The 57,411-nt window shown below is 60.6% G+C and carries 52 protein-coding genes and 1 tRNA gene (2 of these 53 cut by a window edge); 19 read left to right on the top strand and 34 right to left on the bottom strand.

All coding sequences use genetic code 11. The features are described from left to right. The 4 genes from fliR to ACWFUC_RS15505 form a co-directional block, all read left to right on the top strand. Positions 1–107, top strand: partial view of a flagellar biosynthetic protein FliR gene (fliR, locus tag ACWFUC_RS15520; RefSeq protein ID WP_489625359.1) — the 3' end only. 697 nt of this gene lie to the left of the window's left edge; the window shows 107 of its 804 coding nt (coding positions 698–804); the start codon falls outside the window, past its left edge; the stop codon is at positions 105–107. Positions 108–239: 132 nt separating this feature from the next. Next, entirely contained in the window at positions 240–1,454 is a 1,215-nt protein-coding gene (locus ACWFUC_RS15515) for an efflux RND transporter periplasmic adaptor subunit (protein WP_489625358.1), read from the top strand. A 7-nt stretch (positions 1,455–1,461) separates the two neighbouring features. Beyond that, positions 1,462–3,426, top strand: coding sequence for a MacB family efflux pump subunit (locus tag ACWFUC_RS15510; RefSeq protein ID WP_489625357.1), 1,965 nt, complete (start codon positions 1,462–1,464; stop codon positions 3,424–3,426). Positions 3,427–3,437: 11 nt separating this feature from the next. Beyond that, complete coding sequence (locus ACWFUC_RS15505; protein ID WP_489625356.1) at positions 3,438–4,838, top strand: efflux transporter outer membrane subunit; 1,401 nt, start codon at positions 3,438–3,440, stop codon at positions 4,836–4,838. 114 nt (positions 4,839–4,952) lie between these two features. Here the strand turns inward: ACWFUC_RS15505 and flgL are convergent, their stop codons facing one another. The 11 genes from flgL to flgB form a co-directional block, all read right to left on the bottom strand. Further along, on the bottom strand, positions 4,953–6,086 hold the full coding sequence (gene flgL / locus ACWFUC_RS15500) for a flagellar hook-associated protein FlgL (protein WP_034331585.1): 1,134 nt from the start codon (positions 6,084–6,086) through the stop codon (positions 4,953–4,955). 20 nt (positions 6,087–6,106) lie between these two features. After that, on the bottom strand, positions 6,107–8,428 hold the full coding sequence (gene flgK / locus ACWFUC_RS15495) for a flagellar hook-associated protein FlgK (protein ID WP_489625355.1): 2,322 nt from the start codon (positions 8,426–8,428) through the stop codon (positions 6,107–6,109). A gap of 145 nt (positions 8,429–8,573) precedes the next feature. Next, a complete protein-coding gene (flgJ, locus tag ACWFUC_RS15490) occupies positions 8,574–9,545 on the bottom strand; it encodes a flagellar assembly peptidoglycan hydrolase FlgJ (protein WP_039788487.1) in 972 nt (323 codons plus the stop codon). 46 nt (positions 9,546–9,591) lie between these two features. Continuing rightward, positions 9,592–10,722, bottom strand: a complete 1,131-nt coding sequence (locus tag ACWFUC_RS15485) for a flagellar basal body P-ring protein FlgI (RefSeq protein WP_134135252.1) — start codon at positions 10,720–10,722, stop codon at positions 9,592–9,594. Between the two features lie 38 nt (positions 10,723–10,760). Further along, positions 10,761–11,420 carry a flagellar basal body L-ring protein FlgH gene (locus ACWFUC_RS15480; protein ID WP_489625546.1) on the bottom strand — a complete coding sequence of 220 codons (660 nt, stop codon included), beginning with the start codon at positions 11,418–11,420 and terminating at the stop codon, positions 10,761–10,763. 60 nt (positions 11,421–11,480) lie between these two features. Continuing rightward, on the bottom strand, positions 11,481–12,263 hold the full coding sequence (flgG, locus tag ACWFUC_RS15475) for a flagellar basal-body rod protein FlgG (protein ID WP_034331590.1): 783 nt from the start codon (positions 12,261–12,263) through the stop codon (positions 11,481–11,483). A 65-nt stretch (positions 12,264–12,328) separates the two neighbouring features. Then, positions 12,329–13,066, bottom strand: coding sequence for a flagellar basal-body rod protein FlgF (gene flgF, locus ACWFUC_RS15470; protein ID WP_034331591.1), 738 nt, complete (start codon positions 13,064–13,066; stop codon positions 12,329–12,331). A 110-nt stretch (positions 13,067–13,176) separates the two neighbouring features. Further along, complete coding sequence (flgE, locus tag ACWFUC_RS15465; protein ID WP_259434917.1) at positions 13,177–14,457, bottom strand: flagellar hook protein FlgE; 1,281 nt, start codon at positions 14,455–14,457, stop codon at positions 13,177–13,179. Positions 14,458–14,496: 39 nt separating this feature from the next. Beyond that, positions 14,497–15,222 (bottom strand): flagellar hook assembly protein FlgD, encoded by a 726-nt coding sequence (locus ACWFUC_RS15460; protein ID WP_489625354.1) that lies wholly within the window; start codon positions 15,220–15,222, stop codon positions 14,497–14,499. Between the two features lie 25 nt (positions 15,223–15,247). Further along, positions 15,248–15,652: a flagellar basal body rod protein FlgC gene (flgC, locus tag ACWFUC_RS15455; protein WP_034329665.1), complete on the bottom strand. Its 405-nt coding sequence runs from the start codon at positions 15,650–15,652 to the stop codon at positions 15,248–15,250. A 5-nt stretch (positions 15,653–15,657) separates the two neighbouring features. Then, a complete protein-coding gene (gene flgB, locus ACWFUC_RS15450; RefSeq protein WP_039788493.1) occupies positions 15,658–16,086 on the bottom strand; it encodes a flagellar basal body rod protein FlgB in 429 nt (142 codons plus the stop codon). A gap of 229 nt (positions 16,087–16,315) precedes the next feature. On the opposite strand from flgB, the gene flgA reads away from it, so the two are divergent. The 3 genes from flgA to ACWFUC_RS15435 all read left to right on the top strand — a co-directional run bounded on the left by flgA (position 16,316) and on the right by ACWFUC_RS15435 (position 18,071). Continuing rightward, positions 16,316–17,053 (top strand): flagellar basal body P-ring formation chaperone FlgA, encoded by a 738-nt coding sequence (flgA, locus tag ACWFUC_RS15445; RefSeq protein ID WP_227022625.1) that lies wholly within the window; start codon positions 16,316–16,318, stop codon positions 17,051–17,053. Positions 17,054–17,266: 213 nt separating this feature from the next. Then, positions 17,267–17,581: a flagellar biosynthesis anti-sigma factor FlgM gene (flgM, locus tag ACWFUC_RS15440; protein WP_039788497.1), complete on the top strand. Its 315-nt coding sequence runs from the start codon at positions 17,267–17,269 to the stop codon at positions 17,579–17,581. A 31-nt stretch (positions 17,582–17,612) separates the two neighbouring features. Then, positions 17,613–18,071 carry a flagella synthesis protein FlgN gene (locus ACWFUC_RS15435; protein ID WP_134222202.1) on the top strand — a complete coding sequence of 153 codons (459 nt, stop codon included), beginning with the start codon at positions 17,613–17,615 and terminating at the stop codon, positions 18,069–18,071. Positions 18,072–18,199: 128 nt separating this feature from the next. On the opposite strand, the gene ACWFUC_RS15430 is transcribed toward ACWFUC_RS15435, so the two are convergent. The 11 genes from ACWFUC_RS15430 to ACWFUC_RS15380 form a co-directional block, all read right to left on the bottom strand. Next, positions 18,200–18,937 carry an RNA polymerase sigma factor FliA gene (locus ACWFUC_RS15430; protein ID WP_039788499.1) on the bottom strand — a complete coding sequence of 246 codons (738 nt, stop codon included), beginning with the start codon at positions 18,935–18,937 and terminating at the stop codon, positions 18,200–18,202. A gap of 5 nt (positions 18,938–18,942) precedes the next feature. Next, the gene (locus ACWFUC_RS15425; RefSeq protein ID WP_489625545.1) at positions 18,943–19,746 is read right to left on the bottom strand and encodes a MinD/ParA family ATP-binding protein; all 804 of its coding nucleotides are present in this window, start codon (positions 19,744–19,746) and stop codon (positions 18,943–18,945) included. Between the two features lie 34 nt (positions 19,747–19,780). After that, on the bottom strand, positions 19,781–21,271 hold the full coding sequence (gene flhF, locus ACWFUC_RS15420) for a flagellar biosynthesis GTPase FlhF (protein WP_489625352.1): 1,491 nt from the start codon (positions 21,269–21,271) through the stop codon (positions 19,781–19,783). After that, entirely contained in the window at positions 21,268–23,376 is a 2,109-nt protein-coding gene (flhA, locus tag ACWFUC_RS15415) for a flagellar biosynthesis protein FlhA (RefSeq protein ID WP_489625351.1), read from the bottom strand. The genes flhF and flhA overlap by 4 nt, the downstream gene beginning before the upstream one ends. Positions 23,377–23,378: 2 nt before the next feature. Beyond that, entirely contained in the window at positions 23,379–24,554 is a 1,176-nt protein-coding gene (flhB, locus tag ACWFUC_RS15410) for a flagellar biosynthesis protein FlhB (RefSeq protein WP_489625350.1), read from the bottom strand. Positions 24,555–24,913: 359 nt separating this feature from the next. Beyond that, the gene (gene cheZ, locus ACWFUC_RS15405; RefSeq protein ID WP_489625349.1) at positions 24,914–25,573 is read right to left on the bottom strand and encodes a protein phosphatase CheZ; all 660 of its coding nucleotides are present in this window, start codon (positions 25,571–25,573) and stop codon (positions 24,914–24,916) included. Beyond that, positions 25,566–25,961, bottom strand: a complete 396-nt coding sequence (cheY, locus tag ACWFUC_RS15400) for a chemotaxis response regulator CheY (RefSeq protein WP_006712751.1) — start codon at positions 25,959–25,961, stop codon at positions 25,566–25,568. Before cheY ends, cheZ begins: the two co-directional genes overlap by 8 nt. A 177-nt stretch (positions 25,962–26,138) precedes the next feature. After that, a complete protein-coding gene (locus ACWFUC_RS15395) occupies positions 26,139–27,215 on the bottom strand; it encodes a protein-glutamate methylesterase/protein-glutamine glutaminase (RefSeq protein WP_039876336.1) in 1,077 nt (358 codons plus the stop codon). Positions 27,216–27,292: 77 nt separating this feature from the next. Next, positions 27,293–27,898, bottom strand: a complete 606-nt coding sequence (cheD, locus tag ACWFUC_RS15390; protein WP_088753731.1) for a chemoreceptor glutamine deamidase CheD — start codon at positions 27,896–27,898, stop codon at positions 27,293–27,295. Beyond that, positions 27,895–28,767 carry a CheR family methyltransferase gene (locus ACWFUC_RS15385; protein ID WP_034329518.1) on the bottom strand — a complete coding sequence of 291 codons (873 nt, stop codon included), beginning with the start codon at positions 28,765–28,767 and terminating at the stop codon, positions 27,895–27,897. Before ACWFUC_RS15385 ends, cheD begins: the two co-directional genes overlap by 4 nt. 303 nt (positions 28,768–29,070) lie before the next feature. Then, positions 29,071–30,654: a methyl-accepting chemotaxis protein gene (locus ACWFUC_RS15380; protein ID WP_402706806.1), complete on the bottom strand. Its 1,584-nt coding sequence runs from the start codon at positions 30,652–30,654 to the stop codon at positions 29,071–29,073. A gap of 247 nt (positions 30,655–30,901) precedes the next feature. On the opposite strand from ACWFUC_RS15380, the gene ACWFUC_RS15375 reads away from it, so the two are divergent. After that, positions 30,902–31,177, top strand: a complete 276-nt coding sequence (locus ACWFUC_RS15375) for a metal/formaldehyde-sensitive transcriptional repressor (protein WP_034330055.1) — start codon at positions 30,902–30,904, stop codon at positions 31,175–31,177. A gap of 16 nt (positions 31,178–31,193) precedes the next feature. Continuing rightward, on the top strand, positions 31,194–32,174 hold the full coding sequence (gene dmeF, locus ACWFUC_RS15370; RefSeq protein WP_489625348.1) for a CDF family Co(II)/Ni(II) efflux transporter DmeF: 981 nt from the start codon (positions 31,194–31,196) through the stop codon (positions 32,172–32,174). 88 nt (positions 32,175–32,262) lie between these two features. On the opposite strand, the gene ACWFUC_RS15365 is transcribed toward dmeF, so the two are convergent. Continuing rightward, positions 32,263–32,505, bottom strand: coding sequence for a hypothetical protein (locus ACWFUC_RS15365; RefSeq protein WP_034330072.1), 243 nt, complete (start codon positions 32,503–32,505; stop codon positions 32,263–32,265). 269 nt (positions 32,506–32,774) lie between these two features. Between ACWFUC_RS15365 and ACWFUC_RS15360 the strand changes: the two genes are divergently transcribed. Continuing rightward, positions 32,775–33,854 carry an acyltransferase family protein gene (locus tag ACWFUC_RS15360; protein WP_489625347.1) on the top strand — a complete coding sequence of 360 codons (1,080 nt, stop codon included), beginning with the start codon at positions 32,775–32,777 and terminating at the stop codon, positions 33,852–33,854. A 240-nt stretch (positions 33,855–34,094) separates the two neighbouring features. Here ACWFUC_RS15360 and ACWFUC_RS15355 read toward each other — a convergent pair. The 3 genes from ACWFUC_RS15355 to ACWFUC_RS15345 form a co-directional block, all read right to left on the bottom strand. Further along, a tRNA-Pro gene (locus ACWFUC_RS15355) sits at positions 34,095–34,171 on the bottom strand. A 131-nt stretch (positions 34,172–34,302) separates the two neighbouring features. After that, entirely contained in the window at positions 34,303–35,163 is an 861-nt protein-coding gene (locus tag ACWFUC_RS15350; RefSeq protein WP_489625346.1) for a hypothetical protein, read from the bottom strand. A gap of 182 nt (positions 35,164–35,345) precedes the next feature. After that, positions 35,346–35,579, bottom strand: a complete 234-nt coding sequence (locus ACWFUC_RS15345; protein ID WP_489625345.1) for a hypothetical protein — start codon at positions 35,577–35,579, stop codon at positions 35,346–35,348. Between the two features lie 286 nt (positions 35,580–35,865). Here ACWFUC_RS15345 and ACWFUC_RS15340 point away from each other — a divergent pair, with 286 nt between their 5' ends. Together ACWFUC_RS15340 and ACWFUC_RS15335 are read left to right on the top strand one after the other, a co-directional pair. Beyond that, a complete protein-coding gene (locus tag ACWFUC_RS15340) occupies positions 35,866–37,032 on the top strand; it encodes a glycerate kinase (protein WP_489625344.1) in 1,167 nt (388 codons plus the stop codon). Positions 37,033–37,759: 727 nt separating this feature from the next. Further along, positions 37,760–38,308: an FxDxF family PEP-CTERM protein gene (locus ACWFUC_RS15335; RefSeq protein ID WP_259434906.1), complete on the top strand. Its 549-nt coding sequence runs from the start codon at positions 37,760–37,762 to the stop codon at positions 38,306–38,308. Positions 38,309–38,472: 164 nt separating this feature from the next. On the opposite strand, the gene ACWFUC_RS15330 is transcribed toward ACWFUC_RS15335, so the two are convergent. Then, complete coding sequence (locus tag ACWFUC_RS15330) at positions 38,473–39,000, bottom strand: serine O-acetyltransferase (protein WP_489625343.1); 528 nt, start codon at positions 38,998–39,000, stop codon at positions 38,473–38,475. A gap of 725 nt (positions 39,001–39,725) precedes the next feature. On the opposite strand from ACWFUC_RS15330, the gene kdsB reads away from it, so the two are divergent. The 6 genes from kdsB (at position 39,726) to ACWFUC_RS15300 (ending at position 46,573) form a co-directional block, all read left to right on the top strand. Further along, positions 39,726–41,006 (top strand): 3-deoxy-manno-octulosonate cytidylyltransferase, encoded by a 1,281-nt coding sequence (gene kdsB, locus ACWFUC_RS15325; RefSeq protein WP_489625342.1) that lies wholly within the window; start codon positions 39,726–39,728, stop codon positions 41,004–41,006. Positions 41,007–41,035: 29 nt separating this feature from the next. Continuing rightward, on the top strand, positions 41,036–41,983 hold the full coding sequence (locus tag ACWFUC_RS15320) for a KpsF/GutQ family sugar-phosphate isomerase (protein WP_489625341.1): 948 nt from the start codon (positions 41,036–41,038) through the stop codon (positions 41,981–41,983). A gap of 94 nt (positions 41,984–42,077) precedes the next feature. Further along, positions 42,078–42,917 (top strand): 3-deoxy-8-phosphooctulonate synthase, encoded by an 840-nt coding sequence (gene kdsA / locus ACWFUC_RS15315; protein ID WP_259434902.1) that lies wholly within the window; start codon positions 42,078–42,080, stop codon positions 42,915–42,917. A 49-nt stretch (positions 42,918–42,966) separates the two neighbouring features. Continuing rightward, positions 42,967–44,400 (top strand): MOP flippase family protein, encoded by a 1,434-nt coding sequence (locus tag ACWFUC_RS15310; protein ID WP_310835474.1) that lies wholly within the window; start codon positions 42,967–42,969, stop codon positions 44,398–44,400. After that, positions 44,397–45,218, top strand: a complete 822-nt coding sequence (locus ACWFUC_RS15305; RefSeq protein ID WP_489625340.1) for a glycosyltransferase family 2 protein — start codon at positions 44,397–44,399, stop codon at positions 45,216–45,218. The genes ACWFUC_RS15310 and ACWFUC_RS15305 overlap by 4 nt, the downstream gene beginning before the upstream one ends. A gap of 11 nt (positions 45,219–45,229) precedes the next feature. Further along, positions 45,230–46,573 (top strand): capsular polysaccharide export protein, LipB/KpsS family, encoded by a 1,344-nt coding sequence (locus tag ACWFUC_RS15300; RefSeq protein ID WP_489625339.1) that lies wholly within the window; start codon positions 45,230–45,232, stop codon positions 46,571–46,573. Positions 46,574–46,638: 65 nt separating this feature from the next. On the opposite strand, the gene ACWFUC_RS15295 is transcribed toward ACWFUC_RS15300, so the two are convergent. From ACWFUC_RS15295 to ACWFUC_RS15280, 4 genes are all read right to left on the bottom strand, one after another. Next, on the bottom strand, positions 46,639–48,066 hold the full coding sequence (locus ACWFUC_RS15295; protein WP_489625338.1) for a mannose-1-phosphate guanylyltransferase/mannose-6-phosphate isomerase: 1,428 nt from the start codon (positions 48,064–48,066) through the stop codon (positions 46,639–46,641). Between the two features lie 17 nt (positions 48,067–48,083). Beyond that, positions 48,084–49,202 (bottom strand): nucleotidyltransferase family protein, encoded by a 1,119-nt coding sequence (locus ACWFUC_RS15290; protein ID WP_259435270.1) that lies wholly within the window; start codon positions 49,200–49,202, stop codon positions 48,084–48,086. Between the two features lie 77 nt (positions 49,203–49,279). Then, positions 49,280–50,464, bottom strand: a complete 1,185-nt coding sequence (locus ACWFUC_RS15285) for a WecB/TagA/CpsF family glycosyltransferase (protein WP_259434897.1) — start codon at positions 50,462–50,464, stop codon at positions 49,280–49,282. Next, on the bottom strand, positions 50,451–51,647 hold the full coding sequence (locus ACWFUC_RS15280) for a glycosyltransferase family 2 protein (protein ID WP_489625544.1): 1,197 nt from the start codon (positions 51,645–51,647) through the stop codon (positions 50,451–50,453). The genes ACWFUC_RS15285 and ACWFUC_RS15280 overlap by 14 nt, the downstream gene beginning before the upstream one ends. Positions 51,648–52,067: 420 nt before the next feature. Between ACWFUC_RS15280 and ACWFUC_RS15275 the strand changes: the two genes are divergently transcribed. After that, a complete protein-coding gene (locus ACWFUC_RS15275) occupies positions 52,068–53,471 on the top strand; it encodes an Atrophin-1 multi-domain protein (protein WP_259434895.1) in 1,404 nt (467 codons plus the stop codon). Positions 53,472–53,529: 58 nt separating this feature from the next. Here ACWFUC_RS15275 and ACWFUC_RS15270 read toward each other — a convergent pair whose 3' ends face one another. The 3 genes in view from ACWFUC_RS15270 to ACWFUC_RS15260 are tightly spaced (at most 27 nt apart) and all read right to left on the bottom strand, a layout consistent with a single transcriptional unit that may run on beyond the window. Beyond that, positions 53,530–55,569, bottom strand: a complete 2,040-nt coding sequence (locus tag ACWFUC_RS15270) for an acyltransferase family protein (RefSeq protein WP_489625337.1) — start codon at positions 55,567–55,569, stop codon at positions 53,530–53,532. A 27-nt stretch (positions 55,570–55,596) separates the two neighbouring features. Beyond that, on the bottom strand, positions 55,597–56,655 hold the full coding sequence (locus ACWFUC_RS15265; protein WP_259434893.1) for an acyltransferase family protein: 1,059 nt from the start codon (positions 56,653–56,655) through the stop codon (positions 55,597–55,599). Continuing rightward, positions 56,652–57,411, bottom strand: the 3' portion of a protein-coding gene (locus ACWFUC_RS15260; protein ID WP_489625336.1) for a glycosyltransferase family 4 protein. It continues 482 nt past the right edge of the window; the window shows 760 of its 1,242 coding nt (coding positions 483–1,242); its start codon lies off the right edge, out of view — the gene reads right to left on this strand; its stop codon occupies positions 56,652–56,654. The genes ACWFUC_RS15265 and ACWFUC_RS15260 overlap by 4 nt, the downstream gene beginning before the upstream one ends.

Below are 57,411 nucleotides of genomic sequence, written 5' to 3'. Positions count from 1 at the left end.
CCCTGCCCTATATGCTCACCCCGCTGCAGCGCTTCCTGTCCGATGGCGTCGAGATGGTCCGCCTGCTGGGCAGCGTGCCGCCGGTCAATGCGCTGCCCAAACCGTAAGCGGCAAGCTTTGCTTGCACAACATTTACGTCTGCTGACACACGCACGGCAGCGACGGCCTCACAATGACGCCTTTGCCTGCGGCACCGCTGTGCGTCCGGCCGCCCCTGTGGCCGCCCCTCATTTTCTCGCATGAATATCGCCTACTTCCGCCGCCCCAAGATCCTGCTCCTGAGTCTCGCCGTCCTGCTGGCAGGGGGCTACCTCGTGCATCGCGCACTCACGCCGCCAGCGCCGCCCAGCTACCTGACCGCCACCGCGTCCGTAGCCGATATCCAGGACGTGGTCCTGGCCAGCGGCACCGTCAAGGCCTACAAGCAGGTCAGCGTGGGCGCGCAGGTGTCGGGCCAGATCAAATCGCTCAAGGTGGCGCTGGGCGAGCGCGTCAAGAAGGGCCAACTGGTGGCCGAGATCGATTCCCTGACCCAGGCCAATGCCCTGGCCAGCGCCGAATATTCGCTGCAGAACCTGCAGGCCCAGCTGCGCGCCAAGGAAGCCACGCTGAAACAGGCGCAACTGGCCTATGCGCGCCAGCAGATGATGCTGGCCGGCGACGCCAGCTCGCGCGAGAACTTCGAGACGGCCGAAGCCACCCTCAACTCCACCCGTGCCGACATCGCCGCCCTGCAGGCGCAGATCAAGGACGGTGCCATCAAGGTTGACACCGCCCGCCTGAACCTGGGCTACACCCGCATCACCGCTCCCATCGATGGCGAAGTGGTCGCCATCGTGGCTCAGGAAGGCCAGACCGTGAACGCCAACCAGTCCACCCCGACCATCATCAAGGTGGCACGCATGGATACGGTCACCGTCAAGGCGCAGATCTCGGAAGCCGACGTGGTACGCGTCAAGCCCGGCCTGCCGGTGTACTTCACCATCCTCGGCGACCCCGAGCATCGCTACCGCACCACCCTGCGCGCCATCGAACCGGCACCGGACTCGATCCTGCAGGATGACACCACCACCAGCACCACCAGCACTACCACCAGCAGTTCCAGCTCGACGGCGATCTACTACAACGGCCTGCTGGACCTGCCCAATCCCGATGGCAAGCTGCGCATCTCGATGACCACCCAGGTCAACATCGTGCTCTCCGAGGCCAAGGACGCGCTGGTGGTGCCCTCCACGGCGCTGGGTGCGAAGGATGCCCAGGGCCGCTACACCGTGCGCGTACTGGATGCGCAAGGCCAGGCCCAGGAGCGCCAGGTGCGCACCGGCATCAATACCAATGCCCAGGTGCAGATCATCGAAGGACTGAAGGCCGGCGAGCGCGTCGTCACCGGCACCGCCGTTCCGGGCACGGCGGACAGCAGCAGCGAACATCGCGGTCCGCCGCCGCGCATGTAAGGTGGCCATGACGACGCCATTGCTGCAACTGCGCGCACTGCGCCGCGACTTCCCGGCCGGGGATGACACCATCACCGTGCTCAACGACGTCAACCTCGACATCGCCGCCGGCGAAATGGTCGCCATCGTCGGGGCCTCCGGTTCGGGCAAGTCGACGCTGATGAACATCCTTGGCTGCCTCGACAAGCCCAGCGCCGGCAGCTACCTGGTCGCCGGACGCGAGACCGGCAAGCTGGCCCCGGACGAACTGGCACAGCTGCGGCGCGAGCATTTCGGTTTCATCTTCCAGCGCTATCACCTGCTGTCGGACCTGGACGCCACCGCCAACGTGGAAGTGCCCGCCGTCTATGCCGGCCAGGAACCGGCGCAGCGCCGCCAGCGCGCCGCCCAGTTGCTGGCGCGCCTCGGTCTGGCCGACCGTGGCCACCACAAGCCCGGCCAGCTCTCGGGCGGGCAGCAGCAGCGTGTCTCGATTGCGCGCGCGCTGATGAACGGCGGCGACGTGATTCTGGCCGACGAACCCACCGGCGCGCTGGACAGCCACAGCGGCCACGAGGTGATGAACATCCTCAAGGAATTGCACGCCGAAGGCCACACCATCATCATCGTCACCCACGACATGCAGGTGGCCAGCAATGCCCAGCGCATCATCGAGATCAAGGATGGCCTGATCATCGCGGATCGCCGCAACAGCGCACCCGAGGCGGCAGCGGTGAGCGGCATCATCAAGCAGGAGCGCCAGCAACACCGGCAAGCCAACGCCTGGCGCGCCGCGCTGGACCGCTTCAAGGAAGCGCTGCGCATGTCGCTGCTGGCGATGAACGCACATCGCCTGCGCAGCTTCCTGACCATGCTGGGGATCATCATCGGCATTGCCTCGGTGGTCTCGGTGGTCGCCCTGGGCAGTGGCTCGCGCGAACAGATCCTGTCCGACATCAGCTCCATGGGCACCAATACCATCGACATCTTCCCCGGCACTGATTTCGGCGACATGAAGTCCGCCGCCATCCGCACCCTCACGCCAGCCGATGCCGCCGCCCTGGCTGAACAGAATTACGTGGACAGCGTCACGCCCAGCGTGTCCACAGCCTCCTCGGCGCGCTACGGCAACATCTCGGTCACGGCCACCATCAATGGCGTAGGTGAACAGTATTTCCGCGTGCGCGGACTGAAGATGGCACAGGGCATGAGCTTCGACAACGACAGCATCCGCCGCCAGGCGCAGGAAGTGGTGATCGATGCCAATACCTACAAGAAGCTCTTTCCCAACGGCGGCAATGCGCTGGGTGAAGTGATCTTCCTCGGCAGCGTGCCGTGCCGGGTGATCGGCGTGACGCAGAAGCGCGAGAACGGTTTCGGCAACAACAGCTCGCTCAATGTCTGGGTGCCCTATACCACCGCCATGACGCGCGTGATCGGCCAGCGCTACCTGAGCGGCATCACGGTGCGGGTCAGCGACAAGGTCCCCGGCGCGGCAGCGGAGCAAGGCATCACCCAGCTGATGACGCTGCGCCATCGTACCAAGGACTTCTACATCTTCAACACCGACAGCATCCGCCAGACCATCGAAAAGGCCACGGCCACGCTGACCCTGCTGGTGTCGATGATTGCGCTGATCTCGCTGGTGGTCGGGGGCATCGGCGTGATGAACATCATGCTGGTCTCGGTCACCGAGCGCACCCGCGAGATCGGGGTGCGCATGGCGGTAGGTGCGCGCCAGGGCGACATCATGCAGCAGTTCCTGATCGAAGCGGTACTGGTCTGCCTGGCCGGCGGCTTGCTGGGCGTGCTGCTGGCGCTGTCCTTCGGGGCGGTGTTTGCGCACTTCGTCAGCAGCTTCCACCTGATCTATTCCACTGCCTCCATCGTCAGTGCCTTCGCCTGCTCTACCCTGATCGGCGTGGTGTTCGGCTTCCTGCCGGCGCGCAATGCTGCGCGCCTCAATCCGGTGGATGCCCTCGCCCGCGAATGAAATTGCCCGTCATGTCCAAGTTCCTGTCCTTCCCTCCTCCTTCCCGCCTCGCGCTGCTGTTGGCGCTGGCCCTGCTGGGCGGCTGCAGTTCGCTGGTGCGCACGCCCTACACCGCACCAGTGACCCAGACCCCGCCCGCCTGGCAACAGCGCGACCCGGCCGCTGCCGTCAACGCCAGCCGCTGGTGGCAAGGCTTCGGCGATGAGACCCTCAGCGCCCTGATCGATGAGTCCCTGCGCAAGAACAACAACCTGGCGCTGGCAACCATCAAGGTCCGGCGCGCCCAGTTGCAGGCCGGGATCGCCAATGATGCCTTCGTCCCGGCGCTCAGCGGACAAGTGGGCAGCACCGCCAGCAAGACCCTCGATGGCAATCGCCAGACCGCCCGCAGCAACCAGAACTCGCTGAGCCTGTCCTATGAAGTCGACCTGTGGGGCCGCTTGGGGGCCAACTACGACGTGGCCCGCTGGGAAGCCCTGGCCACCGAGCAAGACCGCGCGACCACGGCGCTCTCGCTGGTCGGCACCACCGCCAACCTGTACTGGACCGGTGCCTACCTGAACCAGCGGCTGCGCACTGCCGAGCAGAGCATCGCCTATGCGCAGAAGACCCTGGACCTGATCAATACCCAGTATCGCGCAGGGGCGGTGTCGTCTGTGGATGTGCTGACCGCACAGCAGAACCTGCTGAGCCAGCAAGCCAGCTATACCGAACTGGTGCAGCAGCAGGTGGAAAATGACAATGCCCTGGCCATCCTGTTCGACAGTCCACCCGGCCAGCGCCGCAGCCTGCCACCGGCGCTGCCGGAGCAGCCCCTGCCGGTGCTGGAGGCGGGACTGCCGGCCGAGCTGCTGGCGCGGCGTCCGGATCTGCGGGCGGCCGAGTTGCGATTGCGCGAGTCGCTGGCCAACGTCGACCTGACGCGCGCCAGCTTCTATCCGAAGCTGAGCCTCACCGGGTCGCTGGGGACCAGCAGCGACGCCTTGCTGCGCCTGGTGCAGAATCCGGTGGCCTCGCTGGCGGCGCAGTTGAGCCTGCCGTTTTTGCAGCAGACCCAGATGAAGCTGCAGATCAAGGTCTCGCAGGCCGACTATGAGAGCGCCGTCACCCAGTTCCGCCAGACTCTGTACGCCGCCTTCAGCGACGTCGAGAACGCCCTTTCGGCGCGCACGCAATATGCCCGGCAGCAGGCGCTGCTGGCGCGCAACGTCGAGGTGGCACGGGCAGCCGAACAGCTCTACGAACTGCGTTACCGGGCCGGCTCGGTGACCTTGCAATCCTGGCTGGATCAGCAGGACAAACGCCGCAGTGCCGAGAATACGCTGGCGCAGGTCCGCCTGAACCAGCTGAAAAACCAGATGACGCTGTACCAGGCCCTGGGCGGCGATGCCCGTGCGACTCCGCCGCAATGAGCGGCGGCGGTTTGTGTCCGCAGCAAATGAAAAGGCGAACCCGCGGGTTCGCCTTTTTTGCATTTTCCTTCACGGCGATCGGCCTGGAACGCCGTCGCTGTGAAAGTTAATTCATTATTTCAGGTAATTCAGCAAAGTCAGGCCACTGGTGGTGACGAACACCTTCTGCGCCGCCGACAGATAGGTCTGCTTGAGCGTCAGGTCGCTGATCAGCTCGCTGGTATCGGACAGGTTGCGGCCCAGCAGGTTGTTGATGGTCTGGGTATAGTTTTCCTTGTTGACTTCACCGGCGGCGTCGAGGTTGTCCAGCTCGTTCTGGCGCGCGCCGATGGATGCCTTGACGGTGGACACGCTGCTGGAGATCGAGTCGATCTGGGTATTGAACTGCGCCAGGTTGCGTGCCAGTGCCGCCTGGCTGCCGACCACCGGGGTACGTGCCGCATTGGCCGCATCCGACTGCAGCTTGAGCGCGGCGGTCGAGGTGAACTGCGCCTGGTAGCCCGGATCGTCCGGCTTCATGGCATCCAGGGTAGCCTGGGCCGCCTTGTAGGCGGCGATCGGGGTCTGGCCGCTGCCGGCGGGATAGACGTAGTTGTTGGCGGCCGTGTCATCGGCCTTGTTGGCGGCTTCGGTCACCGGCACCGACAAGACGTTGATCAGGTTGGTCATGGTCTTGAAGATGTCCTGGCCATTGCCCTGGAACACCGTCTGGCCCGAGGCGCTGATATCCATCTGGCGGGTCGAGTCCACCTGCAGCGTCATGGCACCCTGGTCGCCGTTGTAGACCACGCCGCCGGTACCGTCCAGCGTGAAGGGTTGCGTCGTGCTCTTGAAGCCGGCAAAGATGTAGTTGCCCTGTCCGTCCTGGGCATTGGCATAGCCCAGCACTTCGTTGAGGTTGCCCTTGATCTCGGACGCCATGTTGATGCGCTCGGCGTTCGAGTAGGAGGCATTGCCGGCCGTGATGACGTTGGACTTCAGCTTGGTCAGCATGTTGGTCAGGCTGTCCAGGGTCCCCTGCACGGTCGACAGCGCGCTGTTGGCGTTCTGGCGATTGGTCTTGTACTGGTCATTGAGGGCCGAGGTCTGGGTCATGTCCAGGGCGCGGGCGGCAGCCACCGGATCATCCGAGGGCAGCAACACCTTCTGCTGCGCCGTCACCTGCTGCGTCAGCTTCAGGATCTGGCTCTGCATGCTGGTCAGGTCATTGTTGCTCGACTGATAGAGCATCTGGGTGCTAATACGCATGGTCGTCTTCCTTTAACTGATTAACCGCCCAGGGTGAGCAGGACATTGATCATGTCGCTGGCGGCCTGGATGATCTTGGCCGCGGCCTGGTACTGCTGCTGGTTCTTGATCATCTGCGCCAGTTCCTCGTCCTGGTTGACCCCGGACTCGGACTGCTGCTGGGCCTGGATCGCCGTCAGGCGCGTCTTCTCGGCCGTGTTGGTGACGTTGATCTCGTTAGTCTTGTTGCCGATGGTGGCCACCAGCTGCGAGTAGGAACCCTGGAAGCTGGTGCCATTGATGGTGTTGGCCGTCTGCAGGTTGGCCATGGCCAGCGCGTTGCGGTTGTCCGACGCGGCGCTGGTGTTGGCGGCAATGGTGAACTGGTCGCCATTGGACGGCTGGCCCGAAATCTTGAACTTGACGCCGCTGATCTCGTAGGTGTCGCCAGCGGTATAGGCCAGGCTGGTGGCACCGCCCGCGATGGCGGTGGTGGTGCCATCCTGGTGGGTGATGGTGCCGCCACCGGCAGGCACGGCCGGCGAAATGGTGAACGCCGGCGGCGTGGCCGCGGTGTTGTAGGTCAGCGTGGTCGGCTTGGTCAGTGGCGTGGTGGTGGTCAGGTAAGCCGCCGTGACCGAACCGGTGTCGATCGTCGCCGTGCCCTTGTTGGCCGCCACCGGCGCGAAGTTGAACTGGTCGCCGGCCGATGGTGTGCCGGTCAGCGAGTAAGTCACGCCACCGCTGCTGATGGTCATGCCCGGCGTGTAGTTGAATGCCGTGCCGGCTGCCACCGAACCGGTGGTGCCGTCCGGATTGGTATACGTCACCGCAGGTGCCGGCGTTGCTCCGGTCCAGGCCGCCGTCAACTGCACCTGGGTGCCGCTCAGCGAAGCCGTGAAGGCGACCGAGGAACCCTGCGTGAAGGTGGTCGGATCCAGCGAGGTGTTGGAGATGATCGCATTGCCGGTATTGGTGCCCGGCGTGCTGGCATTGACGTTGTTGGTGGCGTTGATCGCGGTGGTGATCGGCGCGGCCGTGGCCAGCAACTGGGTATTGTTGAGCGCCAGCGAGAAGGCCGCTGCGCCATTGGCGGTCGGCTGGATCTTGTAGGTGTTGCCGCTGGCCATGGTCGGCGCACCACCCGGGGTCGCACCGTTGGAGTAGGTCACGCCATCGAGCGTGACCGGGAAATCACCCGCGACCTTGACGGTCTTGGTGTTGTCCGACAGTCGAGTGAAGGTGTAGTTGGTGCCGTCATAGCTCAGCGTGTAGTCGCTGGTGCTCAGTGCCGAGGGATCGCTGATGGTCGACGTCAGGTCGGTGGTCCCGGTATTGCCGGGGAAACCGATCAGGTTGGGCGAGCTGACGTTGAACATGGCCGTGCCGGCATTGCCGTTCTGGTCCAGGCCCAGCTTCTGCTGCTGGTTGAAGGCCGTGCCCATGGCGATGGCAATGCGCCCCAAAGCGTTCTGGGTCGGATCCAGCGTTTCCGTGCGGTACTTGAGCAGACCGCCCAGGCTGCCGCCGTCATAGAAGAAGCTGTCGGGGATCGTGACCGTACCACCACCCGATGTGACCTGGCCAATCTGCAGACGCGAGACGTCGGTCGGCGAATTGGTCACCACCATCTGGGTGACCTGGTCGCCCGTCACCAGCGCCTGGCCGGTACCGATGAACACGCTCACCGCGCCGGTATCCTGCGGCACGGTGGTGATCTTGACGTACTTGTTCAGCTCGGACACCAGCTGGTCGCGCTGGTCCAGCAGATCGTTGGGCGGCTGGCCGCCACCGGTGCCGTTGGCATTGACGATCGCCTGGTTCAGCTTGGCGATCTGCTGGGCATAGGAATTGATGCTGGTCACCGTGGAGGTGATCTGGCTGTTGACGCTGGCGCTGCTTTGGGCCAGTTGGTCATTGATGCTGGAGACGCGCGCCACCAGCGTCGACGCCTGCGACAGCACCGACTGGCGCGAAGCCTGGGTATTCGGGTTGGAGGCCAGGTTCTGGACTGCCGCAAAGAAATCCTGCAGCGCGGGCGACAGGCCGGCCTTGGTGTCGGCCACCATGTTGTTGATCTGCGAGATCTGGGAGTAGTACGAATCCAGCGAACTGGCCGAACTCTGCGAGGCCAGCGCCTGCTTGGTCAGGAAGTCGTTGTAGATGCGCTTGATCTCGGTGACCTGGGTGCCCTGCCCGACAAAACCGTAACCGTAGTTGATGCCGCCGGCCGAGCTTTGCACGACTTCCTGACGGTTGTAGCCGGGAGTGGTGGCGTTGGAGATGTTGTGGCTGGTGGTGGCCTGCGCCGCCATGGCCGCCTGCAACGCGCTTTGCCCGATACTGAAGATGTTAGTTGCCATGCTAGGTTGTCGTCCCTGAAAGCTTTTAGCGGAATAACCAAGTCAACGGCAGGATTGACCAAAACTTTAGAGGCTGCGGGCCAAATTTGTTTCCGGCCGGAACCGATGAGCTTGCCGCCCGGACACGCCCTGCGGCGCTGAAAAATCAGGCCGAGAGCGACTGGCGGATGATGCGCGAAAGCTTCTCCGCATAATGCGGATCGGTCGCATAGCCGGCGCGCTGCAGCCCATAGGCGAAGCCGTGGGCATCCTGGGCGCTGGCCAGCACCTTCTCGTAGCGCGGATTGCTGCGCAGCAAGTTGGCGTAATCCTTGAAGGCATCCGCATAGGAATCATAGGCGCGGAATTTCTCCACGCGCTTCTGCGGTTTGCCGTTGATGTATTCGATGGTGGTGGCCTCGACCACCTTGCCGGTCCAGTTGCCGGTGGCCTTGATGCCGAACAGGTTGTGCGCCGAGCGGCCATCGCGCGTGACGATTTCCTTCTTGCCCCAGCCGGTTTCCAGCGCGGCCTGCGCCAGCATGAACTTGGCCGGAATGCCGGTCATCTTGCTGGCCATTTCGGCGTCGGCCTGCAGGCGGTTCTGGAAGGCTTCGACGTGGGCCGGCTTGTTGGAATTGCGGCGCTGCTTGTTGCGGCCATCCTGGTCCGTACTCTCCGCCGCCTGCTGGCTGGCGAAGCTCTGGATGAACTTGGCGCGGTCGGCATCGCTCATGTCCTTGACCAGCGGAATGCCCATCGGCAGGCCCTCCTCGCCCGGCAAGGGACTGCCTTCCAGGTCCTGCGCGTCCGGCAGTTTCTTGGGCAGCGAGGCCGAGAGCTGGCGCGTCAGCACGTCAGCCAGGCCCACGCCGCGCTGGGCCAGGCTCTGGCTCAGTTGCTGGTCCAGCATGGAGGTAAACATCTTGGTCTGTTCGTTGTCGAACGGGCCGTTCTGCGGGGTGGCATCCCGCATGCTCTTCATCACCATGTTCAGGAACAGCGCCTCGAATTGCTTGGCTGCGCCCTTGACGGACTCCGGCGTGTTCTGCTTGGCAGCCTCACGCAGGCCGTTCAGCCCATTCGCATCGACGGCAAGTCCCTCGGTCGGATTGGATGGGTTGATCTTGTTGAGCATGGATTACCTTGGAGGAAAGCGTTGGGTGTCGGATCAGTCCGGAGCGTCAGATCACTTCGAGTTCTGCGCGCAGCGAACCGGCCGCCTTCATGGCCTGCAGGATGGCCAGCAAGTCCTGCGGCGTGGCGCCGATGGCATTGAGCGCCTTGACCACATCGGACAGCGAGGCGCCGCCCTTCAACAGCATGACCTTGCCCGGCTCCTTGTTGATCGAGACCTGGGCATTCTGCACGCCCGCGGTCTGGCCACCGGCCAGGGCATTGGGCTGGCTGACGGCATTGTCGGCCTGGATCACCACCGACAGGTTGCCGTGCGAGACCGCGCAGGTATCGAGCATCACGCTCTGGTTCATCACCACCGAGCCGGTACGGGCATTCAGGATCACCTTGGCGGCCAGCTTGCCGGGGGTGACATCGACGTTTTCGAGCGCGCCGAGGAAGGCCACGCGGTCGCCGCTGGAGATCGGTGCACGCACCCGGATCACGCGGCCATCCTGGGCCACGGCGGTGTCGCTGCCAAAACGCTTGTTGAGCGCATCGACCACCCGGCTGGCGGTCGAGAAATCATTGTCGTTCAGTTCCAGCATCACCATGTCGCCGCCACCGAGGGAACTGGGCACCGCCCGTTCCACGGTCGCACCGCCCGAGATGCGGCCTGCCGACAGCTGGTTGATGACGGTGCTGCTGCCGGCAGCCGAACCGCCGGCACCACCGACCACGATGTTGCCCTGGGCGATGGCATAGATCTGGCCGTCCGCACCCTTCAGGGGAGCCATCAGCAGCGTGCCGCCGCGAATGCTCTTGGCGTTGCCGATGGAAGAAACCGTCACGTCAATCAGCTGGCCCGGCTGCGCGAAGGCCGGCAAAGTCGCCGTCACCATCGCTGCCGCCACGTTCTTCAGCTGCATGTTGCTGCTGGTGCCGCTGGGCACGTTCACGCCCAGTTGCTGCAGCATGCTCACCACGCTCTGCACCGTAAAGGGTGTCTGTGTGGTCTGGTCACCGCTGCCGTCAAGACCTACCACCAGCCCGTAACCTACCAGCTGGTTCTGACGCACGCCCTGGATGCTGGCCAGGTCCTTGAGGCGCTCGGCGTGGGCCGGCGCAGCAGCGGCCACGCACAGTGCGGCCACGGCAGCAGCTGACAGGAGCTTGCTGCCCATCCTGATCATGTCCATGGCGAAAAATCCTTTCCGGGTCATTGCACTACTCCACATCAGAAAGGAGAAACGCTGAAGAAGAAACGGCCCAGCGAGGACATGAAGTCAGCCATGTCGACGCGGGTATTGGTACGGTATTCGACCTTGGCGTCAGCCACCAGGGTAGACGAAACGGTGTTGCCGGTCTGGATGTTGTCGGGGCTGACGGTGCCGGAGAAGCGGACATATTCCACGCCCTTGTCCAGCGCCACCTGCTTTTCACCCGAGACCACCAGGTTGCCGTTGGGGAGCACTTCCACCACGGTCACGCCGATGGTGCCGGTGAAGGTGTTGCTGGAGCTGGTGGCTCCCTTGTCCTCGAATTTGGAGGACGAGGTACCGGAGGCGGACAACTCCTTGATGGATGTGCCGAAGATGGTCGGTGCCGGCGAGGCTACCGTGCCTGTCTTGCTGGCCGAACTCCCGGCCGACTTGACGGCACTGGTCTTTTCGTTGATGACGATGGTGATGGTGTCACCCACCAGGCGCGCGCGACGGTCTTCCAGCAACGGCCGGTAGACCGCCGACTGGAAGATCGCGCCCGAGGTCGGCGGCGCATAGGAAGCCGGTTGCGGACGCGCCGTCTTCGGCCCGGTCACGATACTGTCCGGCACGGTGGTGCAGGCGCTCACGCCCAACACGCCCACGATGGTGGCCAATTTCAGCATGCTTTTCATCATTGCCTCGTCCTTCTTCTGCTACCGACTGCCTTGTTCAAAAACCACTGCACGACTGCATTACAGCTGCGAAATCTTGGCCAGCATCTGGTCGGAAGTGGTGATGGCCTTGCTGTTGATTTCGTAGGCGCGCTGGGTCTGGATCATGTTCACCAGTTCTTCCACCACGTTCACGTTGGAGGTTTCCACATAACCCTGCCACAGGGCACCGGCACCGTTGGTGCCCGGGGTGTTCGGGTTCGGGGTACCGGAAGCGGCGGTTTCCACGTACAGGTTCTCGCCACGGCTTTCCAGACCGGCCGGGTTGATGAAGGTGGCAACTTGGATGGTGCCGATCTGGGTGGTGGCGGTCGAACCGGCCTGCATGATCGAGACGGTACCGTCACGGCCCACGGTCAGCTTGGTGGTGTTGAGCGGAATGGTGATCGGCGGCTGCAGCGTATAGCCGCTGGAGGTCACCATCTGACCCTGGCTGTCGGTCTGGAAGGAACCGTCGCGGGTATAGGCGGTGGTGCCGTCCGGCAGCAGGATCTGGAAGAAGCCGTTGCCCTGAATCGCCAGATCCTTGTCATTGTTGGTCTGGTTGACGTTGCCTTGGGTGAAGATACGTTCGGTGGCGACCGGACGCACGCCGGTACCGATCTGCAGGCCCGAGGGCAATTGCGTCTGCTGCGAGGACTGGGCACCGGGCTGGCGCACGGTCTGGTACAGCAGGTCTTCGAACACGGCGCGCGAACGCTTGAAACCGTTGGTGCTGACGTTGGCCAGATTGTTGGAGATCACGTCCAGTTGCGTCTGTTGCGCATCCAGGCCGGTCTTGGAAATCCACAGGGAACGAATCATTTGTTTCTCCGGTAATCAGCGCTTGCGCTGCGGGTGCATCGGTGAGGTCAGGTGCGTGAGCAGCATCAAGACAGCGACAGGATCGTGGTCGCCTTGGTGGAATCACTTTCGGCGGTCTGGATCACTTTCATGTTCATTTCGAACTGGCGCGACAGGTTGATCATGTTGACCATCGCTTCCACCACGTTCACGTTGCTGCCTTCGACCGCACCGCTGGCCAGGCGCACATTGGCGTCGGGCTGGGCGGCACCGGTGATGGTGCGGAACAGGCCGTCGTCGCCGCGTTTCAGGTTCTTCTCGTCCGGGTTGACCAGCTTGATGCGGCCCAGCACGTTGACCGCATTGGGGATGCCGTTGGTCGGGATCGACGACACCGTGCCGTCAGCCGCGATGGCCACGGTGGTATCGGGCGGAATCGTGATCGGACCGCCGTCACCCTGCACGGACTGGCCGTTCTGGGTCTGCAGGATGCCGTTCTCGTTGATCTTGAAGCTGCCGTTGCGGGTGTAGGCTTCGCCGCCATCGGCGGTCTGCACCGCGATCCAGCCACGTCCCTGAATGGCCACATCCAGCGCACGGCCGGTGTCCTGGATCGGACCCTGCGAAAAATCATTGCCTGCGGTGGAGTCCACCACGAAAGCACGCGTCGGCAAGCCCTGCCCCACCACCGGTGCCGAACGGAAGGTATTCAATTGGGCACGAAAGCCCGTGGTCGTGGCATTGGCCAGGTTGTTGCTGGCGCTGGCTTGCTGCTCAAGCGTGTGCTTGGCGCCCGACATCGCTGTATAGACCAGACGATCCATATCACCCCTTAGTGGTGGCACCCATCCCTGGCACCACCGGTTGAAACCGGCCACCGGCGACGCCGGCAGCCTTGAAGCAGGCGCGCCGCAAGGCGCGGCGGAACACCCTCTTAACGCAGGCTGACCAGGGTCTGCAGCACGGTGTCCTGCACCTTGATGGTCTGCGAGTTGGCCTGGTAGACACGCTGGGCCACGATCATGTTGACCAGCTCGGCGGTCAGGTCGACGTTGGAGTCTTCCACCGCACGGGCCTGCAGGGTACCGAAGGTACCGGTGGTCGGCTTGCCCACCAGCGGGCTGCCGGCGGCGGCCGTGGCGGAGTACAGGTTGTTGCCCAGCGGCTGCAGGCCGTTGGGGTTGGCGAAATTGACCAGCACCACGCTGCCCAGATTCTTGGTCTGCTGGTTGCTGTAGGAACCGACGATGGTGCCGTCCTTGTCGATCGAGAAGCTCGACAGGGTGCCCGGCGGCATGCCGTTCTGGCTCTGCGCCAGGTTGACGAAGGCCGAACCGGTCTGGGTCGAGCCGGTGTAGCTCAGCGCAATGGTGCTGGCGAAGTTGCCGCCGGCCTTGGCGATGCCGGGATTGGTGCCAGTAGTGGTCAAGTCGATGGTCATCGCGCCACCCGAAGTCAGTGTCCCGGTCGAGTCGAACACCATTGAACCCAGCTTCAAGGGCGTAGTGCCGCCTGAGGTAGTGGTCAGCGTAGTGCCATCGACGGTGGCATAGACGTCCCACGTGGTCGTGGGCGGCGTGCCGGTCGGCGTGTTCTTGACATAGAAAGTCTGGACGCTATAGGGGTTGCCCAAGCTGTCGTAGATGGTCACACCGGTCGAGTTGTTGTACGAGGTCGGGTCGGTGGCGCTGAAGGTGGTCGTGGTCGGCACGGTCACGCGCGAATCCAGGTTGACCTTGGTGCTGATCGTGGTGGTGGCGGTGGCCGGGATCGAGGAGGTATCAATCTGCAGCCGCACCGGATCGCCACCGGTCACACCGGCTGCATAACCCATCAGGAAGGCCCCGTTCATGCTGGGGTTGACGATGTAGCCGTTCTTGTCGAGCTGGAACTGGCCATTGCGCCCGTACATCGGCGACAGGTCGCTGGAGCTGGCGGCCAACTGGAAGAAACCGTCACCATTGATGGCGATATCCAGCGGGTTGTTGGACGACGTGATATTGCCCTGGGTGAACTGTTGCGCCACATTGGCGACTGTCACACCGATACCGACCGGCGAATTGCCGGAACGGTTCATCGAATTGGCGTACATGTCGGCAAACTGCGTCTGCGACTGCTTGAAACCCACCGTGCTGGCGTTGGCCACGTTATTACCGATGACGTCCAGGCTCTTGGCTGCGCCGTTCAGTCCGCTCAGACCTTGCTGAAAACTCATGAGATATCCCCTTGTTCCGAATGTTGTCGGTAATGACGATTAAAGAATTTGCACGACGTCGGTCGGCTTGATGGTGCCGACATTGGTGACGTTGAGCTTGACGCCGTCCGACGCAGTCGAGACGCTGGAAACGGTACCGAACGACAGGGTCGAAGCGGTGACTGCAGTGCCGTTGTTGGAGGCACTGACGGTGAAGGTGTAATTGCCGTCGGCCACCTTGCCGCCGGTATCGTTGGAGCCGTCCCAGATCACCGGCACCACGCCGGCGGCCTGGGTGCCCAAGTCGGTGGTGTGCACCACGGCGCCCGAGGAATCCTTGATGGTGACCACCACGGACGAGGCGGTACCGGACAGATTCACGCCGAACACCGCCTTCTGGCTGGTGGTTTCCGTACCGCTGGCATCCTTGGTGGTATCGCTGGTCAGCTGGATGCTGTTGCCCGGGGCCAGCACGCTGTGGCCGATCATGTTGGCGGTCGACAGCGCCTGCGAGGAATTGAGGTTGCTCATCAGCGTGGACAGCGAATCGTTCAGCTGGCTGATGCCCGTGACCGTCGACAACTGTGCCATCTGGGTAGTCAGCTGCGAGTTGTCCATCGGGTTGCTGGGGTCCTGGTTCTTCATCTGCGCGATCAACAGCGTCAGGAAGCGGTTCTGGATCGCGTCCGGGCTGTTGTTGTCCAGGCTGGAAGAGCTAGTGGTGGTGGACGAGCTGCTGCTCGTGCCATTCATTGCGGTGAGCAGATCACTGGAGACGATTGCCATGATTCAGGTCCTGGTTATTGGCCGATTATTGGCCGATGGTGAGGGTCTTGACGAGCATGGCCTTGGCCGTGTTCATCGTTTCCACATTGGTCTGGTAAGAGCGGGAGGCCGAGATCATGTTGACCATTTCCTCGACCGGATTGACGTTGGGCATGGCGACGTAGCCATTGCCATCGGCCATGGGATGCTTGGGGTCGTAGACCAGCTTGGGCGGGGCCTGATTCTCGACCACGGCCGCCACTTTCACGCCGCTGTCCTTGACGCTGCCCACCGGAATGGCTTCGAACACCACCTGCTTGGCCTTGTAGGGCGTGCCATCGGGGCTGGTCGCGCTGTCGGCGTTGGCGATGTTGCTGGCCGTGGCGTTGAGGCGCTGTGCCTGGGCGCTCATGGCCGAGCCGGCGACGTTGAAGATGTTGGAAAGAGACATGTTTATCAGCCCGGTTGGATAGCGTTCAGCATGGCCTTGATCTGGCCGTTCACGGAGGTGACGCCGGCTTCGTAGCGGATGCCGTTGTCCAGGAATTCATTGCGCTCCACATCCATATCGACCGTATTGCCGTCCACGCTGCCCTGGGCCGGCGTGCGGTACTGCAAAGCGGTGCCGCCGATGCTGCCCGGACCGTTGTCGGGCGCAGTGCCGGCCACGTGGGTGGCAGCGGTGCGCTCCAGCTGCAGCGGCGGGATCGTGTTGGACTTGCTGTCCAGCGCATTCTTGAGCGCGTCGGCAAAGTTGACGTCACGCGCCTTGTAGTTGGGCGTGTCCGCGTTGGCGATGTTGGACGCCAGCACCTGCTGGCGCTGCGACCGCAGGTTCAGCGCCATCTCGTTGAAACGGAAATAATCGTCGAGCTTAGAGACCATCAGGTCCTCCGGAAGTACCAGCGCCCCCCTGTCCTGCCCGGCCGGTTGCCGGGCCGCTTGCGGACTGCGCCGATGATGGAATTACGTAGGCTTGATCATACGTTCGCACCCCGAACTCTAAGGGGCGATAAAGAGAGAAAAGCCTCCCCTGTTTGCCCTTTTGACCTCGCGCGCGCGACGTACCATGAGTGCCAAGATTCGCCTATGCCCTGCGGGCAAGTTGCACAAAATGAAACACGCTTTCCGCGCCCTGCGCCGCACTTTCGCCGTCCTGTCCTTGCTTGCAGCCGGCCTGGGGGCGACTGCGCCTGCACTCGCCCAGAACGACCCCAACTCCCCCCAAAAGCAGGACTTGCAAGCCTTGCAACAAGTGGCGGAGCAATTCCTGAAAAGCCAGACCTCGGGCCTGCCCGGCAGCGTCACGGTCACCATCGATCCGGCCGATGCACGCCTGACGCTGGCGGCCTGTCTTGAACCGCAAGCCTTCATGCCCAATGGCGGCCGCCTGTTCGGCCGCACCACGGTCGGCATCAAGTGCGTGGCCCCCTCCCCCTGGACCATCTACCTGCGCGCCAACGTGCAGGTGATCTCGGATTACCTGGTCGCCGCGGTCCCGCTGGCCCAGGGCCAGACCATCAGCGCCAGCGACATCACGCGCATTCGCGGCGACATGTCGGCGCTGCCCAGCGGCGTGATCACCGAAGAATCACAGGTCATCGGCCGCGTCGCCAACATGTCGCTGCGCGCCGGTACGCCGCTGCGCCTCGACACCATCCGCAACCAGCGCGTGGTGCAGCAAGGCCAGGCGGTACGAGTCGTATCGATCGGTCCGGGCTTCCAGATTTCCACCGAAGCGCGCGCCCTGACCAATGCCAACGAAGGCCAGATGGCCCAGGCCCGGACGGCGGCCGGCCAGGTGGTGAGCGGGATCGCCAAGGCGGGCGGGATTCTGGAAATCAACTATTGAGCCGGTGGCCGCGGTTTCCCTATTGATATGAAGCAATTGCCCGCAGGGCAAGTCCTGCGCGGAACGCAGCGGATCGCCCGGACAGGAATATGAAGAAAAGTACCCGAATTCAGCTTAATTCAGGTGCGGGAATGTTAAAGTTTGCCCAGAACTGGTCGATAATCCATACGACAGGCGGGTGCGAAGCGCCCCCACCCTACAAGGAATACTGCCGTGAACGTTAACGACGCCCTCAAATCTGCTGCCCTCAACACCGAGCAGACGCAAACGCAGACCCGCAACACGACTGCCGCCAATCCTGCGGGCACCGACCCGGCCGCCACCAAAGCGGCTTCGGACAGCGTGCGCTTGTCCAGCACCTATCAGGCGCTGGAAACCAAGGACACCAAAAACGGCGGTTTCAATGCCGAAAAAGTGGAAAAGCTGAAAGCGGCCATCGCCAACGGCACTTTCCAGATCGATGCCGACAAGATCGCCGACGGCGTGATCGATACTGTCAAGAATCTCATCAGCGCCCGCCCGGCCTGATTCCCGTTTTACCGCTCAGAGGATCTTTCGCATGAATCCGGCCAGCAACCTGTCCCTGGAACACGCCGCGCTGTCGCGCCTGGTGGAAAAACTGAGCCAGGAACAGGCACTGCTGGCGGAAGCCACCGCCGAAGGCCTGACCGACATCATTACCGAAAAGGCCGCTATCGTTGCTGAAATGTCCACGCTGGCCGGCAATCGCCACGCGCTGCTGGGCAGCCTCGGCTACAGTGCAGATGAAAGCGGCATGCAACAGTGGATGAATGAGCAAGCCAGCGACGCTGACCGCGAGATCTGGGCCAGCCTGTTCGAACTGGCGCAGGACGCCAAGGAACTGAACCGCGTCAATGGCCTGCTGATTGGCAAGAAGCTCTCCATCAATCAGAGCGCCCTGACCATCCTGCAAGGCAAGACCGGCACCGGCAATTTCTATGGCCCGGACGGCCAGAACAGCATCCGATCCTCGGGACGCCGTCTAGGCGTGGTATAAGTTTCAGCCGCTTCCCGCTCACGGAAGCACCGCAAGATCGCATCAACAAAAAGCCCGGCATTTGCCGGGCTTTGTCGTTAACGCTTCCTGCGTCCTCTCTCGGATCTGCGCCCTGAAGGCAGGCAGCCTCAGGCCACCCCGCTCCAGGAATGCTCGCGCAGATACGAACGCATGCGCGAGATCGCCTGGCTGTGCAACTGGCACACGCGCGATTCGGAAACGCCCATGACGGCGCCGATTTCCTTGAGGTTCATTTCCTGCTCGTAGTAGAGCGCCATCAGGATCTGCTCACGCTCGGGCAAGGCCTTGATGGAATCCACCACGGCTTCGCGGAAACCGCCATTGATCAGGCTCTGCAGCGGATCATCCTCGCCGTCGCCGGTCTGGTAGCGGTCCAGGAAGTGTTCGTGGCCGCCATCGTCGTCGTGGAAATCTTCGTAATAGATCAACTGGTGGCCGCCGCAGTCGGTCAGCAGCGACTGATACTCGGCCAGGCTGATCTTCATGTGCTGCGCCACTTCCGCTTCTTGCGGCTGGCGGCCCAGTTGCTGCAGCAGGGACTGCATGGCTTCTTCCACCTTGCGCGCATTCTGGCGGATGCTGCGCGGCAGCCAGTCGCTGCTGCGCAGCTCATCCAGCATGGCACCACGGATACGCTGCACGGCGTAGGTCTCGAACTGCGCGCCATGGGTTTCCTCGTAGCGGTTGACGGCGTCGAGCAAGCCCATCATGCCGGCCTGGATCAGGTCGTCCACCTCTACGCTGGGGGGCAGCTTGGCCTTGAGCTGATGCGCCAGTTTCTTGACCAGCGGCGCATGCTGCTCCAGTACGTCGTTCTTGCCCTTTTTTCCCTTGACGTTATACATGCACGTCACACTCCCAGACTGGCGCCGTCGGTGGCCATCCCGTAGCTGCTGCGGGCCGTATCCGGACCGGCGGTGAAGCGCTTGGACAGGCGCTGGAAGGCCAGCGCGGCACCGGCGAAGGGAAACACGTCCATCACCGCCCGCCCCTGTCCGGTGGCGCGGCGAATATGGTCATCCGCCGGAATCGCGCCGATGAAATTGAGCTGCGCCGCCAGGTAGCGGCTGGCCGCTTGGGCCATGTTGGCGTAGACGGTACGGGCTTCGGCTTCGGTGGCATCGTTGACGATGAGACTGAAAGGACGGCGACCGATGCGGTCGCTCAGGCTCTTGAGGAGCACATAGGCCGCCTTGATCGAAGACGCCGTAGTCGAGACCTGGATCACGATCTCACCCATTTCCATGGTCGGCACAGGCAGCGACAGGTCGCGTGCCAGCACGCCATTGACCAGTGTGATCTCGGCCTGCTCGATGAGGCTGTCGAAGATCTCCGCCAGACGGCCGGCATGCGGATCGGTCGCCGAGGGCACGTTGCGGCGGGCGATGCGCGCCATCGAAAAACCTTCCGGCAGGAGCCGTGTGGCTTCCGCCATGGGACGCTCCATGCGCGCTACTTCCTGCAGCGTCGCCACGTCGTGACGCAGGCCGATGCGGGTCAGCAGACCGGTTGTGGCCACGTCGCCATCCACCACCAGCACGCTGTGCTTGGCCTGTGACAGTGACGCCGCCAGATTGATGAGCATGGCACTCTTCTCTTCCTCACCCAGCACCGAGAAGAAGGTGAACAGCCTGGGCACCGGACGCTCCAGCATCCGGCGCAACCCTGCTGCCTGGTCGATATCGTAACTAGCCAAAGCTCACCTCACGCAGTCCCCGGTCATTCATGGACATGGCAGTAGGACCGATCACGCCCGGCAACTCACCTTCCTGGAATTCGAAAGGGGCCGTTTCACGCTTCTGCTTGAAGGCACGGTCGGCGAGATAAAGCTTGTTGGCCACGTGCAGGTCTTCCGGCACGCGCTGGCCATTGGCCACGTAATGCAGGTTGAGCTTGTGGCGGATCACCACATCCAGCACGTTGCCGATGGTGGCGGCTTCGTCCAGCTTGGTGATGATGCAGCCGGCCAGCCCGGAGCTGGAATAGGCATGTACCACTTCATTGAGCGTACCGCCGGTGGCGGTGGCATTGAGGCACAGCAGGCGCTTGATGTCCACGCCGGCACCGGCCAGCATGGCGTCCTGCTCGGCCACCATCTGGTCGCGCTGGCCGACACCGGCGGTATCGATCAGTACGGTGTGCTTGCCCTTGAGCTCTTCCAGGGCGATGCGCAGGTCGGTCTCATCCTTGACCGAGTGCACCATCACACCCAGGATCTTGCCGTAGATGCGCAGTTGTTCGTAACCACCGATACGGTAGCCGTCGGTCGTGATCAGGGCCAGCTTGCCGGAGCCGTGGCGCATCACGCAGCGCGCCGCCAGCTTGGCGGTGGTGGTGGTCTTGCCAACGCCAGTGGGGCCGACCAGCGCGAAGACGCCGCCGTTTTCCAGCAGTTCGTTTTCGTTGGCCAGGGTATTGAGATTGCGCGCCAGCACCGACTTGACCCAGAACATGATGTCCTGCGACTTGGAGTTGGCAGGCAGGTTTTCGGTGATCAGGCGCGACAGGCTGGCCGAGAAGCCGGCCGCCAGCATTTCCTTCAGTACCACGCCCTTGAGCGGATCGCGTTTCTGCGTACCGCCCCAGGAAATCTCGGCCAGCTGGGTTTCCAGCACGCCGCGCATGGAGCGGATCTCGCTCATGACTTCGGAAAGGATTTCGTCGTAGTCCTTGCCATCGAATTCAGGCAGGGCCGAACGTGGACGCTGGTCATGTTCACCAGATTCCTGCGCCTGCTGGGCCGAGGCCGGACGGCCACCGGCCTCCTGCTCCGCACGGCGGCTGCGCCAGACGCGGGCATCGCTGGCCGGAGCAGCTTCCACCGGGCGCGCAGGCGCGCGGCCGTGGGCCGGCTGGTCCAGCAATGGCGCATGCTCGGGGCGCGCGGCGCGGGGCGGCTGCTGGGCCAGCGGCGACGACAGCAGCGCCGGACGCTTGGCCTGCTGTGCGTTCGGCGCACCGGACTGCTGCTGCAGCGAGGCCGCCTGCGGGCGAGCATTGGGGTCGCGCGCGCCGGTCGGGGCCACCAGGGTGGTCATGTCCTCGTTGGCCATGGCCAGGATCTCCACCCCATCAGGAATATTGCGGTTGGAGAGAATGACGGCATCCGGGCCAAGCGCCTCGCGCACCTGACGCCAGGCCTCGCGAGAAGAATTGGCGATAAATTTCTTGACGTTCATGCTTGCCCTCCAACTAGGCTGGTAACTTTAATCGTTTTCGACTCGGGTACTTCAGCGTGCGACAGCACGCGCAACTGCGGCATGGCGCGGCGCAGGAAGCGCGCCAGCAAGGTCCGCAGCGGTGCGCCGACCAGCAACACGGGCGACAGGCCCATCTGCTCCTGGCGCTGCGCCGCCATTTCGGTCTGCTGCACCAGCGAATCGGCCAGGCCCGGCTCGATGCCGCCGGTGTCGCCACTGGCCTGCAGTGCCTGCATGAGCAGGCGTTCGAGCTTGGAATCGAGGGCCATGACGGCCAGCTCGCTCTCGCCCGGGAAAATCTGTTGCACGATGGCGCGTCCCAGCGCAATCCGTACAATCGCCGTCAGGTCGGTCGGATCCTGAATGCGGGCGGCGTGTTCGGCCAATGTTTCGATGATAGTGCGCATATCGCGGATATGCACGCCTTCCAGCAAGAGGTTCTGCAAGACCTTCTGCAGCGTGCCCAGCGGCAGCATCTTGGGCACCAGGTCTTCCACCAGCTTGGGGGCTTCCTTGGCCAGGTGATCCAGCAGGCTCTGCACTTCCTGGCGGCCCAGCAGCTCGGCCGCGTGCGTGGTGATGAGGTGATTCAGGTGCGTCGCCACCACGGTACCGGCATCGACCACGGTGTAACCCATGGTGGAAGCCTGTTCGCGCAGGCTGCTGTCGATCCACACGGCCGGCAGGCCGAAAGCGGGATCGGAGGTCATCATCCCTGGCAGCGGACCAGTCACCATGCCCGGATTGATGGCCAGGTACTGGCCGGCATGCGCCTCGCCGTTGCCCACTTCCACACCCTTCAGGGTGATGCGGTAGGCCGACGGCTTCAGTTCCAGGTTGTCGCGGATGTGAATCGGCGGCGACAGGAAACCGACTTCCTGGGCGAATTTCTTGCGGATGCCCTTGATGCGCTTGAGCAGTTCGCCACCCTGCCCCTTGTCCACCAGCGGGATGAGACGATAGCCGACTTCCAGGCCCAGGGTATCGACCGGCATGACGTCGTTCCAGGTCGCCTCTTCCGCTTCCGAGGGCGCAGCTGCGGCGGCAGCGGCCTGCGGAGTGGCCGTGGCGGCTTCGGCCTTGGCCGTTTGCACCCGCTTGCTGATGGCGTAGGCACCGCCGGCCATGGCCGCAGCCAGCAGCAGGAAGGCGATGTGCGGCATACCCGGGATCAGGCCCATGCCGCCGATGATGACGGCGGTAATGTAGAGCACTTCCGGCTTGGCGAAGAGCTGGTTGATCAGCTGCCCGCCGACGTCCTGGTCGTTGGCCACGCGCGAGACCACCACACCGGCGGCGGTCGAGATGATCAGCGAAGGAATCTGCGCCACCAGGCCGTCACCGATGGCCAGCAGCGTATAGTTCTTCAGCGCGGCATCGAAGGCCAGGTCATGCTGCACCATGCCCACCACCAGGCCGCCGACGATGTTGACCACCGTCACGATGATGCCGGCCACGGCATCGCCGCGCACGTACTTGGAGGCACCGTCCATGGCCCCGTAGAACTCGGATTCCTGCGCCACTTCCTTGCGGCGGGCGCGGGCTTCGGGTTCACCGATCATGCCGGCGTTGAGGTCGGCGTCGATCGCCATCTGCTTGCCGGGCATGGCGTCCAGGGTGAAGCGCGCGCCCACTTCGGCGATACGGCCGGCACCCTTGGTCACCACCATGAAGTTGATGATGGTCAGGATCACGAACACCACGATACCAACGGTGTAGTTGCCGCCGATCAGGAAGTGGCCGAAGGCTTCGATCACCTTGCCGGCCGCATCCGGACCGGTGTGGCCTTCGGTCAGCACCACCCGGGTGGAGGCCACGTTCAGTGACAGGCGCAGCATGGTCGACACCAGCAGCACCGCCGGGAAGGCGATGAAGTCCAGCGGCTTGACGGTGTACAGCGCAGTCATCAGCACGATCACCGACAGCGAGATGTTGAAGCTGAACAGCAGATCCAGCATGAAAGCCGGCAGCGGCAGCACCATCATCGCCAGCATCATGACGATCAGGATCGGGGCCGCCAGCGCCCGGCCGCTCTTGAGCGGGACCCAGGCCGGGATTTTCATGGTATTGAGTTTGGTTGCCATCGTTACTGCCTGTTTCTATTCTTGGGGCCGCGAGGCTTCTTGGGCGCAGTGGCCGGATCAAGGTCCTTGGGCACGTTCAGTTCGGTCGGTTCCACCGGACGGTTGCCGCCGAACTGACCGAAGGTACGCAACTGGAACACGTAGGCCAGCACTTCGGCCACGGCGGTGTAGAGCGCTTCGGGAATCTCGTCGCCGATCTCGGTATGGGCGTGCAGCGCACGTGCCAGCGGCGGCGCTTCCAGCAACGGCACCTTGTGCTCGCGTGCCAGTTCGCGAATCTTGGCGGCGACGTCGTCGGCGCCCTTGGCCACCACCTTGGGCGCGCCCATCTTGCCTTCGGTGTACTTCAGGGCGACCGCGAAGTGGGTCGGGTTGGTCACCACCACATCGGCGGTCGGCACTTCGGCCATCATGCGGCGGCGGGCCATGGCGCGCTGCATCGCGCGAATCTTGCCCTTGATGTGCGGATCGCCTTCGGATTCCTTGTGTTCCTGCTTGACCTCTTCGCGCGTCATGCGCAGCTTGCGGCCGTAATTCCAGATCTGGTAAGGCACGTCCAGCGCCGCGATCAGGATCAGCGCCGAGACCATGGTGATGAAGCTGATCCACAGCAGCTGCGCGGCATGTGAACCGGCGGTCTTGAGCGATTCCACGCCCAGGCCCATGACGGCATCGAGCTGGCTGCGGATGGCGATCCAGGCCACGGTACCGACCAGCAGCGTCTTGAGCACCGCCTTGCCCAGTTCGACCAGGGAATTGATCGAGAACATGTTGGCGAAGCCGCTGATGGGATTGAGCTTGCTGAATTTGGGCGCCAGCGAATCGACGTTGAACAGCCAGCCGCCCAGCATCAGCGGCGCGGCCATGGCGGCCAGGGTCATCAGGAAGGCCAGCGGGATCATGGAAACGGCCACATCCAGCATATGGGCACTGAGCATGTCGAACAGCAGCACCGGGTCGAAGGCGGCCGCCCGTTCGAAGGTCAGGGTCGCCACCATGATGCGATCCAGGGCGGTCACTACGGGGCCGCTGAAAAGCCAGACACAGCTGCCGCCGACCAGCAGCATCAAGGTCGTGGCCAATTCGCGCGAACGCGGGACATCCCCCTGCTCACGGGCACGCTCAATGCGTTTGCCCGTGGCGGGTTCGGTCCGCTCCATGTCGCTGTCTTCGGCCATCCGCCGTATCCCCCTGCTAAACCGCTTTTCCGCCAGCGCCGGCGCTGGACGGATTTGTAGAACAATAGGCTAGGATTATTGGCGAGCGGCCGCCCGGATCATCAGGGGAATAGGGGCGAAAAGGTCCCCCATTTCGGACTAGGCAAAACCGCAAGGGTCTGCCTTGGACAAAACGCTGCGTATCGGGCCGTCAAAATATGAAGAAAGTCAAGCTGGACGGGCACTTGCGGCCACCCGCCCGGCCTGAAAAGCCCGCCCGGCGTGGCGTAGCGGCCACATCAAGACAAAACGCTCCGGACTTGCCTGATTGGCAAGTGCCGAAGCGTCTGTCCGGGTCGGGAGATGCGGAGAAAGCGGCTTCAGAAGCCCAGACTCTCCAGCAGGTCGTCCACCTGCCCCTGGTTGGCGATGACATCCTTGCCGGCAGGATCGATCTGGGGACCGTTGAGCAGTCCCGTATCCTCGCGCTTGGTCTCGGTGGGCGCGTAGTCCACCAGCAGCTGCACCAGTTGCGATTCCAGGTCGTGCGCCAGCTTGGTGACGCGCTTGATGACCTGGCCGGTCAGATCCTGGAAGTCCTGCGCCATCATGATGTCCAGCAGTTGCTGCTTGGTGACGCTGCTGTCTTCGCTGGTTTGGGCCAGGAAGGCGGAGGTCTTCGCCGCCAGCGCGCGGACATCGGCTTCGGCAAAACTGGCGGTAGCAGCCGCATCCCATTGCGCCTTGAGCTCGCTGGCACCTTCATTGATGCGCTCCTGCAGCGGGCTCGCCAGTTCGGTAGCGTTGAGCACGCGCTGGGCGGCCTGTTCGGTCATGCGGGCCACGTATTCCAGGCGGTCACGGGCGTCCGGCATGTCGCTGGCGGCTTTTTCCAGCAGCCGGTCGAAGCCCAGGCCGCGCAAGCTGTCGTGCAGGTTGCGCGTCATGTGGCCGATACGGACCAGCACCTCGTCGTTGACCCCGGTGCCCTCGGCGGAGGGCGTGCGAGCAGGATGGGCGGCGTTGTCCACCTCAGCCACCTGCGGCCATTTTTTCGAAGATCTTGCCCAGCTTTTCATCCAGCGTCGCCGCGGTGAAAGGCTTGACCACGTAGCCATTGGCACCGGCCTGGGCGGCGGCGACGATATTTTCCTTCTTGGCTTCGGCCGTCACCATCAGCACGGGCAGCTTGGACAGGGCCGGATCCTTGCGGATTTCCTGCAGCATGGTCAGGCCATCCATGTTGGGCATGTTCCAGTCGGAGACGACGAAGTCGAACTGGTCGCTGCGCAGTTTCTGCAGCGCCTGCACGCCGTCTTCGGCCTCGTCCACGTTGGTGTAGCCCAATTCCTTGAGCAGGTTGCGCACGATGCGGCGCATGGTCGAAAAGTCATCGACGACTAAGAACTTGGTATTGGGACCCGACATGCTAAGACTCCATCTGAACAATTGAATTCTTGATGATCGGCAAGTTGCGCAACGAACTTGAACCGACCTCTCTTTTTTACCTCAGCACGGGCGGGAGAGCCCATGCTGCCTCTTATCTGCAACGCATTGTAGTGCAGCAAAACAAAATTGGCAGAACAATAAGCGCTGAAAAACGCTTCATACGCGCAATGCGCGGCTTCCGTGTTCCGCCAGCCACGCCAGAACCCTGCCAGGCATGGCCTGCAGCGACAACACTTCGTGGGCGGCGCCGATGGCGATGGCCTCGCGCGGCATGCCGAAGACCACGCACGACGCTTCATCCTGGGCAAAGTTGTAGGCACCGGCATTGCGCATTTCCAGCATGCCCTGTGCGCCATCCTTGCCCATCCCGGTCAGGATCACGCCCACCGCGTTCTTGCCGGCGCAGGTAGCGGCCGACTGGAACAGCACGTCCACCGAGGGACGATGGCGGTTCACCGGCGGCCCCTGGTCGAGCTGGGTCATGTAGTTGGCACCGCTGCGCACCAGCTTCAGGTGCGAGTGGCCGGGCGCGATGTAGGCATGGCCCGGCAGCACGCGTTCGTTACCGGCCGATTCCACCACCGAGATCTTGCACAGGTTGTTGAGGCGCTGGGCGAAGGAGCGCGTAAAGCCTTCCGGCATGTGCTGGGTGATCAGGATGCCCGGGCAATCCGAGGGCATGCGGATCAGGAATTCCTTGATGGCTTCAGTGCCGCCCGTGGAAGCTCCGATGATGATCAGTTTTTCACTACTGGTGAGCGGATTGCGGATCTGCGGCAGGGCCTCGCCGGGCGTGGCGGCCTGCTCGGCAGCGCGCGACGGGCGGGCGCGCACGCGTGCCTTGGCGGCGGCACGGATCTTGTCGGCGATCATGTCGGCATATTCCTGCATGCCGCTCTGGATCGAGATCTTGGGCTTGGTCACGAAATCGATCGCGCCCAGCTCCAACGCCCGCAGGGTGATTTCGGAACCGCGTTCGGTCAGCGAGGACACCATCACCACCGGCATGGGACGCAGGCGCATCAGCTTTTCGAGGAAATCCAGGCCATCCATGCGCGGCATTTCCACGTCCAGCGTCAGCACGTCCGGGTTGGTCTGCTTGATCAGCTCGCGGGCAATGATCGGGTCCGGCGCCACGCCGACCACTTCCATGTCCGGCTGGCTGCCGATGATCTCGCGCATCACGCTGCGGATCAGTGCCGAATCGTCGACGATAAGAACTTTAATTTTCATCACTCAATCACTCAATCACTCAAACTCAATGTTGCAGGTTGCCCTGAGATGGGTCGGGTGTCGTCCACCCTGCCCCATCAGAACAGATCCACCTCGCCGCCGACCGGCTTGGTGACCAGCTTGCTGGCGTAGGCTTTTTCGCGGTTCACCAGGGTGTCGTTGTGCATCTGCTTCAGCTTCTTGACCAGCACCTTGCCGGTACGCGGGAAGAAGTACACCTTGCGCGGATAAATGTCATTGAGGTCTTCGGCGACCACGCGGATGCCTTCGGCCTTCAGATAGCGCCGCACGAATTCGGCATTGCGCTCGCCCACGTTGATGGCCGAGAAGCCGCGCAGCACGTTGCCGCCGCCGAACACCTTAGCCTCCAGGTTCTCGCGCCGCGCGCCGGACTTGAGCACTTCGTTGATCAGCACTTCCATGGCATAGGTGCCATAGCGCGCCGAGGCCGACACCGGGCTGCCATCGTCGCCGCCGCCATCGGGCAGCATGAAGTGATTCATGCCGCCGATGCCGGAGACGCGGTCACGGATGCAGGCCGAGACGCAGGAGCCCAGCACGGTGACGATCATCATGTCCTTGCTGGTGAAGTAGTACTCGCCCGGCAGGATCTTGGCCGCATCGCAATCGAAAGTGCGGTCGTAGTAGAGATTGGTGGCAATCTGCTCCGAGGCGTGGCTCATGGCTTAGCCCTCGCGACGCGCTGGTTGGCATTGAGCTCATAGACCGTCTTGCCCTTGAGCTTGAGGGCGTCGGAGACATACAGGAAGTTCTCCGAGTGGCCGGCGAACAGCAAGGCGTGAGGCTTCATCAAGGGTACGAATCGGGACAGGATCTTGCTCTGGGTAGGTTTGTCGAAATAGATCATCACGTTGCGGCAGAAGATCACGTCGAACTGGCCGCTGAGAGGCCAGCCATCGCCCAGCAGGTTCAGTTGCTTGAAGGTGATCAGCTTGCGCAATTCGGGACGCACGCGCACGTAGCCTTCATGGCTGCCCTTGCCGCGCAGGAAGAACTTCTTGACGCGCTCGGGCGACATCTTCTCGATGCGCTCCATGGGATAGACGCCATTGGCACCGGTAGCGAGCACGTTGGTATCGATGTCGGTGGCCACGATCTGTACGGGCGGCGTCATCGAGCCATAGGCTTCACAGGCGGTCATGGCGATGGTGTAGGGTTCTTCTCCGGTGGAGGCAGCCGAACACCAGATGGTCGCGGGTTCCTTCAGGGTCTTGAGGAAGTCGGCGAGGATGGGGAAATGGTGCGCCTCGCGGAAGAACGAGGTGAGGTTGGTGGTCAGCGCATTGGTGAAGGCTTCCCACTCTTCGGAGTCGTGGGTGCGCTCCAGCATGTCCAGGTATTGCTGGAAGGAAGTGATGCCGGTGGCGCGCAGGCGTCGCGCGAGGCGACTGTAAACCATTTCCTGCTTGCTGTCGGCCAATGCGATGCCGGCCCGCTGGTAGATCAGGCCACGCACTCGCTCGAAATCACGGCTGTTGAAATCGAACTCCTTGCCGGATGATTCGCCCTTGCCTGGTACCGTCGGCTTCACTGTCTTCCCTTCCCTGGCGCAGCGCACGTCGCGGCGCTGCTTGCTATCTGTCGCCCGCCCCATCTGGGCGGACATCCCCTTGGCGCATAATCTATCAGCCGCCTGGCGGGGTCAAGCGAATCAGCCTTGGAAATGAAACGGTTTTACCCCCCTATTGCGACAAGTCAATCGGGGGCAGCCGTGCATAGACTTCTCAATCCTTGGAAATCCTCACGGAAAACGTGGGACGGAGCGCCCGGGCAACTGCGCCGGGCCGAGGCTGGCACTGCCACAGCCAAACGCCGCAGGCGCCATCCCGGGAGCCTATACCGGTGCGTGACTGGAACGATAACCCACCCGGAAGCCGCCCCAGTGCTTGCCGTTCACGTAGATCGGCACCGACAGGTCGTGCATGACTTCGCCAGTGTCGCGCTTGTAGGTCTGCAGGAGGAAGGGCCTGGTATTGGATCCACAGCGCTTGCCGGTGCGGTCGCTGAAGATGCGTTTGGTGCGGTTGTTGACCAGATCGGTGTCGTAGTCGCCGGTCAGGGGCTGGGAGAACTTCTTGTTGTGGGTCGGGAAGTAGCCGTTGTTGTCCACTGCACCCGCGTAGGCCAGTTGCGGCATGCTGGCCAGCAGCGCTTCCTGGATCGCTGGCAGCACCCGATCGGTAAAGCCGTCGAACTGGCTGGAATGCTTCTGCGGCGAGGTGTTGGGGATAGGCTTGTAAGTACGGTCGAAAAGAGCCGCCTCACTGATCTGGCCGGAACGGATCGCGGTCTCGAACAGCTTGCCTACGGCCTGCGCCGCACCCGTGGCGGCGACACGGATATCGTCGTGTCCGCTGCGGGCGCCGCCATCGATGATGGCTTCGAACACCGCTTCGGCACGCTCTGACAACAACATGGCGGACGCCGCCACGCGCGGCAGTTCCTGATCGGTGTGCAGCATGCCGTTGCGGATGTCGGTGATGGCCTCGGCGATCTCCTGCGTGGTCTGCACGTGTTCGCGCGAGGCCACCGCGATCTCCTCGATCTGCTCCTGCGACTGGCTGGAAGAGCGTTCGATGCTGTTGAGCAGGCCGTGTACCTTCTCCACATTCTGGGCCGCCTCCAGCACCCGGCTGCTGAGCGAATTCATGCCGGTCGCCGCGCGCTCGGCTTCTTCGGTGATGGCCCGCACCATCACGCCGATATCATCCGTGGCTTCCTTGGTCCGCTGGGCCAGCTGGCGCACTTCGCCCGCCACCACGGCAAACCCGCGCCCCTGCTCACCAGCGCGCGCCGCCTCGATGGCGGCGTTCAGGGCCAGCAGGTTGGTGCGGGCCGCGATCTCGCTGATGACTTCGGTGATGCCGTGGATGCGGCGCGACTTTTCCTGCAGCTGCGCCATCATCGAAGAGGCTGACAAGGCATCCGTGCGGGCCTGCCCGATCTGCTGCAGTCCGCGATCCACTTCAGAGCGGCCGCTGACACTCTCGGTACGCACCTCCGCCGCGATGGCCGAGGCGCGCTCGGCATTGGCGGCAATCTGTTCAGTGGTAGCGGCGTTCTGCTCGGCACTGGCCGCGATGCGGTCGGCGGCGACGACGTCCTTGCTGATCTTGGTCTTGATGGTATCGACAAAGAAGGAGGTCTCCGCCGCCCCGATCATGATGTGATCGATCTCGCCGCTGATCTTGTCGACCAGTTGTCCTTCTCCGGGCTGTGCGCGCCGCTGCGCCAGGGCAAACCCGGCCAGCCCCAGCACCACGGCCACACCGCTGCAGCCTGGCGCGCTCAGCCATTGCGCGGCACCGGCCGCATGCAAGGCCAAGGCCCCTGCCCCGCCCAGCACCAAGCCCGCTACCCAGGGCAATCCACCCGTCCATGCCCGGGCGGATGCACCGGCTCCCTTGTTCTTCCCCATCCTTGTCTCCTCGCGGATTTTCCGCTTTTCTTCACCTGATCCACTACAGGTTTGAGTGCGGACGAAACACGCCGCATTGTCCAGAGGCTATAGCGGCCAGCTTACGCGTAACTGAATGAACAACGCTTCATATAGCCATATTGCCACAGCACAAGAGCGCCGGTACCCCTGCCCCAAGGCCAATTGCACTTGTCCAGCGCAATGAAGCTATAATCCCCTCCTTTAATAGGATAGGGGGGTATGGTATATGGCCCATCTCACACAACAGACGGATGCCCTGCTCAAGCGCGTGCGTCGCATCGGCGGCCAGGTGCAGGCACTGGAACGCGCACTGGAAGGCGAAGCCGACTGTGCCAAGACCTTGCATCTGGCGGCAGCCATCCGTGGCGCCGTGCATGGCCTGATGGACGAGCTGATCGAAGCGCATGCGCGGGAACACGTGGCCGCCCCCGGCCTGACCGATGAACAACGCCAACAGGGACTGGAAGAAGTCCTGGAGGCAATTCGGCGCTATGCCAAATGAAGTCCAAGGAGACGCCATGACCAGTCCCGCCACTTACCGCCACGAACATATGTATCTGGGTGCCAACCATGACCGCAACACCCGCCGCACGCTGTGGGTGGTGGCCTTGACCGCCGTGATGATGGTGGCCGAGATCGCCGCCGGCTACTTCACGGGGTCCATGGCCCTGCTGGCCGACGGTTTCCACATGGCCACCCACACCGGCGCGCTGGCCATTGCTGCCGGCGCTTACGTGTTTGCACGCCGCCACGCGCATGATGGACGTTTCAGCTTCGGCACCGGCAAGGTCGGCGACCTGGCCGGTTTTGCATCGGCGCTGGTGCTGGCGGTGATCGCCATCGGCATTGGCGGCGAATCAGTGTGGCGGCTGGCCAGTCCGAGCACGGTGGATTTTGGCGAGGCGATCCCGATTGCCATAGTCGGACTGATCGTCAACATCGCCAGTGCCTTGTTGCTCATTGAGGGACATCATGGACACGACCATGGCCACGGTCATGCACATGCGCACGACGCCGGACATGCGCAGCACGGGCATGAGGCGCACGGGCATGGACACAACAAGCACCATGACCATGACGGCCACGACAACAATCTGCGCTCTGCCTACCTGCACGTGGTGGCCGACGCGCTCACCTCGGTGCTGGCCATTGCCGCCCTGCTGGCCGGCCTCTACCTGGGCTGGACCTGGCTGGATCCGCTGATGGGCGTGGTGGGTGCGGTGGTGATTGCGCGCTGGTCGTGGAGCCTGCTGCAGAGCAGTGCTGCGGTGCTGCTGGATGTGACCGATGCACAGGTCGCGGCACGCATCGAGCAGGCACTGGCGGACGAAGCGGTGCACATCGAGGACCTGCACGTCTGGCGCATCGGTCCTGCGGCGCGCGCGGCGATCGTCAGCGTGTCCGGCGGTCAGTCCGTCACGGAAGCACGCTTGCGGGTAAAACTGGCGGCGGTGAGCGAGCTGCGCCATCTGACGCTGGAACTGCATCAGGCCGGATGAGTGAGCGGCAGGCTGGCGTGAAACGATGAACAAAAAAGACAGCGGCCGAGGCCGCTGTCTTTACATCTGCCGGGTGCAGCGTGCTGGCTCAACGCCAGCCGCGATGCCAGCCGTAGTGCGGGTGATGCCAGCCCCAGCCATAGTAGGAATGGTATTCCCAGACCCAGCCCGGACCGGGCGAGGCATAGGTGGGCTGCACGTACACCACCCCCGGCGGCGCAACGTAGGCCGGCTGGGCCACATAGGCCGGGCGTACCGTGGGCGGGGTCACCACGCAGCCGCTCAGGCCGAAGGCCGCGGCCAGTGCCGGGATCAATAGTAGGGATTTCATGGTCTTGCTCCTGAATTTGTTTGGCGGAATGTGACGGCGTGAGCAGACGCCGTTGACCACGATGGTGGTGAACAGATAACGAACACAGACGTGAGGAAGAACACGCCAAATTGTTTGTTTTTGTAACGCAATCATCGACCGCGCAAAAATAAACCCAAGCTCATCAGGGAACTACTTGGTCAGCATCGCTCAAATTGCCAGCAGCTTCGAAGGCGCGTCCGGCACCGCGAAGTGAAGCCAAAAAACTGACCAAGAATCGCGAGCTGAACATGAGCCATAAAGACCACTTTCTTACGTTGGATGGCTTCCGCGGTATTGCCGCCCTCCTAGTTGTGCTGAGGCATAGCACCTGGTATTTCGGCGATAACCCCTTCTTTTCCAGCTATCTGGCCGTGGATTTGTTTTTCTTGCTCAGTGGTGCCGTCGTGGCACGCTCTTACGAGCAGCGACTACTGAATGACATGAGTTTGAGCAGATTCATGTGGATCCGCTTGCTGCGACTGTATCCGCTTTATTTTCTGGGGATTTGCATCGGGATTTTCGCGGTAGTAGCTGGCTTGTCGGCCTTCCAGGGAAAATTGCCGATTGCGGCGCTGACCGGGCTACTGATGCTTCCGGCACTCTACTCGACCGTACTCTTTCCGCTCAATGGTCCAGCATGGTCACTGTCCTCGGAAATGATCGCCAACGTTGTCTATGGCTGGAAAGTCCGCCAGCTGAGCGACCGCGTGCTGACAGCACTGATGCTGGCTTGCCTGGCCGGAATGATTCTTTTTGTGGTCCTGTCTTCCCAGCAAAGCTTGGACGCAGGCTTCCATCGACAGACCTACTATGTCAGCCTGTTGCGCGTGGGATTTTCTTTTGCAGCTGGGGTCTTGCTGTATCGTCGAGTTTTACGCAAAGGTCAACGCGCCACGATCAGCAACACCCGGACAGCGCTCATCACCCTCGGCGTAGCGGTAACGTTGATGATGACCCCGCCTGCAAGCCTGGTTCCCTTCTATGACATCCTTGCAGTGTGCATGGCTTTCCCGCTACTAGTGTATGCAGGGATGCGCTTCCAGCCCACGGGCCACTTGGCAAGGATCTGCCAGTTTCTCGGAGTGATCTCGTATCCAATCTACATCGTCCACAGCCCCTTGGCTGAACTGGTCAGGAACGCGTTTCCGACTTTCACCGGCGGGCGCCAGTTGGCTGAATTCACTCCGTGGGCCGGGATCGTATTTCTTGCCGCCCTGATCGGGATTGCCTGGGTCCTTCATCACTGGTATGACGCGCCCTTGCGCAATTACATCGACGCGCGCGCAAAAGCATTTTCGGCATCCAGCGCAGGCGCACAGTTGAAATGAGATTGCTTGCAGAGCTACCGCGACTGGCTTTGCACTCGAAAGGGAGCGGGCTCTGTGAATGATCACTTGCCCCGTTCGGCCATGAAGCAGCAAACATTCTGACTGCGCACACTCTGATCAAGCAGACCGCAAGCGGGGAGACCCATCACCACGAAAAACGAGGACTTAAAGCAAAACGGCACTACGAAATTCGTAGTGCCGTTTTATGCCAATCGTTTTTACTATGCTGCTTTGTTTGTTTGGTCGGGACGGTGTGATTCGAACACACGACCCCTTGCACCCCATGCAAGTACGCTACCAGGCTGCGCTACGCCCCGACTGAAGACAAAGATTATAGATTGCCTGTGTTATTAAATCAACTGTTTCTGCAAAACATTTTTAATCATTAGATGCGGAGGAAAGGTCGACGGTTCTGCAAGAGTATTTGGCCACCGCAAAATTCAAGTATTCACCGCCCCCCAAAGAACTCGTTCAGCAAGAAGCTCTGCAACCCCTTGGTGTCCTCCAATCGCGCCGACAAGGTCACCACCCTACCCAGCTTTTGCGAATCAAAATTGAAATCTCCCTGATAGTAGCGCCGGATCAAGGTAATCATGCTATTGACCACCGCCAACTGTACGTTGCCGCCAAAGCCAGCATCGACCTCAATGACTTGATTCTGGCTGCGCCGCTGGTCGGTAGTCCACCCACGGAAACTGTATTGCGCCACGCGTGGCCCCATGCTCAGGATCTGGAAGACACCATTCGTGCCTCGACCACGTTGCTCCTGAAAGGCGATGTTGGCGCGTGCTATCTCGTTGGCAGAAGGATTTTCCGCAGCGCGCGCTGCGGCATTTTCCTGCGCGGCTGCCTGCTCAGCCTCTTGCCGCTTCTGACGATTGCGATTGATGGCGGTCATGAAGTCTTCAGCGGGCACATCCGCTGCGGCCGCAGGCGCATTGCTGCTTGGGGCCTGCGTCACCGGAAGCGGCGTGCGCTGAGGCACGGACTGCCGCACCGACGGAGTGTTGTGCCGGGGCGTTGGTTTGGCCATCGGCTTCTTCGGAATCCGCTCGGGCTTTTTGGGCTCCAGCACAGGCTTGGGCAGCTCAGGCTGCACCACTGTCGCAGCAGGTCGGACGAAGCTCACCTGCAACGGCGCATCAGGTCTGCCAGGGGCATCAAACTTTGGAGGTGCCTCATTCAGCTTGGCCCGAACAAACATGAACAATACCGCGTGTACCAGCACGGACAAAACAATCCCTAGCGCGGTACGGCACCGGGATCGCAAGATCACATCTGTTCGGGTCGACAAAACGGAAAAACTCATACGGTGTGAAGACAGCGATGGCTGAACAATCTGCGATTAACGCACACTAACGCTGGTCCAGGCACCCCATGCGCCTTGCCCCGCTCCTATCCCTCCATGCATTCCGATCAATAAAAGCGTCATTCTAGCCGGTTTTGACCCGAACACCTGAGCACCATGCGCACAAACGCGACGCATACCCGTCATCGCCAACGGCCGTGCCCGCCCCAACCGCTGCTATAGCCGAAGTAGAAGGAAGAAGAAGGATAACCGTATGCCGGATAGGCAGGGTAAGCATAATAGGGCGAGTAGACCGGCTGCGCCGGATAAACCGCTACTCCGTTATAGGGGCTAGCAGGCACTGCCACGCAACCAGTCAACACCAGCACGGCCAACAGCCCTGACAACATGAGTGCAACACGCACCAGATGCTTCATATTAATGCTCCTCAGGCGTGGCAACGCCAACGTCATACTATCCCTCAGACACGCCGCAATGACCAATCTGCTTACCGTTTGTTACGGGAGCCCACCATCCAGGCGAGCAGCGAATGCCCACCCACCATTTCGACTGTCTATACCAGCGCGAGCATAATACGACCGAGAGCAACTTATATAATTTAGCATTACCAAGCCGGGCCGGACGATCGCCGGTCCATCATAAAACGAGACCACTCGCGCGCTTTGCCCTCGCGGCGCCGGGTTCCAGAACAAGCCGCTCACCATGACCACCCCTACCTCCTCGCGCCGTGCCCCTGTCGTAGTCATCGCCCCCGATTCATTCAAAGGTTCACTTTCCGCTGAGGAAGTTGCGACTGCCATCGGTGCCGGCATTCGGGCCGCAATTCCTGATGCCCAGGTCCGGCTCTGCCCGATTGCCGACGGCGGTGAAGGCACTCTGGACGCGCTCATGCATGCCGGTGGCGAGCACTTGAGCGTCAACTGCCGCAATGCCGCAGGCCAATACTTCAGCGCCCCGGTAGGCATCCTCAAAAACGGCAGCGCCGTGGTGGAATCGGCGGCCATCGTCGGATTGACCGACCTGGCTGGAACTGCCGTCGCCGTCGCAGAGCGCACCACCCTGGGCGTGGGTGATGCCATCCTGGACTTGCTCGATCGCGGTGCCCGCCATTTCTTGGTGGCGTTAGGAGGAAGCAGCACCAACGATGGTGGCGCGGGCCTGCTGGCGGCACTGGGCGTGAAGTTCCTCGATGCCTCGGGCGATTCCGTGCCCCCGATTGCTTCACAGTTGCAGCGCATTGCCAGTGTTGACACCTCTGCGCTTGATCCCCGCGTGAAGGAAGCGCACTTCGTTGCCATGTCGGATGTTGACAACCCACTGTGCGGCGAAGAAGGTGCTACCGCCGTGTTTGGCCCCCAGAAAGGCGTCCAGCCGGAGCAGGTGGCCCCGCTGGATCAGGCCCTCGCCCACTTTGCCAGCCTTCTGGAGGCGGCACTGGGCCGCCAGGCGTCCCGCCTGCCCGGCGCAGGTGCCGCAGGTGGACTTGGCTATGCCCTCTTGATGCTGGGCGCACAGTTCCGCTCTGGCGCAGAAACCGTGGCCGACCATATTGGACTGGATCAGGCCTTGGCAGGGGCAGATTGGCTCATCACCGGGGAAGGCCGCAGCGATGCTCAGACGCTGCACGGCAAGGCGCCCTTCATCGCCAGCCAGCGCGCGCGTCGCGCCGGGGTGCCGACAACCCTGCTCTCCGGCGGTATCGACAGGAAGTCACTGGAGAAACTGCAAAGCAGCTTCTCGGGATGCTTTTCGATTGCTTTCGGGCCCATGAGCCTGCCGGACGCGATCGCACAAGCACCTGGACTGCTCAAGGACAGCGGCGAGCAGCTGGCACGCCTGTGGCAGGCTTCTGCAGTCCGACAAGGCTAGGCAGACTGCGTGTGCAAGGGGGCGCCAGTGATCTGCCCCCCCACTCCCCCTCCTCTCGCCCCCCCTCTTTCTCAGCTTTAGACACGGCCTCGCTTGCGCCGGGAATGCATTCGCATGACCAACTAAGCTTTCCGCACCGCCGGGTAGTCAATCGCTCTTTCGCGTCCAACGCTGGACAAGTCCCCAGTCATTTCCAAAAAAACAACCAAACTCCAATTCGAGCGAACTGTACAGCTTTTTTGCACCGCTGCACGCATGTAAAGATGAGCCTCTCGCTATTTCCAATTCGTCATTAATAAAAATATAATTTAAGATGTCATTTAGATAATAAATTCCGCACATTTCATTATTTAAATATCAATAATATTGCCGTGCAGATTTGTTCGTTTCCGCAGCGCACAACTCAGCAATAGTGCCCCGCAGAAACTGTTGAAAGCCTTTACTGGAGCGGGTTTCCGGCTGACGACAAAAAAATAAAAAAGTGAATTTTGAGACCAAAAGTCATTGCCCTGCTGAGGTCAGAATGTTATATTTCCGACATCAACACATTTTTTGTAACAACCGTCAGATTTTGTCAGGAATTGTTTGTTTTCGGGCAATAAAAAGATTGACTGCGACGCAAGTGTCTCAGGGCAATCCAGCAGCAAAGTGAGTTGATCTGCTTATGAATGGAGAGCGCCACGCGCAATCCTCTTCACACATAGTTACGAACTTAAGGATTGGTCCCATGAAAAAACTTCTCGCCACTACCACCATTGCACTGGCACTCTCGATGGCCGGCACCGCAGCCTACGCAACTACCTTTGCGCTGGATACCACCGGCGGTACCGCAGCTATCAGCTCGCCCAAGTACCTCGCCACCCAGTCGTTCAACGACAACTACACCTTCACGATCAGCAGCCTGACCGACATTTCGTCGGCAGTGACGGCCACCTTTGTTACCAAGAATGGCGGTGGCCTGACCAGCTATAGCCTGATCAACACCACCACCAACACAACCATTGCTACCGGCACTTCCAGCAGCTCCGCGTCCGGCAAGAACACCATCATCACTTTCAGCGTCGACGCTACTCGCCTGACGGCCGGTGCCTACGCGCTCAACATCACCGGCAAGGGCACCTACGGCGGCAACCTGACGCTGACCTCGTCGGTCCCGGAAGTGTCGACCTCTGCCATGATGCTGGGCGGCTTGGCCTTCGTGGGCATGATGGCATGGCGTCGTCGTCGCGGCGACCAGAAGCTGTCCGTGCCGATGAGCATGACTGCTGCCGCCTAATCCGCACGCTGGTAGATGTGAACGAAAAAGCCCGAGCAATAGCTCGGGCTTTTTTGTGTCCTGGTCCTTGCAGCAGTTTCAGCCTTGGCCTCGTCCACAACGGGCCAGCACACTGCGCAATGCCCCATCTTCGCGGGCATATGAAGTGTTTTTCCAAATCTCTACTATTGCTCAGTGCTGGACATTGTGGCAACGACCTTGGCGGGCGCTCCCACAACGGTTGCTCCAGCCGGAACGTCGTGCAACACCACCGACATCGCTCCAATCTTGCAGCCATCTCCAATATGTATCCCGCCCAACACTTGGGCATAAGCGCCCAATTCGACATCATCACCAATGACTGGCGAAGGACCGTCGGCATGGCGATTGCCTATGGTTACCCCCTGCCGGAGAGTGCAACGCGCACCGATCACTGCATGTTCGTTCACGAAGATATTGCCGAAGTGCCAGATTCGCAAACCAGGGCCAATTCTGGCACCGCGCGGCAGACTGATGCCAAATGCCGTCTCAGTCAAACGAAAAACGGGCCAATAGATCGCACTATGTATCTTTCGCCCCCAACCATCAGGCCGAGCCTCGATACGGCGCCCCCAACGATAGACCCAGATGGCCCAGATCGATTGCTCTTTCAAAAACGGCCGGCGCAAATTGTAGCGCTCCAGATCAGCCATCCAGTCGGGGTCCCTCGCCATCAATGTTCCTTTCAAAATCGGTGATTCATGAACCTTCTATCGGCATCAGCTGCGATCTTGCCGCTTTGTTATCAAATTGACTTAAATATTCATATTCAGACAACAAAAATCTTACGATGCTTCACAGCAGTTTTTTGCTTCAAAAGGCGACTGTGCAGCGCAACAATATGATAAATTTGCCGAACAAGCCAGCAACTGCGATTAATTGCTGCGAAAAATTTCCGGCCAGCAAAACAAGCAGGAACTTTTCTCTCAGCTCTAGATCCGTTCACCTGGCTTCAAGAAGCATCACCATTCCTCACGGCGCACTTGCCCAAGCAGAAACTGCGAGGAGTAGGATCCGGCTTCGATTGATGACAAGAACAAATGCCATCACGCCGAACCACAGGACCGATGCAGTGGGTTTTATCCCATGAATTCCTTCAGTGGTTTCGCGCAGTTGGCTCGGATCTGAACAATCGAATCGAGGCGGCGAAGTTGTTTTCATCAAGGATACATTGATGACAGCGGCAACCGATGTTTCCGTATGGCCCCCTCTCATCTGAAAGCCCTTTCATGACCACGGTATCAAACTGGCCCGAGATATCCCTTTTTCTGCGCACACTGCGGACTCCGCGCGCATCTGGTCTCGCCTTCCATTCAGGTGCTGCCCTGCATTCAGGTGCTGCCCTGGCGCATCCGGCGCAGGCACCGTCATCGCACGCCACTCCCGCATGAGTTCCGCCATGCGCTGTATCGCCGTTATTCCAGCCCGCTTCGGTTCCAGTCGTCTGCCGGGAAAACCGCTGGCCGACATCCTCGGCAAGCCCATGATCCAGCATGTCTACGAGCGCGTGAAAAGTATCGACGAGCTCAATGACGTAGTGGTCGCTACCGACGATGAACGCATCCTCACTGCCGTTACCGCCTTCGGTGGCAAGGCCTTGCTGACTTCGCCCGACCACCCTTCCGGAACCGACCGTCTACGTGAAGTGATGCAGCACCATCCGGCCGATCTTTATCTGAATGTGCAGGGCGACGAGCCTCTGGTCAACCCAGTTCACCTGCGCAGGCTGCTGCAAGCGATGCTGGCGGCACCTCAACTGCAGGCCGGCACGCTGTGCCACCCGATCAGCGCAAGCGAAGCGGAGAACCCCAATACCGTCAAGGTAGTGCGCAACCGCGCAGGTGACGCCCTTTATTTCAGCCGCGCGCGCATCCCCTTCGAACGCGAGTCCACGGGCAAGACCCGCTACTTCAAGCATATCGGCGTGTATGCCTATCGTGCCGATTTGCTGGCAGCCTTCCCCGGCTTGCCGCCGAGCGAACTGGAAGGCAGCGAGATGCTGGAGCAACTGCGCATCATGGATGCCGGCTGGCAGATCCGCGTGATCGAAGTCGACCATGCCGCACCCGGCGTCGATACCCCGGCATGCCTGGAACGCGTACGCGCACTGATGTCCGGGCAGCCCGACCCCACCCTCAAGGCGGGCAGCCTGGCCGACATCAGACTGGTCATCACCGACATCGATGGCGTACTGACCGACGGCGGCATCTGGTATGACGATAGCGGCGAGTGCTTGAAGCGTTTCCATGTTCGCGATGGCATGGGCATCAAGATGTTGCAGGAGGCCGGCATCAACGTTGCCGTCATCTCCGGTCGCGACTCGGCCACGCTGCGCCGTCGGCTGGCTGACCTGGGCATCACTGTGTTCCTCCTCGGTGCCAAGGACAAGGCAGCCGCCTGCAAGGCCATCATGGATCACCACCAAGTCGGACCGGATGCCACCGCCATGATTGGCGACGACAGCATTGACCTGCCCGGCTTTGCCGCTTGCGGCTGGCCGGTGGCCGTAGGTGACGCACCAGACTACGTCAAGCGTCATGCGCGCGTAGTGCTGATCAAGGCCGGTGGCCAGGGTGCCTTCCGTGAATTTTCCGACAGCATATTGAACGCGCAGAACCGTTCCGCCATCTATGACAGCGTCGCCGGTTATGCGCAGGCCATGGGCCGCATGACGCAGTGACCTGCCCCTACAACAAAAGTGAGAACAGCATGAGAACAACCGGACTCCGCGTCTTCCAGGAACAGGCGCAAGCCTTGAACATGATCGCCGAGCGTCTGGCCGAGGAATTCGAACAGGCCGTCGAACTGATGTACAACACCCGTGGCCGCGTGATCGTCTCCGGCATGGGCAAGTCCGGCATCATCGGCAGCAAGATCGCCGCTACCCTTGCCTCCACCGGCACCTCTTCCTTCTTCGTGCATCCGGGCGAGGCCTATCACGGCGACCTCGGCATGTTCACCGAAGCCGATACGGCCATCCTCATCTCCTACAGCGGCGAAACCGAAGAGGTGATCCGCCTGATTCCCTCCCTGAAGCATTTCGGACTGCGCATCATTGCAATCGTTGGCAAGCGCAATTCCACCCTGGGAAAAAACGCCGACGTAGTGCTGGATGTGTCGGTGCCGCGCGAAGCCTGTCCGAACAACCTTGCCCCGACCACCTCGACCACCGCCACTCTGGTGATGGGCGATGCACTAGCCGTCGCATTGATCGAAAAGCGCGACTTCAAGCCCAATGACTTTGCCCGTTTCCACCCGGGTGGCAGTCTCGGCAAGCGCCTGCTCACACGCGTCAAAGACGTGATGCACACCGAGCTGCCGTGGGTCATGCGCGATACCGCCATCGTCGACGTAATCAGCCAGATGACCGAGGGCGGCCTGGGCATGGCGCTGGTGAGTACGGACGGCAACCGCCAGGCACTCTGCGGCGTGATCACCGACGGAGACTTGCGCCGTGCCCTGGCTGCGCGCAAGGACATCTACCACATCACCGCTGCCGACCTGATGAACAGCTCGCCCAAGACCGTTTCGGAAAACGAAATGTTTGTCGATGCCGAAGCCAAGATGCTGGAATTGAACATCACCGCGCTGGTGGCGCTCAACGACCTGCAGCATGTGGTTGGCGTGCTCAAGCTGCTGGATGCAAAGCGACTGTAATTGCCGGGCAAAAACACGTATTCTCCCCCCTTCCAAGCGCCAGCAGACAGGCGCCGGACTTTGAAAATCACCCTCCTGCATGAGGAAACGGAACATGATCAAGATCAATGAGATTCAAGTTGGAAACGAATTGCCATTCGTTCTTTTCGGCGGCATCAACGTCCTCGAATCCGAACAATTCGCTGTCGATGTCTGCGGTGAATATGTGCGCATCACCAAGGAACTGGGCATTCCCTATGTCTTCAAGGCATCGTTCGACAAGGCCAACCGCTCTTCCATCAAGAGCTACCGTGGTCCCGGTCTGGACGCCGGCCTGAAGATCTTCGAAGCCGTCAAGAAGGCACATGGCGTGCCGGTGCTGACCGACGTGCATGAGCCCTACCAAGCGGCAGAAGTCGCCAGCGTCTGCGACGTGCTGCAGCTGCCGGCCTTCCTGGCGCGCCAGACCGATCTGGTCATTGCACTGGCCAAGACCGGCAAGGTCATCAACATCAAGAAGCCGCAATTCGTCAGCCCGCCGCAAATGAAGAACATCGTCGAGAAATTCGAAGAAGGCGGCAACACCAACGTGATGTTGTGTGATCGTGGTGCGCAATTCGGCTACGACAATTTGGTGGTAGACATGCTGGGCTTCGGTGTAATGAAACAGGTCAGCGGCAACAAGCCGGTGATCTTCGATGTGACGCATGCCCTGCAACAGCGTGAATCCGGTGCTGCGGCATCGGGCGGCCGTCGTGGGCAGGTGACCGAGCTGGCCCGAGCTGGTATGGCATTGGGCCTGGCAGGCCTGTTCCTGGAAGCCCACCCGGATCCGTCCAAGGCATTGTGCGATGGTCCGAGCGCCTTGCGTCTGTCGCAGCTCAAGGCTTTCCTGGAGCAGGTCAAGGCGGTGGATGATCTGATCAAGAGCCTTCCTGAGCTGGATACGCATTAAGCATGGCGGCACCCATTGAGGCGCGCCAGCCGGCGCAGCGGGGCCGCGCATGAGCGCCGCAGCCAACGCCCGCTGGATCGCCCTGACACAGGTCGTCAAGATCTTGTCCCAGCTGGTCAACATGTTCGTGTTGACTCGCCTGATCGCCCCTTCGGAATATGGCCTTATGGCCATGGCCGGGGTGGCGACCAATCTGGCATTCGTACTGCGTGACATGGGAACGGCTGCAGCAATCATCCAGAAAGCCGAGATCAGTCAGGCCGATACCTCGTCGGTGTTCTGGCTGAACATGGCGGGCGGGACGCTGCTCATGGTCGCCCTGTTCGCCACTGCCCCGCTTCTCTCGGCGACCTTCAACGAGCCCCGCTTGACGGAAGTACTATGGATTCTCTCGCTCTCCTTCCCGATTGCAGCCAGTTCAACCGTGCATCAAGCTCTGCTGGAACGCGTTTCTCGCTTCCGTATGGTCGCAGGCATTGAATCAGCCTCTTCGCTGCTGTCCCTGCTGATCGCGCTGGTACTGGCCTATCGCGGCCTCGGCGTCTGGAGCCTGATTGCACAGGCACTATTGATGGCAGCTTGTACTACCGTGCTGATGTGGTGGTTTTCTCCTTTCCGTCCCAAGGCGCTGTTTGATCGTGAAGCACTGCGAGGCGTCTTCAAGTTCAGCGGCTCCATGGCTGGACATCAGTTGGCCAGTTACCTGTTCCGCAATGCCGACAGCTTCATCGTCGGCAAGATGCTCGGCATCACCGTACTAGGTAATTATTCCCTGGCATACAAGCTGATGCTGTTCCCGGTACAGAACATTTCATGGGTCGCTGTACGCTCGCTGTTCCCCGTGATGAGTCGACGACAGGATGATAGAGCCTACATGGCAGCGCTGACACTGCGCTCCCTGAAACTGGTCTCTTTCATTTCGGCGCCAATCATGTTTGGCGTGGCCGGAGTTTCCGATCTGTTCGTCGACAGCTTCCTCGGCCCCAAATGGGCTCTGGTCGGCGGCATTCTCACCTTCCTGGCAATGGTCGGCTATGTGCAGGTCATTTCCAGCATTGCCAGTCCGGTACTGATGGCGCTAGGCAAGTCCGACTGGCTCTTCCGCATGTCCATGGTCGGCACGCCCCTGCACATCATCGCTTACGTTGCCGGTGCTTGGATCGATGGCGCACGGGGCCTGGCCATCGCCTATCTGGTAGCGGCCATCATGATGGCCTTGCCCGGCTTCTATCTGGCGGGCAAGCTCTTGTCGATCCGCCTTGCAGATTTTCTGTTGAGCCTACTGCCATCCGCGCTAAGTGGACTGGCTATGGCTGTCTTGCTGCAGCTTGCGCGCAAGCAGTTGCCGCAGTATTCGGGTCATCTGCTGTTCGCCATCCTGGTTGGCGCAGGCATTTTGTTCTGGGCTCTCATGGTGGCGCTGTTTCAACGGCGCGAAGCAAGCGAGTTCATCCAGCTGGCCTTCCGTCGACTCAAAAAATGAATCCCTCCGGCGACCCAATCAATATGGAATATCTTGCGTTGATCCGCACCTTCAACAGCCTGCCGTTAGTAGAAGAGGTCATCCGTTCGCTGCGCATGCAGAGCAGCCCTCCCACGGCCATCATGGCCGTCGATAGCGGCTCTGATCCTGCTCAGGCGGAGGCTCTGCGTGCCCTTGTAGATATATGGCTTGATGTGTCGGGCCAACCATTTAACTACGCGCGCTCGATCAACCTGGGTGTCCAGGCGGCCGAACTGGAGAACGTGCTGATCATTTCCTCTCACGTGATATTGCGTGAGCAGGATGTGATGCAACGCTTTTTCAGTGAGTTGACCAGCAAGGGGGACCGTGTAGGATCGATCATTTCCAACAAGTCCCACCCCTGGCTCGTACGACAGGTGAATAACGTCAACTTCACCGGGGTCAATGGCTTGACCAATTCATGCAGCTTCGCGCCGACGGCCTTGCTGCGTGAATTGCCTTTCCGCGAAGAGGTCTTCGCCTCCGAAGATCAGGAATGGACCAAACGATTCCTGGCCGTCAAAGCAGACAATCTGACCATCGTCGAAACCGGCCAGATCGACTATCTGAACAAGCATTTCAGTTACAAGAAAAAATACAATGAAGAAATGGCACTGGCCACCTTCGTTGATACACGCCGTAAGGGGCTTCCTGCGATTTTGACATGGCTACTGAAATCGGCCTGGTCAATTTGCGTCAAAGGCGACATCGCCAAGGCGAATCATCGCTTCAAGGTCGCGATGGGACTGTGCAAGGCTCGACTCAGGAAACCTGACATCAACTCCAAGTATTACTAAGCGACCTCATCATGAAAATCGCCATCTTCGTCCTGGCCGACATGTTCGTTCCGCTCATGCTCAGTACCGGCAATTGTCTGGAACATCAACATGGTCATCAGGTACGCTATCTGAACTTCCTTCCCCACGACCACAAGCTGCTGGCCAAGAATACCGGTCAACTTTACCCTCGCGATCTGGAAACACTGGACGGTAGCAGGCACGAAGCCGACATACTGTTTTCCGAGGACGAAGTGAAGGAAATGGTCAGCTTCATGCAGACCAAGCACGGTGGGAGCCTGATTGAGTGGCATGACCGCGTCAATACCGTAGCACGCTATGTCAATCGATTCCTCGAGGAGCAGCAGCCCGAATTGTTCGTGGTGTGGAATGGTCAGGATCATATTGGCCAAGTCATCAGCATACTCTGCCGTCGCAGCGGCATCCCCGTGGTCTATCTGGAGAACGGCTACTTTGCGAATACGCTACAGGCTGACCTCGGGGGCGTGAATGCCTCTGCCACGTTGGCCTCACTGGACTTCGATGCCGTGCTTGCGCAAGCACAAGGACGGGGCGATACAGCCGTAGTCGACAAAACTGCGCCATCGTTGAACCTGCGACCGCTGACCCGCACGCAACTGGCCGCTATCGCCTTGGCTCACCGCACCAATCTATCCTACTACGGGCACTATCCCGAGCAACGGGGATTCAGCAGGATCAAGAGCTGGAAGATCAAGCGTCGACGGGCGGCCATCGCAAACGACCAAGCGAAGCTGCCGGCCCAATTCGCTTTCATCCCGCTTCAGGTCCATGACGATACGCAGGTGCTGCTCAATTCGAGACTGGTGCATTCGGTGGAAGAATTTTTCGAGACAGTCCATGCCGCGATTCGTCGTACCTGCGGCCCGGACTACCCCATCATCGTCAAGGAGCACCCGGAAGACCTTGGCCGCTACGACTACAGCCAGTTACGTCAAAAGTATCCTGATGTCCTCTGGCTGCGCAAGTTCGACGTCGAACTGCTGCTGGACCGCGCCACCATGGTCTTCGTCATCAACTCATCGGTAGGCCTGCAGGCGGTACGGCGCAAGACACCGACGGTAGTGCTGGGTGAATCGTTCTACTCGAAACCGGAAATCGCCTTCGTGGTCAACAACCTCGACCAGCTTGATGCCACTGTACAGCGTGCGAAAGCTGGCGTGGATGAAATCATGTCGGCGCATATCGATGCTTTTCTCGATGCCCTTGATCGCATCCTCTTCGTCAAGGGGACCTGGAAGTATCCCGCCTGCCTTCAGGCAGGACCGGCACTGGCTGCACGGCTGCTGGCCTTGTACGAACAGAGCATGCAAAAGGTCGGAGCGACGAACGCCTGAGACTGCCGCGGACAATATAAAAAGGAGAGCACGTGCTCTCCTTTTTTCATGGGGACCTTGCGCTCTCACGCTCGCTTGTAAACATCATCAAAGCGCACGATATCATCCTCGCCGAGATAGCTTCCCGACTGCACCTCGATCAGGTGCAGCGGTAACTTGCCCGGATTTTCCAGACGATGGGTCACTCCGATGGGCAGATAGATCGATTCGTTCTCGCTCAACAAGGTCACTTCCTCCCCACGCGTAACCAAGGCCGAGCCGCTGACCACCACCCAGTGCTCTGCGCGATGGTAATGCATCTGCAGCGACAGCTTCTCGCCCGGCTTGACGATGATGCGCTTCACCTGGAAACGCTCACCGGCGTCAACGCTCTCGTAGCTGCCCCACGGGCGGAAGACGCGCTTGTGATGCACGTGTTCGGTACGCTTTGCGTCCTTGAGCTTGTCAACGAAACTTTTGACTTCCTGCACCTTGTCACGGTGCGCCACCAACACGGCGTCATCCGTTTCGACCACTACCAGGTTTTCCACGCCGAGCACAGCGACTAGACGACTTTCCGCTCGAACCATGGTGTTCTTCACCTCCTTGAGATGTACGTCGCCACGAATCACGTTGCCTTCCTGATCGGCCGGCAGCACTTCGTGCAACGCACTCCACGATCCCACATCGCTCCAACCTATGCTGGCGGGCACCACCACGGCACGGGAGGTATTTTCCATGACAGCGTAGTCAATGGACTCCGATGGCGAAGCTGCAAAGGCAGTCTCGTCCAGGCGGCAGAAATCAAGGTCGTTATAGGCCTTGGACACAGCCTCCTTGACGGCCGCACCGATCAACGGGCGATGGATCTCCAGCTCGCTCAGATAATCACGTGCCTTGAAAAGGAACATTCCGCTGTTCCAGTAATACCCGCCCTGCTGCAGGAAGCCGCTAGCGGTCGCCAGGTCTGGCTTCTCGACGAACCGCTCTACCAGGAAGTTACCGCTTTCCGCGCTATCTGCGGCACCACGCAGAATGTAGCCATAGCCGGTCTCAGGTTGCGTCGGCTCAATACCGAAGGTGGCCAGCGCCCCCTTCTCCACCGAGACCAAAGCACGGCGCACCGCTGCGTGAAAGGACAGCACATCAGTGATGACATGGTCGGCCGGCAACACAAGCATCACGGCCTCCGGATCGAGACGCTGCAGGTGCAGAGCGGCAGCAGCGACCGCTGGGGCCGTGTTGCGACCCTGAGGTTCCAACATGATGCCCAGCGGCCGCATGCCGATCCCGCGCATCTGCTCGGCGATCATGAAGCGGTGCTCGTTGCCACACACCACCAACGGCGCCTGTACTTCGGGCCAGGAGCTGACCCGCGCCACGGTCTCCTGCAGCATGGTCTGCTCGCTGACAAGAGGAAGTAATTGCTTAGGATAGGCTGCGCGGGAAAGCGGCCACAAGCGGGTACCCGAACCACCGGACAGGATGACGGGATAGATTTTGAGATTAGACATTAAGTACTCCAGGTTTACTAAATCGCACTGCGCGGTTTGAGACGGCGATCCCGTGCATCGTTCCACTGCTCGTCCGGCCGATCGGAAGTATGTTTCATTTCGCCCTCGTGGGTGACACTGTACGCACCATAAACGACGCTGTTTTCAAAGGTCGTTCCACTCGCTACGCGAGTATATTCGAATAGCACACTGCGAATCACCTTTGCGCCACTGCAAATATGGCTGCCATGACCAATCCAGGCAGGTCCGATGATCGTAGAACCTGCCGCCACGTGCGAGCCGGCACCGATATAGACCGGTCCTTCGATAGTGGTTCCATCCCATTCGATGCGGGTATTCAAGCCCACCCACACACCTTCCTGAATCTGCGTGCCCGGCACGTACATCTGCGCTACTTCGCCCTTGAGCACGCTTTGCAGTACCGACCAAAAATCGGTGACATTGCCGATGTCGATCCAGTTGAAGAAACGATTCTGGGCATAGAACGGTAATTGCTTTTCCACCAGTAACGGGAACAGGTCAGCACCGATATCGAAGAATTTGTCCTTGGGAATCAGGTCCAGCGCGGCGGGCTCCATGATGTAGATGCCGGTGCTGGCCAGATTGGAGAGTGCCTCTTCCTGTTTAGGCTTTTCCTGGAAGGACTTCACCTTGCCATCCTTCTCGGTTACCACGATGCCATAGCTGGAGACTTGCTCCATCGGCACTTCCTTGGTGATGACGCTCACCAGGGCACCCTTGCGGCGGTGTTCGAACAGGGCCGAATGAATATCCAGGTCGATCAGCGCATCACCACAGATGACCAACGTGGTTTCATCGAAAAAGCCACCGAATTCCTGGATTTTCTTCATCCCTCCGGCAGAGCCGATCGGATCTGGAAAGACCTGACCATCATCATCAACGTAGCCTTCGAAGGAATAGCCAATGCGCGCACCGAAGCGCTGACCTTCGCCGAAGTAATTCTCAATGCGGTCGTGCAGATAGCTGACGTTGACCATGATGTCCTGGATACCGAACTTGACCAAGTGCTCGATCAGGTACTCCATCACGGGCTTGCCGAGGATGGGAATCATCGGCTTGGGGAGTGCGTAGGTCAAGGGCCGTACGCGTGTCCCCTTGCCCGCTGCCAGGATCATTGCTTTCATGAGTGCCTTTTCTATCGTTAATATTTGAGCTGAAAGTGCCGACCGCAGAGATCACGTCTCCATGGCCGTCAAGCCAAGGGTTGAAGCAAATAATGTGCGCAGTGCCACTCGAATTGCCGGCGCAACGCTGCTGACACACCAAGCATTGCCCACGGCCTACCCCTCGCACAACATGCGCCATATAACAGCATCAGAGATGCCAACGCCGCGCTGTCGATGTGAGCCAGCTCTGAACAGTCCACCAGCATGGGCCCGGACCGATCGGCCGCGCTCGGCAGGAGTGCACGCAAACGCGCAATATTGGGCAGCCCTAGAGCACCCGTCAGGATTAGCCGACAATCACCATCTTGTTGCCGCACACTAATGATCGCCTTGTCGAATTCGGATGGTGCAGGTGCTCTCTGACGCCGCGACACTGCCAGCGGTACAACACGATTGACCAGCACACTCAACAAGCCGATACCATCCTGCCAGTAACGCTTCCAAAGTTTTGGCTCTTCCTTGATGCGCCACAGCCATTCCATGCCGGACTTCTGTGCCCACACGGGTGCCCGGGAGACAGTTCCCGCAACAAAATTGACCACGGCACCCAGATGACTGACCAGCGGAACTGTCAGGCGAGACAGATTGAACTGGATCCATGCTTGCCCCTTTTTGGCACCTAGTGCTACCACAAGGAAGTCGGCTCCACTGGCATTGATACGATCAATCACGGATGAGTCGCTCATTTCTTCGATGCTGCCAAATCCCGGACTATCGAACCCGACGGCACGCATTCCCGACGGCGTAGCATTGAGCTTTTCGCTGGCCCGCTGTGCCACGCCGGGCGGACCACCAAAAAAATACACTCCTACAGCCTTATTGCCCGTGGGCATGCCTGCTTGCCGCAATGCTTGGAACAAGCTCGATCCAGCCACGCGCTCCTTGATGGGCAAGCCTGTGGCACGCGCGATCCAGATCAGCGGCATGCCATCGGCGATAGAAAGATCACTCTGGATTACCGACAAGCGGAACTGCGAATCGTCGAGGCAAGCGATAGCAAAATTCAGGTTGGGGGTAGAAAGGAAGCATCGTTGCCCCTGCACAGCGGCTTGCTGCGTCAGACGCACAGCCTCATCCAGACTGACGCAGTCGAATGGCAAACCGAGAATGCAAAACACCTCACGGTTGAAGTCAGGCAGGGGGCCCCATGGCTGCTCCGGCGCAGCAACGACAAGTCCAGGAGAGAGATGCCGAGCGTTATTCTGAATCACGTTTTGACCTCACCCACGCCACTTGGCGGTTGAACAAGAATTTGAAATACAGGGGTAACTTGCGCGCGACATATCCAACAGCTCCGAGCAGTTCGCGCAGACTGATGATGCTACGGCCATAGCCATTCCAGGCAATCAATACCGCGCTCCCGATGCAGACCAGCAGCGCACTGGCGATAACCACTGGCATCATCGCGCCCATTCCAACCCAAAACAAGGTCGTGATGACCCATGCGGCCACTACCAGCATCACGAGCAGCGCAAGGGGCGGCACGCTCAGATCCAGTGCCAACCCTGCCATCGCCAGGTTGCCACGCCTGAGGGCCCCCACTAACAGGCGTGGCACATAAGACTGGATCACGCTGAGATGGCCGTGTTCCCAGCGCGTTCTCTGAGTCTCAACGCCACTGTCACTGGACGGAAAATAACTGTAGACCATGGCTTGCGGACAAAACAGCGGTGCCTGTCCGGCTTCAGCCAGATCGACGCCCAACTTCATATCCTCGACAATGTGGCCGGTGGCCAGATCTGCGCTGCGGATCTGCTCCCAGGTGAATGCCATCCCGGTCCCCATCAACTGACAAGGCAATCCGATCCGATGAAACCCAAGTGGCCGTACCCAATTCTTTACCAACCAGGCAAACTCGGCGATCTTGCGCATTGCGCCCGCCCCCTCTGGGGTATGCATCAGATAGAGCGCCTGTACCGGACGCCCCGACTGGGCGCACCGGCGCCCCAAGGTATCCAGAGCCTGCTCCCCTAGAAAGCAATCAGCATCCACGATGATGACAACATCCGGCGCATCGGCAGCCAGATGAGCGATGCCGTGGTCAAGCGCATAACCCTTCCCGCGCAACTCATCATGAAACCGTTCAGTAACTTCAGCTCCCGCAATACGTGCGATTTGGGCTGTCTCATCCGAGCAATTGTCCGCCACGACCAGCACCCGGTCAGCGCTGTCCAACTGCTTGACAATGCCATGTATAACATCGGCAATTCCGCCGGCCTCATTGTGAGCCGGCACCAGTACGGCAAGCCGCGGTCGCTTCTGCCCCGTGTCGCTTGCCCCCCTGACGGGTCCGCGTGCGCAGACCACCTGCAGCAAAAGTACCAGTACCGGCACCGCAAGAAGCGCCAGCGCTACCAGCAAAAACACTTGCACAATCGAGATGATTATCGACATATTCATTTCCTCTGGACTGCCGAAGCTGTCCGAATCTTCCAAACTACTCGCATTTAATGCTACTGAGCGACAATCTTCCAGCTTTGCAAAGAAACCTGCCACATCCGAGGTGGCAACCTGCAGATGCCGCAAGATGTCCAGGCAACGTTGCATGGAAATCAAGATCCAAGTCAGACCACTCTCTATTATGCGACAGTCACCGCCGCCGATGCTGCAATGCATCAACAATATTTATGAAACGGCAGCGCCGGAGCTGCCCTGAGCATCCGCCATCGCTTTTCGAGGCATCAGACCGATGCCTGACTACAATGATCGATATACTTTCCACCTTCTCATTAAAATTACTTACATTTTCGAGGATGCGTAGAACTTAATCCACCTGGCCAGATCATCACTAAACCACACCAACAGGAGTTGCTTATGCCACGGCCCACCACCACACTAAGACGCTTTCAACTGACACTCGGACTGACCGCTGTGCTTGCCGCCGCACCAGGCTGGGCCCAGGAATGGGGTACTTATATGAAACCCTTTGCTGCCGACTCGCTGTGGAACAGTCGCCCGGTGAATCCGGTGTTTGATTCCTTCGTCATTCCGACTGACAGCTATTTCCCCACGGTGACTAACAACACCTATTCCACCGGCATCTTCCTGGCGTCGCCGGATGACCCGCCGGTCACCATCACCGGTCTGACTGGCAGCAAAGGCCTGTTCCATACGGATGACGAGAATTATCACGACATCACCATTCCACACTGGCCGGCTTCAGCGAAAGCCGCACCGGGGACGGACGGTCATGCTGACATCGTTGACCCCACGACTGGCATTGTGCATTCGCTCTTCAAGCTCAAGCAGGAAGGGACAAAATGGACTGCTGCCATGTATGCCTGGACCAAAATCGATGGGCGCGGCTGGGCTGATCCAGGCCATTACTATCAGGGTGCCCGTGCTACCGGCGTACCAGCGGCGGCAGGCATCATCCGTATCCATGAGGCGGCCCAGAAGCCCCAGTACTATCCTCATGCGCTGGCGATGTCACTGACCTACTCGGGCCTGAGCCCCAATCCCGCCTATGTGTTCCCGGCCACCTCAGCAGATACCGAAGCCGCCATCCGCAACAAGGGCGGCATTCCCGAGGGCAGTCTGGTGATGCTGCCGCCAGACTTCGATACCAGCAAACTTACCAACGCAGAAGTCCGCCGGATCGCTGAAACACTCAAACGCTACGGTGCTTACATCGTCGATGCCAATATCGGCACGCCCTTCGTCATCTACGCAGAGATCGGTGCCGACGCCAATCCTTCGCCGAGCGGATGGAACAATACCGTCGCCACTGAAATGCAGTCGATCCGCGCAGCTCTTCGCCGGGTGGTCAGCGCCCAGGGCTGGATCGACGGTAACGGCAAGACCTTTACGCCCAACCAGAACCTGAATCTGCTTTCCATGCGTGGCAACTGGACCCAGCAATCCGGCAGCGTATTGGGCCAGTACAGCTCTTGGGACCAAGCCGTGGTTTTCCCGGCGACCAACTCGATGTCCGAAGTCGTGAACTACAGCAACCGCGGAATGAACGCAGTGACCTGGGCCAAGCCAGTCAGCGGTGCCACCTACAAACTGACCGCCAACACCACGAACGGCGGCAAACTTCGCATGAGCATCTACGACCAGTTGGTGGGCAAAGTCGTCTTCGACAGCGGCTATCTGGCCAATGGCGAAAGCAAGACTTTTACCTGGACCGCGAGCTCGCCGCGCCTCGTGCTTTACGCCCAGAGTGGCGTGGGCAGCAAGTCTGCAGTCGGCGGCGATCTACGCAAGGCCGACTGATACTTGCCCAGCCACAACAAAAGTCGCAATCCAGCCGCAGTCCTCGACTGCGGCTTTTTTATCGGGCCACGCCTGACGGCAGCAGTCCATCCTTCTGCATCGACTGCAACAAATACTTGGACGCTGCCAGGCTGATGTGCTGATCGTCGTTGTACAAATAAGCACCATTTATCTTTGATCTGCACTGGGCCGATGAGCAGAACAGTGCCACCGGATCGAATACCGTCGCCTTCGGATGCAACTGGCGCAGCTCGCTCACGGCGGCATCGTAGGGCTTTCTGATCTGGTCATGCTCGGCGCGGGTATAAGCACATTCGCGGATCGGACCGTCACCGAGTCGGTTCACGCAAGCATGCGGGTCCAGTTTGAGGAATGGCACATCAGCAACGAACACGACCTGCTTGCCTTGCCCAATGAAACTTTCAATCAACGCGCCATATCCGGACATGAACGCCTCTCGCTGGCTCAACGCGTGATCGTTGACCTTGTACTGCGAGGGCTCATCGAGATTGCCCCGCGGGTAAGCCCCGCTGATCACCACCGTCCGGATGGAAGAGAATCTCTGACCAACGGCGATTGCCTGACGGGCAATCTCCGTGCAATTGTTGGACCAGCGCCGCAAATTGGCGGGCTCGTAGGGCAAGTTGGGATACACACGGCAGGCGTGCCCGGCCACCATGATGGACGGCAGTGCAAGTTGACGACTGAAAATCGCCGAATGCAGTGCCATGACGTGGCTATCCCCGACGAAGAGCACTTGCGGCTGCGCCGAATTGGAAAGACAGACCTCTTCACTGACTGGAACCAGTTGATTGAGGCGATTGCAACTGCCATCGGAGTTGCGCGAGCCATCGAATACATCCGCATGGGCGAGGTAATCCAGCTTCTCATTGATCGCCCGCTGAGGAAAACCGCCATTGTGATAGATGACGGCCCCCGCCAGTCCTACCGCTGTGTTGACCAGCAGCAGCGCCCAAACGATGCGTATCCCACTGGCATGCCGAAGCGGACGCTCAATGAACAGGAAGGTGCCCCACGCCAGCAACATGGCCGCCAGTACCGCCATCAGACGCCATTGCTGGGGGGCGGTTTGACCGGCAATGATGGTCGCAAAGGACAGCAGCGGCCAGTGCCAGAGATACAGTGGATAGCTGATCAGCCCAATCCCGACCAACGGCTTACTGGCGAGTATCTTACGATTGAACCATGCCCCGGGGCCCGCCGAGAGTAAAAGAAATGCTCCTGCGCACGGCAGCAGCGCCCACCAGCCCGGGAAGCTGCGCTCGCCATTAAGCAGGACGAACCCCAGCACCAGTAAAATCAAGCCCAGCCACGCTTGCCATTCCTTGGCGCGCGCATTCAGGTCGGAACGATGCAGATTGATATAGGCGAGGGTGCCACCCACCATCAACTCCCAGAATCGTGCGAACGGCGAGTAGAACGCTGCGGTCTGGTCATGTCCGATCAAATAAAGATTGATGAGGAACGACAACAGAGCGATCACTCCGACGATGCGCAGAAATCCCCACTTACGTTTCCACACAAAGGCCAGCAGCAAAGGCCAGAACAGATAGAACTGCTCTTCGATCGCCAGACTCCAGAGATGCAGCAATGGCTTGGTCTCGGCGGAGTTATCGAAGTAGCCGCTTTCGCGCCAGAACAGAATATTGGAAATGAAGGTCGACCCACCCAGCATGTGCTTGCCCAGCTGACGGTACTCGTCAGCGAACAAAATGATTCCCCCGGCGACCGCACATGCGACCATCACCGTCATCAGGGCGGGGAAAATGCGTTTGACGCGGCGGATGTAGAAATCGAGGATACTGAAGCGATCATGCTCAAGATTGTTGAAGATGATCAGCGAAATCAGGAAACCGGAAATGACAAAGAAAATGTCGACGCCGATGAAACCGCCCTTGAACCACTCCGGGAAAGCGTGAAAAATGACCACTGAACCGACCGCGATCGCACGCAGACCGTCGATATCGGGACGATACTTAGGATGCAGCTGAGGTACATCCTGACCTGCCGCCGGGGCAACCGAAACCGCACTGGGCGAGCCTTTCGGAGGGAGGGAATTTTTCTGGGTGGAGACCATTTTCAGAGTTTTCGTACAAAAACCGTGCTAGCGGAGCCGCGCCCTGACCACGCGCAACGGAGCATCAATCAAGCGATCCACCAGTACCGCGAACAGCAAGGAAACGGCCAGTGCCACGAGAACGTTCAGTGGCGCATAGGAAAATAAGCGATCTACGTTATTGAGCATGACGTAATGGGCCAGATAGATCGAATAGGAATAGACTCCGATCCGCCGAACCCAAGCCGCATTGAGCCAGCGGAAGGGCCAAAGTTCCGGATTGGTTACCGAGTAATAAAAGAGAGGAATGAGCGCAATACCTTGCAGAGAGTAACGCACGGTTTCTCTGAACACCTCACTGCGAACCAACAAGGTGCTCAACAGGAGCAGTAGTCCGGCCCATATCGCAGTAGCTCTCACTTTTGGCGTTTGCAGCTGCTGCTGCCATTGCGACGTCAGCGACAGCGTCGCCAGAATGCAGCCATAAAGCATGGAATCGATGCGCGTATCGGTGGCATAGTAAGTTCGTTCGGTGCTGACCGCTACTCCCATGACGAGATAGCAGCGCCAAGCGAGGAACATCACGCAGGCAACACCCAAGTAAAACGGCAGCCGCTGCCGCTGCGCATTGCGCAAGGAAAGCAATAGCAATGCCGGGAAGAAGAAATAAAAATGCTCTTCCACTGCCAGCGACCAGAACACGCCCGTCCCCTGCGGCACCGTATGAGCGGCATCAAAGAACAACGCGTAATAATTGGCGAAATAAAACAACTGCGCAAAGAAACCGGTCCACGTGGCATAGCCTTTGAAGACACCCAGGTAGGTCAGCAAATACGTCGCCACCAGCACCAGCAACAAGGGCGGAGTCAGGCGAAGAAGACGTCGCAGATAAAAATGCCTGATGTTGATGGTGCCAGTACTTGCATGCTCGCGCAGCAGCAAGGTGGTGATGAGATAGCCACTCAGGAAAAAGAAAATGGTCACACCCAGCCCGCCTGGCACCAGCCTGCCCAAGCCCGCATGACTGGTCGCAACAATGAGGATGGCAACCGCCCGCCATCCATCCAGGGAGGCAATATCCTGGTGCTTGGTATGCACCATGCTCATGGTGCCTTCCCCAGAACAGGGCGATCCGAGGTAACCGATGCGGCGAACAATCTGGCCAACTTGCCGGCCTCGGTATCGATTGAATGCCTTGCCACCGCACGTGCGTGCGCGCACTCCCCCATCTGCTGCAGCTGTTCGGGCGTAGCACTCAGGCAGGCTTGCATGGACTCCACCAGACGGCCAATATCCCCTGCAGGAAAGAGCCAGCCATTCTCACCATCCAACACCAGTTCAGGGATGCCGGCAATGAAGGTAGTCAGCACCGGACGACGCAGCGCCATTGCCTCCATCACCACCACCGGCAGACCTTCTGCGAAACTAGGCAATACCATCGCACGCGCAGCAAGCAATTCCTCTCGTACCTGGCGACTGCTGATCCATCCGGTGATCCGAATTTTTTCCTGCAAGCCGTAGTGCGCAACACGCTCTTCAATCTGCGGCCGCATTTCACCATCCCCGGCCAGCACCAACTCAAACTCGATGCCATTGCTTGCAAGTACAGCGGCCGCCTCGACCAGCAACAATTGCCCCTTCTGCTCACACAGGCGACCCACACAGACCAGACGTGCGGACGACTGCGGCTGCAGCGGCGCGTCCGAATAAAAGCCACGATCCAGGCCGCAATGAACGATGGCGACCTTTGACCAGATACTCTGCTCCACCCAGCGGTATAACTGACTCTGGCAGAAAGAAGTGATGGCAATGGTGAACGCGGAGCGGCGGATCTTTTCGTCCAGCCCAAGGGCCACGGGCTTG

The organism is Herbaspirillum sp. Her4 (assembly GCF_057961335.1).
The sequence above is the reverse complement of the archived record's forward strand: the minus strand, read 5'-3'. Positions and strand labels throughout refer to the sequence as shown.

Excerpts from the sequence above, each read along its gene's own strand:
- ACWFUC_RS15375 (WP_034330055.1), top strand. The coding sequence starts at position 30,902 with ATGGCCCATCTCACACAACAGACGGATGCCCTGCTCAAGCGCGTGCGT.
- flhA (WP_489625351.1), bottom strand. The coding sequence starts at position 23,376 with ATGGCAACCAAACTCAATACCATGAAAATCCCGGCCTGGGTCCCGCTC.
- ACWFUC_RS15395 (WP_039876336.1), bottom strand. The coding sequence starts at position 27,215 with ATGAAAATTAAAGTTCTTATCGTCGACGATTCGGCACTGATCCGCAGC.
- ACWFUC_RS15295 (WP_489625338.1), bottom strand. The coding sequence starts at position 48,066 with ATGTCTAATCTCAAAATCTATCCCGTCATCCTGTCCGGTGGTTCGGGT.
- flgJ (WP_039788487.1), bottom strand. The coding sequence starts at position 9,545 with ATGCTCAACAAGATCAACCCATCCAATCCGACCGAGGGACTTGCCGTC.
- ACWFUC_RS15265 (WP_259434893.1), bottom strand. The coding sequence starts at position 56,655 with ATGAGCATGGTGCATACCAAGCACCAGGATATTGCCTCCCTGGATGGA.
- ACWFUC_RS15365 (WP_034330072.1), bottom strand. The coding sequence starts at position 32,505 with ATGAAATCCCTACTATTGATCCCGGCACTGGCCGCGGCCTTCGGCCTG.
- ACWFUC_RS15360 (WP_489625347.1), top strand. The coding sequence starts at position 32,775 with ATGAGCCATAAAGACCACTTTCTTACGTTGGATGGCTTCCGCGGTATT.
- cheD (WP_088753731.1), bottom strand. The coding sequence starts at position 27,898 with ATGAGCCACGCCTCGGAGCAGATTGCCACCAATCTCTACTACGACCGC.
- ACWFUC_RS15485 (WP_134135252.1), bottom strand. The coding sequence starts at position 10,722 with ATGGACATGATCAGGATGGGCAGCAAGCTCCTGTCAGCTGCTGCCGTG.
- ACWFUC_RS15515 (WP_489625358.1), top strand. The coding sequence starts at position 240 with ATGAATATCGCCTACTTCCGCCGCCCCAAGATCCTGCTCCTGAGTCTC.
- ACWFUC_RS15275 (WP_259434895.1), top strand. The coding sequence starts at position 52,068 with ATGCCACGGCCCACCACCACACTAAGACGCTTTCAACTGACACTCGGA.
- ACWFUC_RS15280 (WP_489625544.1), bottom strand. The coding sequence starts at position 51,647 with ATGTCGATAATCATCTCGATTGTGCAAGTGTTTTTGCTGGTAGCGCTG.
- flgL (WP_034331585.1), bottom strand. The coding sequence starts at position 6,086 with ATGCGTATTAGCACCCAGATGCTCTATCAGTCGAGCAACAATGACCTG.
- ACWFUC_RS15300 (WP_489625339.1), top strand. The coding sequence starts at position 45,230 with ATGAAAATCGCCATCTTCGTCCTGGCCGACATGTTCGTTCCGCTCATG.
- kdsA (WP_259434902.1), top strand. The coding sequence starts at position 42,078 with ATGATCAAGATCAATGAGATTCAAGTTGGAAACGAATTGCCATTCGTT.
- flgG (WP_034331590.1), bottom strand. The coding sequence starts at position 12,263 with ATGATTCGTTCCCTGTGGATTTCCAAGACCGGCCTGGATGCGCAACAG.
- ACWFUC_RS15330 (WP_489625343.1), bottom strand. The coding sequence starts at position 39,000 with ATGGCGAGGGACCCCGACTGGATGGCTGATCTGGAGCGCTACAATTTG.
- flgC (WP_034329665.1), bottom strand. The coding sequence starts at position 15,652 with ATGTCTCTTTCCAACATCTTCAACGTCGCCGGCTCGGCCATGAGCGCC.
- flgB (WP_039788493.1), bottom strand. The coding sequence starts at position 16,086 with ATGGTCTCTAAGCTCGACGATTATTTCCGTTTCAACGAGATGGCGCTG.
- flgK (WP_489625355.1), bottom strand. The coding sequence starts at position 8,428 with ATGGCAACTAACATCTTCAGTATCGGGCAAAGCGCGTTGCAGGCGGCC.
- ACWFUC_RS15460 (WP_489625354.1), bottom strand. The coding sequence starts at position 15,222 with ATGGCAATCGTCTCCAGTGATCTGCTCACCGCAATGAATGGCACGAGC.
- flgA (WP_227022625.1), top strand. The coding sequence starts at position 16,316 with ATGAAACACGCTTTCCGCGCCCTGCGCCGCACTTTCGCCGTCCTGTCC.
- ACWFUC_RS15270 (WP_489625337.1), bottom strand. The coding sequence starts at position 55,569 with ATGGTCTCCACCCAGAAAAATTCCCTCCCTCCGAAAGGCTCGCCCAGT.
- flhB (WP_489625350.1), bottom strand. The coding sequence starts at position 24,554 with ATGGCCGAAGACAGCGACATGGAGCGGACCGAACCCGCCACGGGCAAA.
- ACWFUC_RS15290 (WP_259435270.1), bottom strand. The coding sequence starts at position 49,202 with ATGATCCTGGCAGCGGGCAAGGGGACACGCGTACGGCCCTTGACCTAC.
- ACWFUC_RS15310 (WP_310835474.1), top strand. The coding sequence starts at position 42,967 with ATGAGCGCCGCAGCCAACGCCCGCTGGATCGCCCTGACACAGGTCGTC.
- ACWFUC_RS15350 (WP_489625346.1), bottom strand. The coding sequence starts at position 35,163 with ATGAGTTTTTCCGTTTTGTCGACCCGAACAGATGTGATCTTGCGATCC.
- ACWFUC_RS15505 (WP_489625356.1), top strand. The coding sequence starts at position 3,438 with ATGTCCAAGTTCCTGTCCTTCCCTCCTCCTTCCCGCCTCGCGCTGCTG.
- ACWFUC_RS15480 (WP_489625546.1), bottom strand. The coding sequence starts at position 11,420 with ATGAAAAGCATGCTGAAATTGGCCACCATCGTGGGCGTGTTGGGCGTG.
- ACWFUC_RS15305 (WP_489625340.1), top strand. The coding sequence starts at position 44,397 with ATGAATCCCTCCGGCGACCCAATCAATATGGAATATCTTGCGTTGATC.
- ACWFUC_RS15435 (WP_134222202.1), top strand. The coding sequence starts at position 17,613 with ATGAATCCGGCCAGCAACCTGTCCCTGGAACACGCCGCGCTGTCGCGC.
- cheY (WP_006712751.1), bottom strand. The coding sequence starts at position 25,961 with ATGTCGGGTCCCAATACCAAGTTCTTAGTCGTCGATGACTTTTCGACC.
- ACWFUC_RS15425 (WP_489625545.1), bottom strand. The coding sequence starts at position 19,746 with ATGCTGGAGCGTCCGGTGCCCAGGCTGTTCACCTTCTTCTCGGTGCTG.
- ACWFUC_RS15340 (WP_489625344.1), top strand. The coding sequence starts at position 35,866 with ATGACCACCCCTACCTCCTCGCGCCGTGCCCCTGTCGTAGTCATCGCC.
- ACWFUC_RS15430 (WP_039788499.1), bottom strand. The coding sequence starts at position 18,937 with ATGTATAACGTCAAGGGAAAAAAGGGCAAGAACGACGTACTGGAGCAG.
- flgE (WP_259434917.1), bottom strand. The coding sequence starts at position 14,457 with ATGAGTTTTCAGCAAGGTCTGAGCGGACTGAACGGCGCAGCCAAGAGC.
- ACWFUC_RS15345 (WP_489625345.1), bottom strand. The coding sequence starts at position 35,579 with ATGAAGCATCTGGTGCGTGTTGCACTCATGTTGTCAGGGCTGTTGGCC.
- ACWFUC_RS15510 (WP_489625357.1), top strand. The coding sequence starts at position 1,462 with ATGACGACGCCATTGCTGCAACTGCGCGCACTGCGCCGCGACTTCCCG.
- ACWFUC_RS15320 (WP_489625341.1), top strand. The coding sequence starts at position 41,036 with ATGAGAACAACCGGACTCCGCGTCTTCCAGGAACAGGCGCAAGCCTTG.
- dmeF (WP_489625348.1), top strand. The coding sequence starts at position 31,194 with ATGACCAGTCCCGCCACTTACCGCCACGAACATATGTATCTGGGTGCC.
- kdsB (WP_489625342.1), top strand. The coding sequence starts at position 39,726 with ATGCGCTGTATCGCCGTTATTCCAGCCCGCTTCGGTTCCAGTCGTCTG.
- ACWFUC_RS15335 (WP_259434906.1), top strand. The coding sequence starts at position 37,760 with ATGAAAAAACTTCTCGCCACTACCACCATTGCACTGGCACTCTCGATG.
- flhF (WP_489625352.1), bottom strand. The coding sequence starts at position 21,271 with ATGAACGTCAAGAAATTTATCGCCAATTCTTCTCGCGAGGCCTGGCGT.
- flgF (WP_034331591.1), bottom strand. The coding sequence starts at position 13,066 with ATGGATCGTCTGGTCTATACAGCGATGTCGGGCGCCAAGCACACGCTT.
- ACWFUC_RS15380 (WP_402706806.1), bottom strand. The coding sequence starts at position 30,654 with ATGGGGAAGAACAAGGGAGCCGGTGCATCCGCCCGGGCATGGACGGGT.